This is a genomic window from Stenotrophomonas indicatrix (assembly GCF_050573115.1).
GTDB lineage: Bacteria > Pseudomonadota > Gammaproteobacteria > Xanthomonadales > Xanthomonadaceae > Stenotrophomonas > Stenotrophomonas lactitubi_A.
Map to the genome: position 1 here is coordinate 56689 of NZ_JBNYZT010000003.1, position 55311 is coordinate 111999.

At 67.0% G+C, this 55311-nt stretch carries 53 protein-coding genes (1 of these 53 only partly in view); 28 read left to right on the forward strand and 25 right to left on the reverse strand.

What is annotated here, in order from left to right; genetic code table 11:
- From ACQ5SA_RS09090 to ACQ5SA_RS09100, 3 genes are all read left to right on the forward strand, one after another.
- On the forward strand, positions 1 to 773 hold the 3' portion of the coding sequence (locus ACQ5SA_RS09090) for a LysR substrate-binding domain-containing protein (protein ID WP_499314042.1). 193 nt of this gene lie to the left of the window's left edge; the window shows 773 of its 966 coding nt (coding positions 194–966); the start codon falls outside the window, past its left edge; it ends in the stop codon at positions 771 to 773.
- Positions 774 to 896: 123 nt separating this feature from the next.
- Entirely contained in the window at positions 897 to 1301 is a 405-nt protein-coding gene (rnk, locus tag ACQ5SA_RS09095; protein ID WP_089238903.1) for a nucleoside diphosphate kinase regulator, read from the forward strand.
- 58 nt (positions 1302 to 1359) lie between these two features.
- Positions 1360 to 2316 (forward strand): transaldolase, encoded by a 957-nt coding sequence (locus ACQ5SA_RS09100; protein WP_499314043.1) that lies wholly within the window; start codon positions 1360 to 1362, stop codon positions 2314 to 2316.
- 532 nt (positions 2317 to 2848) lie between these two features.
- On the opposite strand, the gene msrA is transcribed toward ACQ5SA_RS09100, so the two are convergent.
- Both msrA and ACQ5SA_RS09110 read right to left on the reverse strand, forming a co-directional pair.
- Entirely contained in the window at positions 2849 to 3514 is a 666-nt protein-coding gene (gene msrA / locus ACQ5SA_RS09105) for a peptide-methionine (S)-S-oxide reductase MsrA (protein WP_447935982.1), read from the reverse strand.
- A 30-nt stretch (positions 3515 to 3544) separates the two neighbouring features.
- The gene (locus ACQ5SA_RS09110; protein ID WP_230113114.1) at positions 3545 to 3808 is read right to left on the reverse strand and encodes a putative signal transducing protein; all 264 of its coding nucleotides are present in this window, start codon (positions 3806 to 3808) and stop codon (positions 3545 to 3547) included.
- 196 nt (positions 3809 to 4004) lie between these two features.
- On the opposite strand from ACQ5SA_RS09110, the gene ACQ5SA_RS09115 reads away from it, so the two are divergent.
- From ACQ5SA_RS09115 to ACQ5SA_RS09135, 5 genes are all read left to right on the forward strand, one after another.
- On the forward strand, positions 4005 to 5753 hold the full coding sequence (locus tag ACQ5SA_RS09115; RefSeq protein ID WP_499314044.1) for a glutamine--tRNA ligase/YqeY domain fusion protein: 1749 nt from the start codon (positions 4005 to 4007) through the stop codon (positions 5751 to 5753).
- Between the two features lie 179 nt (positions 5754 to 5932).
- The gene (locus ACQ5SA_RS09120) at positions 5933 to 6664 is read left to right on the forward strand and encodes a DUF6348 family protein (protein ID WP_230113112.1); all 732 of its coding nucleotides are present in this window, start codon (positions 5933 to 5935) and stop codon (positions 6662 to 6664) included.
- A 96-nt stretch (positions 6665 to 6760) separates the two neighbouring features.
- Complete coding sequence (locus tag ACQ5SA_RS09125) at positions 6761 to 7321, forward strand: nucleoside deaminase (protein ID WP_033830398.1); 561 nt, start codon at positions 6761 to 6763, stop codon at positions 7319 to 7321.
- The gene (gene rlmM, locus ACQ5SA_RS09130; RefSeq protein ID WP_230113111.1) at positions 7305 to 8372 is read left to right on the forward strand and encodes a 23S rRNA (cytidine(2498)-2'-O)-methyltransferase RlmM; all 1068 of its coding nucleotides are present in this window, start codon (positions 7305 to 7307) and stop codon (positions 8370 to 8372) included. Before ACQ5SA_RS09125 ends, rlmM begins: the two co-directional genes overlap by 17 nt.
- Entirely contained in the window at positions 8372 to 8770 is a 399-nt protein-coding gene (locus tag ACQ5SA_RS09135; RefSeq protein WP_353099280.1) for an EF-hand domain-containing protein, read from the forward strand. Before rlmM ends, ACQ5SA_RS09135 begins: the two co-directional genes overlap by 1 nt.
- 172 nt (positions 8771 to 8942) lie before the next feature.
- Here ACQ5SA_RS09135 and ACQ5SA_RS09140 read toward each other — a convergent pair whose 3' ends face one another.
- Together ACQ5SA_RS09140 and ubiH are read right to left on the reverse strand one after the other, a co-directional pair.
- On the reverse strand, positions 8943 to 10124 hold the full coding sequence (locus ACQ5SA_RS09140) for a UbiH/UbiF family hydroxylase (RefSeq protein WP_353099281.1): 1182 nt from the start codon (positions 10122 to 10124) through the stop codon (positions 8943 to 8945).
- Positions 10121 to 11326 carry a 2-octaprenyl-6-methoxyphenyl hydroxylase gene (ubiH, locus tag ACQ5SA_RS09145; RefSeq protein ID WP_499314045.1) on the reverse strand — a complete coding sequence of 402 codons (1206 nt, stop codon included), beginning with the start codon at positions 11324 to 11326 and terminating at the stop codon, positions 10121 to 10123. Before ubiH ends, ACQ5SA_RS09140 begins: the two co-directional genes overlap by 4 nt.
- 108 nt (positions 11327 to 11434) lie before the next feature.
- Between ubiH and ACQ5SA_RS09150 the strand changes: the two genes are divergently transcribed.
- From ACQ5SA_RS09150 to ACQ5SA_RS09195, 10 genes are all read left to right on the forward strand, one after another.
- On the forward strand, positions 11435 to 12019 hold the full coding sequence (locus tag ACQ5SA_RS09150; RefSeq protein WP_499314046.1) for a hypothetical protein: 585 nt from the start codon (positions 11435 to 11437) through the stop codon (positions 12017 to 12019).
- An 8-nt stretch (positions 12020 to 12027) separates the two neighbouring features.
- Complete coding sequence (locus ACQ5SA_RS09155; RefSeq protein WP_089238883.1) at positions 12028 to 12582, forward strand: cob(I)yrinic acid a,c-diamide adenosyltransferase; 555 nt, start codon at positions 12028 to 12030, stop codon at positions 12580 to 12582.
- Between the two features lie 6 nt (positions 12583 to 12588).
- Complete coding sequence (locus ACQ5SA_RS09160; protein WP_312110183.1) at positions 12589 to 13527, forward strand: histone deacetylase family protein; 939 nt, start codon at positions 12589 to 12591, stop codon at positions 13525 to 13527.
- 89 nt (positions 13528 to 13616) lie between these two features.
- Complete coding sequence (gene lptD, locus ACQ5SA_RS09165; RefSeq protein ID WP_230113104.1) at positions 13617 to 16097, forward strand: LPS-assembly protein LptD; 2481 nt, start codon at positions 13617 to 13619, stop codon at positions 16095 to 16097.
- The gene (locus ACQ5SA_RS09170; protein WP_312786637.1) at positions 16094 to 17437 is read left to right on the forward strand and encodes a peptidylprolyl isomerase; all 1344 of its coding nucleotides are present in this window, start codon (positions 16094 to 16096) and stop codon (positions 17435 to 17437) included. The genes lptD and ACQ5SA_RS09170 overlap by 4 nt, the downstream gene beginning before the upstream one ends.
- Before the next feature lie 3 nt (positions 17438 to 17440).
- Entirely contained in the window at positions 17441 to 18421 is a 981-nt protein-coding gene (pdxA, locus tag ACQ5SA_RS09175) for a 4-hydroxythreonine-4-phosphate dehydrogenase PdxA (RefSeq protein WP_499314047.1), read from the forward strand.
- A complete protein-coding gene (rsmA, locus tag ACQ5SA_RS09180) occupies positions 18418 to 19221 on the forward strand; it encodes a 16S rRNA (adenine(1518)-N(6)/adenine(1519)-N(6))-dimethyltransferase RsmA (protein ID WP_499314048.1) in 804 nt (267 codons plus the stop codon). Before pdxA ends, rsmA begins: the two co-directional genes overlap by 4 nt.
- A 13-nt stretch (positions 19222 to 19234) precedes the next feature.
- Complete coding sequence (gene apaG, locus ACQ5SA_RS09185) at positions 19235 to 19618, forward strand: Co2+/Mg2+ efflux facilitator ApaG/CorD (protein ID WP_499314244.1); 384 nt, start codon at positions 19235 to 19237, stop codon at positions 19616 to 19618.
- A 15-nt stretch (positions 19619 to 19633) separates the two neighbouring features.
- Positions 19634 to 20674, forward strand: a complete 1041-nt coding sequence (locus tag ACQ5SA_RS09190) for a symmetrical bis(5'-nucleosyl)-tetraphosphatase (RefSeq protein WP_499314049.1) — start codon at positions 19634 to 19636, stop codon at positions 20672 to 20674.
- Entirely contained in the window at positions 20671 to 21318 is a 648-nt protein-coding gene (locus ACQ5SA_RS09195) for a DUF1287 domain-containing protein (protein WP_499314050.1), read from the forward strand. The genes ACQ5SA_RS09190 and ACQ5SA_RS09195 overlap by 4 nt, the downstream gene beginning before the upstream one ends.
- A 48-nt stretch (positions 21319 to 21366) precedes the next feature.
- On the opposite strand, the gene ACQ5SA_RS09200 is transcribed toward ACQ5SA_RS09195, so the two are convergent.
- The 9 genes from ACQ5SA_RS09200 to ACQ5SA_RS09240 form a co-directional block, all read right to left on the reverse strand.
- Complete coding sequence (locus tag ACQ5SA_RS09200) at positions 21367 to 21858, reverse strand: dihydrofolate reductase (RefSeq protein WP_230113099.1); 492 nt, start codon at positions 21856 to 21858, stop codon at positions 21367 to 21369.
- 5 nt (positions 21859 to 21863) lie between these two features.
- Positions 21864 to 22658: a thymidylate synthase gene (locus ACQ5SA_RS09205; RefSeq protein WP_100463025.1), complete on the reverse strand. Its 795-nt coding sequence runs from the start codon at positions 22656 to 22658 to the stop codon at positions 21864 to 21866.
- The gene (gene lgt / locus ACQ5SA_RS09210) at positions 22655 to 23542 is read right to left on the reverse strand and encodes a prolipoprotein diacylglyceryl transferase (protein WP_230113096.1); all 888 of its coding nucleotides are present in this window, start codon (positions 23540 to 23542) and stop codon (positions 22655 to 22657) included. Before lgt ends, ACQ5SA_RS09205 begins: the two co-directional genes overlap by 4 nt.
- A gap of 84 nt (positions 23543 to 23626) precedes the next feature.
- Positions 23627 to 24121, reverse strand: coding sequence for a TPM domain-containing protein (locus ACQ5SA_RS09215; RefSeq protein WP_230113115.1), 495 nt, complete (start codon positions 24119 to 24121; stop codon positions 23627 to 23629).
- A complete protein-coding gene (locus ACQ5SA_RS09220; RefSeq protein ID WP_499314051.1) occupies positions 24121 to 25005 on the reverse strand; it encodes a TPM domain-containing protein in 885 nt (294 codons plus the stop codon). Before ACQ5SA_RS09220 ends, ACQ5SA_RS09215 begins: the two co-directional genes overlap by 1 nt.
- Positions 25006 to 25008: 3 nt before the next feature.
- Positions 25009 to 25629 carry a LemA family protein gene (locus ACQ5SA_RS09225; protein ID WP_499314052.1) on the reverse strand — a complete coding sequence of 207 codons (621 nt, stop codon included), beginning with the start codon at positions 25627 to 25629 and terminating at the stop codon, positions 25009 to 25011.
- A 598-nt stretch (positions 25630 to 26227) separates the two neighbouring features.
- Positions 26228 to 27388, reverse strand: a complete 1161-nt coding sequence (locus ACQ5SA_RS09230) for an MFS transporter (RefSeq protein WP_499314053.1) — start codon at positions 27386 to 27388, stop codon at positions 26228 to 26230.
- A gap of 218 nt (positions 27389 to 27606) precedes the next feature.
- Positions 27607 to 28356, reverse strand: coding sequence for a TerC family protein (locus ACQ5SA_RS09235; RefSeq protein ID WP_499314054.1), 750 nt, complete (start codon positions 28354 to 28356; stop codon positions 27607 to 27609).
- 33 nt (positions 28357 to 28389) lie between these two features.
- Entirely contained in the window at positions 28390 to 28785 is a 396-nt protein-coding gene (locus ACQ5SA_RS09240; protein WP_499314055.1) for a diacylglycerol kinase, read from the reverse strand.
- 223 nt (positions 28786 to 29008) lie between these two features.
- On the opposite strand from ACQ5SA_RS09240, the gene ACQ5SA_RS09245 reads away from it, so the two are divergent.
- Positions 29009 to 29707 carry an SGNH/GDSL hydrolase family protein gene (locus ACQ5SA_RS09245; protein ID WP_499314056.1) on the forward strand — a complete coding sequence of 233 codons (699 nt, stop codon included), beginning with the start codon at positions 29009 to 29011 and terminating at the stop codon, positions 29705 to 29707.
- Positions 29708 to 29852: 145 nt separating this feature from the next.
- On the opposite strand, the gene ACQ5SA_RS09250 is transcribed toward ACQ5SA_RS09245, so the two are convergent.
- The 3 genes from ACQ5SA_RS09250 to ACQ5SA_RS09260 form a co-directional block, all read right to left on the reverse strand.
- Positions 29853 to 31124 carry a sensor histidine kinase gene (locus tag ACQ5SA_RS09250; RefSeq protein WP_499314057.1) on the reverse strand — a complete coding sequence of 424 codons (1272 nt, stop codon included), beginning with the start codon at positions 31122 to 31124 and terminating at the stop codon, positions 29853 to 29855.
- A gap of 150 nt (positions 31125 to 31274) precedes the next feature.
- Positions 31275 to 31988, reverse strand: coding sequence for a response regulator transcription factor (locus ACQ5SA_RS09255; protein WP_002811889.1), 714 nt, complete (start codon positions 31986 to 31988; stop codon positions 31275 to 31277).
- Between the two features lie 90 nt (positions 31989 to 32078).
- Positions 32079 to 32726: an arylesterase gene (locus tag ACQ5SA_RS09260; RefSeq protein WP_230110806.1), complete on the reverse strand. Its 648-nt coding sequence runs from the start codon at positions 32724 to 32726 to the stop codon at positions 32079 to 32081.
- A 75-nt stretch (positions 32727 to 32801) separates the two neighbouring features.
- On the opposite strand from ACQ5SA_RS09260, the gene ACQ5SA_RS09265 reads away from it, so the two are divergent.
- Both ACQ5SA_RS09265 and ACQ5SA_RS09270 read left to right on the forward strand, forming a co-directional pair.
- On the forward strand, positions 32802 to 33449 hold the full coding sequence (locus ACQ5SA_RS09265) for an ABC transporter ATP-binding protein (RefSeq protein ID WP_499314245.1): 648 nt from the start codon (positions 32802 to 32804) through the stop codon (positions 33447 to 33449).
- Positions 33446 to 35959, forward strand: coding sequence for an ABC transporter permease (locus ACQ5SA_RS09270; protein WP_499314058.1), 2514 nt, complete (start codon positions 33446 to 33448; stop codon positions 35957 to 35959). Before ACQ5SA_RS09265 ends, ACQ5SA_RS09270 begins: the two co-directional genes overlap by 4 nt.
- Positions 35960 to 36165: 206 nt before the next feature.
- On the opposite strand, the gene ACQ5SA_RS09275 is transcribed toward ACQ5SA_RS09270, so the two are convergent.
- From ACQ5SA_RS09275 to ACQ5SA_RS09295, 5 genes are all read right to left on the reverse strand, one after another.
- Positions 36166 to 37101: a DUF6607 family protein gene (locus ACQ5SA_RS09275; RefSeq protein ID WP_499314059.1), complete on the reverse strand. Its 936-nt coding sequence runs from the start codon at positions 37099 to 37101 to the stop codon at positions 36166 to 36168.
- 72 nt (positions 37102 to 37173) lie between these two features.
- Positions 37174 to 37776, reverse strand: a complete 603-nt coding sequence (locus tag ACQ5SA_RS09280) for a Hemin transport protein (protein ID WP_499314060.1) — start codon at positions 37774 to 37776, stop codon at positions 37174 to 37176.
- A gap of 4 nt (positions 37777 to 37780) precedes the next feature.
- The gene (locus ACQ5SA_RS09285; RefSeq protein ID WP_499314061.1) at positions 37781 to 39967 is read right to left on the reverse strand and encodes a TonB-dependent hemoglobin/transferrin/lactoferrin family receptor; all 2187 of its coding nucleotides are present in this window, start codon (positions 39965 to 39967) and stop codon (positions 37781 to 37783) included.
- A gap of 152 nt (positions 39968 to 40119) precedes the next feature.
- On the reverse strand, positions 40120 to 40314 hold the full coding sequence (gene hemP, locus ACQ5SA_RS09290; protein ID WP_005412278.1) for a hemin uptake protein HemP: 195 nt from the start codon (positions 40312 to 40314) through the stop codon (positions 40120 to 40122).
- A gap of 197 nt (positions 40315 to 40511) precedes the next feature.
- Positions 40512 to 41483, reverse strand: coding sequence for a potassium channel beta subunit family protein (locus ACQ5SA_RS09295; protein WP_499314062.1), 972 nt, complete (start codon positions 41481 to 41483; stop codon positions 40512 to 40514).
- 193 nt (positions 41484 to 41676) lie between these two features.
- On the opposite strand from ACQ5SA_RS09295, the gene ACQ5SA_RS09300 reads away from it, so the two are divergent.
- From ACQ5SA_RS09300 to ACQ5SA_RS09320, 5 genes are all read left to right on the forward strand, one after another.
- On the forward strand, positions 41677 to 42975 hold the full coding sequence (locus ACQ5SA_RS09300; RefSeq protein WP_108267027.1) for a NupC/NupG family nucleoside CNT transporter: 1299 nt from the start codon (positions 41677 to 41679) through the stop codon (positions 42973 to 42975).
- A 25-nt stretch (positions 42976 to 43000) separates the two neighbouring features.
- On the forward strand, positions 43001 to 43966 hold the full coding sequence (locus ACQ5SA_RS09305) for a ribokinase (RefSeq protein ID WP_230110814.1): 966 nt from the start codon (positions 43001 to 43003) through the stop codon (positions 43964 to 43966).
- 132 nt (positions 43967 to 44098) lie between these two features.
- Complete coding sequence (locus ACQ5SA_RS09310) at positions 44099 to 44524, forward strand: hypothetical protein (RefSeq protein ID WP_499314063.1); 426 nt, start codon at positions 44099 to 44101, stop codon at positions 44522 to 44524.
- 164 nt (positions 44525 to 44688) lie between these two features.
- Positions 44689 to 45684 carry a tRNA dihydrouridine synthase DusB gene (gene dusB / locus ACQ5SA_RS09315; protein ID WP_099820273.1) on the forward strand — a complete coding sequence of 332 codons (996 nt, stop codon included), beginning with the start codon at positions 44689 to 44691 and terminating at the stop codon, positions 45682 to 45684.
- Positions 45685 to 45694: 10 nt separating this feature from the next.
- Positions 45695 to 46522 carry a class I SAM-dependent methyltransferase gene (locus ACQ5SA_RS09320; protein WP_499314064.1) on the forward strand — a complete coding sequence of 276 codons (828 nt, stop codon included), beginning with the start codon at positions 45695 to 45697 and terminating at the stop codon, positions 46520 to 46522.
- Positions 46523 to 46632: 110 nt separating this feature from the next.
- Here the strand turns inward: ACQ5SA_RS09320 and ACQ5SA_RS09325 are convergent, their stop codons facing one another.
- From ACQ5SA_RS09325 to olsF, 3 genes are all read right to left on the reverse strand, one after another.
- A complete protein-coding gene (locus tag ACQ5SA_RS09325) occupies positions 46633 to 47667 on the reverse strand; it encodes a metal-dependent hydrolase (protein ID WP_499314065.1) in 1035 nt (344 codons plus the stop codon).
- 118 nt (positions 47668 to 47785) lie between these two features.
- A complete protein-coding gene (locus ACQ5SA_RS09330; RefSeq protein WP_499314066.1) occupies positions 47786 to 48586 on the reverse strand; it encodes a UDP-2,3-diacylglucosamine diphosphatase in 801 nt (266 codons plus the stop codon).
- On the reverse strand, positions 48583 to 50292 hold the full coding sequence (gene olsF, locus ACQ5SA_RS09335) for a bifunctional ornithine lipid synthase OlsF (RefSeq protein ID WP_499314067.1): 1710 nt from the start codon (positions 50290 to 50292) through the stop codon (positions 48583 to 48585). Before olsF ends, ACQ5SA_RS09330 begins: the two co-directional genes overlap by 4 nt.
- Before the next feature lie 314 nt (positions 50293 to 50606).
- On the opposite strand from olsF, the gene metK reads away from it, so the two are divergent.
- Complete coding sequence (gene metK / locus ACQ5SA_RS09340) at positions 50607 to 51818, forward strand: methionine adenosyltransferase (RefSeq protein WP_312111984.1); 1212 nt, start codon at positions 50607 to 50609, stop codon at positions 51816 to 51818.
- A gap of 183 nt (positions 51819 to 52001) precedes the next feature.
- Entirely contained in the window at positions 52002 to 52508 is a 507-nt protein-coding gene (locus ACQ5SA_RS09345) for an acyl-CoA thioesterase (RefSeq protein ID WP_089238821.1), read from the forward strand.
- Positions 52509 to 52595: 87 nt separating this feature from the next.
- On the opposite strand, the gene ppc is transcribed toward ACQ5SA_RS09345, so the two are convergent.
- Entirely contained in the window at positions 52596 to 55307 is a 2712-nt protein-coding gene (gene ppc / locus ACQ5SA_RS09350; RefSeq protein WP_499314246.1) for a phosphoenolpyruvate carboxylase, read from the reverse strand.
- Positions 55308 to 55311 lie beyond the last annotated feature (4 nt).

Genomic DNA, 55311 nt, shown 5'->3' on the forward strand with positions numbered 1-55311 from the left:
CCGCGCGGGCACGGGTGATCGTGGCCGAAGTGGAGCAGTTGAAGGAAGCGGCGCGACGCAGCCGCGATCCCGAAGCGGGTACGGTGCGCCTGGGGATCTTCCCGACCCTGGGCCCGTACCTGCTGCCACATGTGATTCCGCGCATCCGCAGCCGCTTCCCCGAGCTGGAACTGCTGCTGGTGGAAGAAAAGAGCGATGTGCTGCTGGAGCGCCTGCGCGAGGGCAAGCTCGACGCCGCGCTGTTGGCACTGCCGGTGATCGACGACCAGCTGCATGCCGAATTCCTGTTCGAGGAGCCGTTCCTGCTGGCCGTGTCCGGCCGCCATCCGCTGGCCACGCGCGAGCATCTGGACGTGCAGGAACTGGCCACGCAGAAACTGCTACTGCTGGAAGACGGCCACTGCCTGCGTGACCAGGCGCTGGAAGTCTGTCGCCTGTTCGGCGCCAATGAAAAATCCGAATTCCGCGCCACCAGCCTGGAAACGCTGCGACAGATGGTCGCCGCCGACGTTGGCATCACCCTGCTGCCCAGCCTGTCGGTACAGCCGCCGGTGCCGCGCTCGAACAACATCCGCCTGATCGACTTCGTCGGCGAGGGCCGTCCCAGCCGTCGCATCGCCATGATCTGGCGCCGCAGCTCGGCGATGAACGAGTTCCTGATGGAGCTGGCCGAACAGTTCAAGCGCCTGCCCGATGCGCTGTTTACGCTGGAGGCGTTGGCCCCGGTAAACGGCGATGCTGCCACCCCGCCCACGCCGGTGCTGAACGGCTGAGACACGGCAGCCGGGCCTCGAAACCGCCGGGAGTCGATTCCGGCCGCATTTGTCCCCACAATACAGTCAGGCGGCGCCAGCAGGTGCCGCCTTTTGCATGGCTTTCAACCAAGGAGCGTCACCATGAACACCGCCAGCGGCCTGCCGCCGTCGATCACCGTTTCCACCCTCGACATGGACCGCCTGGACGCCATGCTCGAATCTCCGGCAAACAGCCAGACGCCGGCCGCGCGTGCGCTTGCCGACGAACTCAACCGGGCGACCGTGTTGCCGCCAGACCAGATTCCCGAAGGCATCGTCATGATGCATTCGCGCGTGGAGTGCGAAGATGAAGTGTCGGGCGAGAAACATGTCCTGACCCTGGTCTTCCCCCGCGAAGCCAATGTCGATGAAGGCAAGGTGTCCGTGCTGGCGCCCGTCGGCAGCGCCCTGCTTGGCCTGGCCGTGGGCCAGAGCATCGACTGGACCGCGCCCGGCGGCCGCAAGCTGCGGCTGCGCGTGAGCGCCGTCCACAACGACCGTCCCTGACCTGCGCTGCGTACCGCGCGCGATCAGTTTCCCTGCAATCCCCGCACCAGGAGCCGTAATGAGTACCCCGTCCAAACTGTCCCAGCTGCGCGAACTGTCCGTGGTCGTTGCCGATACCGGTGACTACGAGGCGATCAAGCGCCTGCAGCCGGTGGACTGCACCACCAATCCGACCCTGGTGAAGAAGGCGCTGGACCTGCCGGTCTATGCGGAACTGATCGAACGCGAACTGGCCTGGGGCCGCCAGCAGAGCGGTGACCGCGAGACCGTGGTGCACGCCGTGGCCGACCGCCTGACCATCGGCGTCGGCGCGCTGCTGAGCACGCTGGTACCGGGCCGCGTGTCCACCGAAGTGGACGCCGACCAGGCCCACGACACCGCCGCGACCGTGGCCAAGGCCCGCCAGTTCATCCAGATGTACGCTGATGCCGGCGTGCCGCGCGAGAAGATCCTGATCAAGATCGCCGCGACCTGGGAAGGCGTGGAAGCCGCGCGCGTGCTGCAGGCCGAAGGCATCGACTGCAACCTGACCCTGATCTTCAACCCGACCCAGGCGCTGGCCTGCAGCGAAGCGGGTGCGTTCCTGATCTCGCCGTTCGTCGGCCGCATTCTCGACTGGTACGTGGCCAACGGCCAGACCCCGGCGAACATCGACGAAGACCCGGGCGTGGTGTTCGTGCGTGGCGTGTATGCCGAATTCAAGCGCCGCGGTTCGCCGACCGTGGTGATGGGCGCCTCGTTCCGTTCGACCGCGCAGATCGAAGCGCTGGCCGGCTGCGACCGCCTGACCATTTCGCCGGACCTGCTGGAGAAGCTGGACGCCGACCACGGCGCGCTGCCGCGCAAGCTGGTGGCGGGTGCCGCTGAAGCGATGCAGGTGACGCCGATCGACGCGGCGACGTTCGCTGCCGACCTGGCGGCCGATCCGATGGCGACCGAGAAGCTGGCGACGGGTATCGATGCATTCGCCAAGGATCTGGAAGCACTGCGTCAGCGGATTCGCGAGGCACTGTGATTCCGGCCAACGGCTGAGCCCCTCGTGGCGGGTCGCTCAGAGCAAAAGCCGTGCTTGGCCGGGCGGGTTGGGTACGCGGGAGACGCCGTGAATCCGTCCCTGGAGGCTTGGCCGCCGCATCCATGCGGCGGACACTCCCGCGTACCCAGCCCTCCCGACCTCTGACAGTTTCCTGCGGCGGTCCGCCACGGAAGAAAGAAAAGAAGAGCAAACGCGGGTCGCGCGCTACGCGTGCTCACAAACAAAAAGGACGCGGCGAATGCCGCGTCCTTTTTGTTTTCTATCAGGTCGTCAGTAACCCAACGCTCTTGCTTACCGTCACCGGGAAACTGTCGAAGGCGGGACGGGTGCAGATGGCGGGACCGTCCACGGCATGGATGCCGTGGCCGAGCCCCCAGGGATGGGTTTACGGCGTGTCCCGCCATCTGTACCCGTCCCGCCAAACCCACAGCAACCCAGAGCCGCTTTGGCTTTGGCTTTGGCTTTGGCCGTTGCTTTCAGCTTCTGCTCGCCGCAGGCGGACCACCGCGCGTCAGCGCGGCACCTCCACATCCAGCCCGATCGGGCAGCTCACGCCAGTGCCGCCGATGCCGCAGTAACCGTTCGGGTTCTTCGCCAGGTACTGCTGGTGATAGTCCTCGGCGTAGTAGTACTCAGGCGCCGGGTACACGATCTCGGTGGTGATCGGGCCATAGCCGGCCGCAGCCAGCTGCGCCTGGTAAGCCTCGCGGCTGGCCAGCGCGGCCTTGTATTGGGCCTCGTCGGTGGCGTGGATCGCCGAACGGTACTGGGTGCCGGTGTCGTTGCCCTGGCGCATGCCCTGGGTCGGGTCATGGCTTTCCCAGAACAGCTGCAGCAGGCGCTCCAGGCTCACCACCGCCGGGTCGAACACCACCTGCACCACCTCGGTGTGGCCGGTCAGGCCCGAACAGACCTCTTCATAGGTGGGGTTCGGGGTGATGCCACCGGCATAGCCCACCGAGGTGCTGTACACGCCCGGCTCACTCCAGAACTTGCGCTCGGCACCCCAGAAGCAGCCCAGCGCGAAGCGGATCTGCTGCAGGCCGGCGAAACGGTCCTTCAGCGGATGGCTGTTCACGAAGTGCTGGTTGCTGTGCAGCGGCAGCGGTTGCTCGCGGCCCGGCAGCGCTTCTTCCGGGCGCGGCAGGCGCTGTTTGAAGGCTCCGATGCCAAGGATGCCCTGTCCGATTCCCAACATGATGCGCTCCTACGCCGGAAGGCCGGCAATGTCGTCGGCATCTGAAATGGGGTCGCTGGGGGCGTGGCCCAAGTCCAGCGCGGCGACGATGTCCTCGGCCTGTGGTCGCGCGACGTCGGGGATGCCGACCCGCAGCACGCCGAACAGGGGCAGCTCGCCCATGCCGCCCAGCAGCGACTCGCCGAACACGAACGCCGGGATGCCGGCGTCTTCCAGTGCGTGCTTGACCAGGTGGGCGTCGAACAGATTGTCGGCCTTGTACACGATGTGCATCGGGCGGCTCCGTGGGACAGGATTCCAGCATACGCCCGGGGGATGAATGGTGCCGCTGCGCTCGCCGGGCATGGCCCGGCGCTACCGGTGCGGGATGGTAGCGCCGGGCCATGCCCGGCGAGCGTAGCGGCAGCCCGGGCAGCCCTTCCCGGTAAGCGTTAGACTGGCAATCTTTCTGCCTTACTTTCGCCGACTCATGTCAGAGCACACCCCCGCCAGCCCCGAGACCCCCGCCGACAGCCACGAGAAGCGCGATTTCATCCGCCAGATCGTGCGCGAGGACCTGGCCAGCGGTAAGCACCAAGCGATCAAGACCCGCTTCCCGCCCGAGCCGAACGGTTACCTGCACATCGGCCACGCCAAGTCGATCTGCCTGAACTTCGGCATCGCCGGTGAGTTCAGCGGTGTCTGCAACCTGCGTTTCGACGACACCAACCCGGCCAAGGAAGACCCGGAGTACGTGGCCGCGATCCAGGACGACGTGCGTTGGCTGGGCTTTGAGTGGAACGAACTGCGCCACGCCTCGGACTACTTCCAGACCTATTACCTGGCCGCCGAGAAGCTGATCGCCGACGGCAAGGCCTATGTGTGCGACCTGTCGGCCGAGGAAGTGCGCGCCTACCGCGGCACCCTGACCGAACCGGGTCGTCCCTCGCCGTACCGCGAGCGCAGCGTCGAGGAAAACCTCGACCTGTTCCGTCGCATGCGCGCCGGTGAATTCCCCGATGGCGCGCGCACCGTGCGCGCCAAGATCGACATGGCCAGCGGCAACATCAACCTGCGCGATCCGGCGTTGTACCGCATCAAGCACGTCGAGCACCAGAACACCGGCAACGCGTGGCCGATCTACCCGATGTACGACTTCGCCCATGCACTGGGCGATTCGATCGAGGGCATCACCCACTCGCTGTGCACGCTGGAGTTCGAAGACCATCGCCCGCTGTACGACTGGTGCGTGGACAACGTCGATTTCGCCCACGATGACGCGCTGACCCAGCCGCTGGTCGACGCCGGCCTGCCGCGCGAAGCAGCCAAGCCGCGCCAGATCGAGTTCTCGCGCTTGAACATCAACTACACGGTGATGAGCAAGCGCAAGCTGATGGCGCTGGTCACCGAACGGCTGGTGGACGGCTGGGAAGACCCGCGCATGCCGACCCTGCAGGGCCTGCGTCGCCGTGGCTACACGCCGGCTGCGATGCGCCTGTTCGCCGAGCGCGTAGGCATCAGCAAGCAGAATTCGCTGATCGATTTCAGTGTGCTGGAAGGCGCACTGCGCGAAGACCTGGACAGCGCCGCATCGCGCCGCATGGCCGTGGTCGACCCGGTCAAGCTGGTGCTGACCAACTTGGCCGAAGGCCACGAAGAGCAGCTGACCTTCAGCAACCACCCGAAGGACGAAAGCTTCGGTACCCGCGAAGTGCCGTTCGCACGTGAGCTGTGGATCGACCGCGAGGACTTCGCCGAAGTGCCGCCGAAGGGCTGGAAGCGCCTGGTTCCCGGTGGCGAAGTGCGCCTGCGCGGCGCCGGCATCATCCGCTGCGACGACGTGATCAAGGATGCCGACGGCACCATCACCGAGCTGCGCGGCTGGCTGGATCCGGAATCGCGCCCGGGCATGGAAGGCGCCAACCGCAAGGTCAAGGGCACCATCCACTGGGTCAGTGCCGTGCACGGCGTGCCGGCCGAGATCCGCCTGTATGACCGTCTGTTCTCGGTGCCGAACCCGGATGACGAATCGGAAGGCAAGACCTACCGCGACTACCTCAACCCGGAATCGCGTCGCACCGTCATCGGCTATGTCGAGCCGGCGGCTGCCACCGCTGCGCCGGAACAGTCGTTCCAGTTCGAGCGCACCGGCTACTTCGTTGCCGACCGCCGCGACCACACCGAAGCCAAGCCGGTGTTCAACCGCAGCGTGACCCTGCGCGACACCTGGTCGGCCTGATCACCTGCGCGGGCGCCGCAAAGGCGCCCGCGTCATCCTGCACCTGCCTCATCCTCTGCTGAAGCCTGCGTAGCCGACCCTCGGTAACGGCGGGCCTTGCTGCGCGAGCGCAGGCACGTGCCATGGCGCAGCCGCTACCTGCGTCATCATCCCCTCCTCTTGCCCTGTCAGGCCCTGCCATGTCCGCTGCCCCGAGTGCGCTTCTCCCGCTGCTGCAACAGGTCCTGCTGGGCCGTGACATCGCCTGCACCGTCGAGGGTGACGACCTGCTGCTCGACAGCGGCCTGCAGCTGACGCCACACAGCGTCTCCAGCAACGAACGCGACAACGGCGGCTGGCAGACGTCCACGGTCATCGAGACCCGCCACGCCGGCCTGTTCGCCGATGGCCTGTTCGAATACCAGCACGCCAATGGCGCGACCGAACAGGAGTCCTTGCTGTCCGGCTTCGACACCTGGGTGCGGGTGGATCTGGCGACCCTGCAGGCGGCCATCGGCGCCGAAGACGCACCGGATCTGCCGATGATGGGGCTGACCTACCCGACCGGCGACGAAGGCGAAGAACACGAGCGCACCGTGGTGCTGGGGCCGCTGGCCCATTACCGCGCCCGCGAACTGGACGACGCTGCCGCGTGCAGCGAGGACGATCACGGTTCCTGCCCCTGCTGCCTGTTCACCAAGAGCATCGACGCCTTCGACGACCTGTTGAAAGCCCACCACTTCCTGGCCATCCGCCTGTTCGCTTCGCGCGACGAGCAGGGCCAGTGCGAAGCCGACTGCCGGGTCAACGGCCATGACTTCGCCCCCGCCCTGCCGCTGCTGCGCGCCTATGCCGCGCGCTGGCCGCAGGCGGGACTGGAGTTCCGCAAGCAGTACGTGGTGATCCGCACCGGCTCACCCTCGCCGGCCTGAATCCAGCGCGCACGCCCGGTACATGCCACTGCCGCTACACTGCGCGCCGATATCTGTTGCACCTGTTCCTTTCACTCCCAACGAGGCACCCCCGCGATGCTGTACGCGCAAGTCCACCTGACCCTTCCTGCCTGGATCCACGACCAGATCGACCTGGATCGGCGATATCCGGGCGACGAGGCCAAGGTCGCGCTGGCGATCGAGCTGTCGCGGCTGAATGTCGACCACGCCAGCGGCGGCCCGTTCGGCGCCGTGGTATTCGGGCCGGATGACAAGGTGATCGCCGCCGGCGTGAACCGGGTGATGCCGCACTCGACCTCGCTGGCGCACGCCGAGAACATGGCCTACATGCTGGCCCAGCAGCGCCTGCAGACCCCGCGCCTGAACGCGGTGCTGTCGCCGATCACCCTGGCCACCAGCTCGCAGCCGTGCTGCCAGTGCTACGGCGCCACCGTGTGGGCCGGCATCGACCGCCTGCTGATCGGCGCCAGCTCGGCCGACGTGGAAGAGCTGACCCCGTTCGATGAAGGCCCGCTGCCGGCTGACTGGGTGGGTGAGCTCAACAAGCGTGGCATCGAAGTGGTGCAGGGTCTGAACCGTGATGCGGCGCGCAGCGTGCTGCGTGCCTATGGGGAAAGTGATGGCGCCCGTTACTGAGACCGGCATCGGCCTGCTGTGCCTGTGCCGGCAGGGCTTCGAGCCCGAGCTGGCCGGTGAACTGCAGTTCCGCGCAGGTGCTGCCGGTTTTGCCGGTTACGCCCGCACCCAGCGCAATGATGGCTACGTGCTCTTCATGTGCGATGAAGCGGCGGCACTCGCACCGCGACTGCCGTGGCGCGAGCTGATCTTCGCCCGCCAGAAACTGGTGGTGCTGGCCGAGCTGCCGCAGCTGGACCCGGCCGACCGCATCACCCCGATGCTGGAAGTGCTGGCCGATGCGCCGCGCTTCGGTGATCTGTGGGTGGAGCATCCCGATTCGGACGCTGGCAAACCGCTGTCCGGGCTTGCGCGTGCGTTCGGCAATGCCCTGCGCCCGGCGCTGCGCAAGGCTGGCAAGCTCAGCGACAAACCGAACGCACGCCTGCCGCGCCTGCACGTGGTGTTCGTCGATGGCACCCACGCCTTCATCTGCGTGGCCAACCCGGACGATAGTGCACCCTGGGCATTGGGCATTCCGCGCCTGAAGCTGTTGCCCGACGCACCCTCGCGCTCGGCATTGAAGCTGGATGAGGCACTGCTGACCCTGCTTGCCCCGGAAGAACGCGAAGCGCTGGTTCGTCCGGGCATGCGCGCGGCCGACCTCGGCGCCGCACCGGGCGGCTGGACCTGGGTGCTGACCCGCCAGCACGTGCATGTGCTGAGCATCGACAACGGCCCGCTGCGCCAGCACGTACTGGACACCGGCCTGGTCGAGCACCTGCGTGCCGATGGCTTCCATTGGCATCCAGAGCAGTCGCTGGACTGGATGGTCTGCGACATGGTCGAGCAGCCGCGTCGCGTCGCCGAACGCATGGCCACCTGGTTCCGCGAAGGCTGGTGCAAGCACGCGATCTTCAACCTGAAGCTGCCGATGAAGAAGCGCTGGGACGAGACCCGCTTGTGCCTGGACCTGTTCCAGGACCAGGCCGGCAAGCCGCTGGTGGTACGTGCCAAGCAGCTGTACCACGACCGTGAGGAAATCACGGTGCTGGCGTCGCCGCTGCGCTGATGAACACCCCGCGCATTTTCCTGTTGCTGTGTACCGCGTTGCTGGCGTCGCCGGCACTGGCACAATCGGCGCGCCCGCAGCCGGCACAGAGCGCTCCCCTGCGCGATGACAGTGGCGTGGTCCGACAGCAGTCCTTGTCGGCCGGCCGGGTGACCGGCAGCGTCGACATCGTGGTGCCGCTGGGCGAAACCCCGGTAACGGTGCGTTCGGTGGCGCCGGCCAGCGTGGTCGGCCAGTACCGCATCCATTTCGCCGAGCTGGACGTGGATGGTGATGGCTTCATCAGTCGCGAGGAGGCGCAGGTAAATCCGGCGCTTGCCGATGAGTTCAACGCATTGGACGTGAAGCGTCGCGGCAAGCTGGACCGCGCCGAGCTGGCCGGTTGGCTGGTGGATTGAGGCCGCTGCGGTAACCCTATCCACGCATGGCGTGGATCTACTGACGACGGCGCTACCGGTGGATGATCCGGGGCCCGCGCGCCAACCAAGGTTGGCGTCTACCAGAAGCGATTCGGCGCGGGCCCGCATCACCCGTGGTTGGTAGTTGCCAACCTTGGTTGGCACCCAGCCGTCACACCCCTGCGGCGCGCTTCCAGAAGGCCTGCACCAGCGGCGGCCACTTGCCTACGCAGCCCAGCGCGCGGCCACGCGCCAGGGTCAGGTGCATCTCGTCGTTGGAGAACAGCCGGTTGATGGCTTCGAAGCTGTAGGCAGCGATCTGGTTGTCGCTGCGACGCTCACGCGCCCAGCGCTGCACACGCTGCGGCGACAACCGGGGTTGCCCTCGCCGTTCGGCCGACGGCGCCAGCCAGTGCTGCAGGGCGGCGACGTCGCGCAGGCCGAGGTTGACGCCCTGCCCGGCCAGCGGGTGCACCACGTGCGCGGCATCGCCCAGCGCCAACACGCGACCGGCCACATAGTGGCGGGCCAACTGCCGACGCAGTGGGAACGCCGCGCGCGGCGAGGCCAGCCGCAGTTCGCCCAGGCGCGCGGCGAAGGCACGGGTCAGTTCACGATTGAATGCGTCTTCGTCCAGCGCCAGCACGCGTGCTGCCTCGTCATCGGGCAACGTCCAGACGATGGAGCTGCGGCGCTCGGCCACTGGCAACAGCGCCAGCGGACCGGTCGGCAGGAAGCGCTGCCAGGCCGTCGCCTGATTGGGCAGCTCGCTGTCCACATAGGCGACCACACCGCGCTGCTGGTAGTCGTGGCGCTCGACGTCGATCCCTGCCAGTTCGCGCAGGGTCGATTCCGCACCGTCGGCAGCAACGGCCAGTGCGGCTTCGATGCGACGGCCATCATCCAGCCGCAGGCGCACGCCGTGCTCATCCTGCTCAAGGGCTTCCACGCGCGCCGGGCAATGCAGCTCCACACCGGCGGCCGGCAGTGCCGCCCACAGGCGATCCTGCAGCAAGCCGTTCTCGACGATGAAACCCAGTTCGCGACGGCCGAAGCGGTCCGCGTCGAACAGCAGGTCGTCGCCCCCGGCCGCATCCCACACCTGCATGCGCCGGTACGGCCAGGCGCGTGCCTGCGCGATCGTCGGCCATACACCGAGACGCTCCAGCAACTGCACGTTGTCGGCGGCAAAGGCGAACACCCGCAGATCCGGCTGAGTGGCCTGCCACGGCGCAGGTTCACGACCTTCCACCAGCGCCACTGCGAGGCCAGCATCGGCCAGAGCCAGCGCACAAGCGGCGCCGACCACACCGCCGCCAACAATCGCCACGTCCAGGCGTGCGCGCCGGTTCATGCGGCTTCTCCACGGCACAGGCGCGGCACGTCGCCACGGAAGCCCATCGCACCGCCGACCAGCATCGACTGCACCGAGGCGCGCTGTGCGGCCACCAGGCCCAGGCTGCGCAGGGGGCGCAACAGCGGCGCCGGATTGCTGGTCAGCCGGGCCAGACCGCCGGAGAACGCCACCGTCTGCCGTCGATCTTCTTCGCGGCGGGCTACATAGGACCGCAGCAGCGCATCACTGCCGGCGTCGCCCTCCACTTCCAGCAGCTCAGCCAACGTCAATGCATCGCGCAGGCCGAGGTTGAAGCCTTGTGCACCCAGCGGGTGGATGGTCTGCGCGGCATTGCCAAGCAGCACCGTGCGCTCCCCCACCAGCGCGCGCGCCAGTACCTGGATCAGCGGATAGGCGCTGCGCGGACCGGAGTCGAGCAGACGACCCGCACGCCAGCCGATGGCCTGCTGCAGGCGCTGCAGCCAGGCGGTGTCGTCCAGCGCCATCACCGCGTCAGCCTGGTCACGGGCAACGCCGTGCACGGTGCCGAAATGGCGGTCGCCGCGCGGTAGCAACGCCGTCGGACCGGTATCGGTGAAGCGCTCCCAGGCGGTGCCATCGGGCGCGCGCTGGCTGCGCACGCGGGCCACGAACAGCGTCTGCTGGAAATCGTGGCGATCGACTTCGATGCCCAACGCATCGCGCACGCCGCTGCTGGTGCCGTCGGCACCAACCACCAACCGCGCCAACAGCACGCGCTCGCCGCTGTCATCGGCCACCCGCACCTGGCGGTAACCGTCGATCACTTCGCCCAGACCCAGGAAACGCATCGGCCGGTAGCGGTGCAGGCGTGGCAGTTCCTGCAGCCGGCTTTCCAGCGCTTGGCCGAAATCACGCGCGACCACCACCTGGCCGAACCACGGCCGGTCGTAATCTGCTGCATCAAGCTGCACGCGGCCGAAATCACCGGCGCGGCTGACATGGATGCGGCGGATCGGGCCCGGCGCCATCGACAGCTTCTGCATGACCCCCAGCGCGGTCAGCGCATTGATGGTGGCCGCAGCAAAACTGAGGTTGCGCTGGTCGAACACCGCAGGCAGTTCGCCGGCCGGGCTGGCTTCGAGCAGGCCCACGTCGCGGCCCAGCCGGTCCAGGGCGATGGCCAGGCTGGCCCCCACCAGACCGCCACCGACGATCAGCACGTCATGTCGTTCACTCATGGGCGCATGATACGCGCTCGCCGCGCCGCCATGCCCGACACGGCCCCGCCTGCGCCAAGCGCCGCGCCGGGCTAGAATAAAACCTGAATCCGCTCCGGCCCCACCGCCATGTCCGACTCCGCTCCCCGCGCCTTCGTCCTGTCAGTGCTCGTGCTGTTGCTGGCGGCGACCCGCGTCAATCACTTCGCGGCAATCCCGGACGCCTCCTGGGCCGTGTTCTTCATCGGCGGCTTCTACCTCGCCCGCTGGACCCGCTGGGCGTTCCCGCTGCTCATGGTGTTCGCGGTGCTGGTCGACTGGATCGTGATCCGCAGCAGCGGTATCGATTTCTGGCAGCACTACTGCGTGTCGCCAGGCTATTGGCTGCTGTTGCCGGCGTACTTCGCCATGTGGGCCGGCGGCATGCTGCTGGGCCGCAACTACCGCAGCGCGCAGTGGTCGGTGCTGGGCAAGGGTGCGTTGCTGCTGGTGGCGTCGGTGGCGCTGTGCCATCTGCTGGCGCAGGGTGGTTTCTACTGGACCAGCCAGAACGTGGCCGAGCCGACCGTGGCCGGCTGGGCACAGAACTACGTGCAGTGGTTCGGCCCGTACCTGCGCACCACCGCGATCTACGTGGCCCTGGCCGCCGCACTGCAGCTTGCCGTGGAGCAGGTGCTCAAGCTCCTGCAGGCCCGCCGCGGCATCCACCACTGAAGCACGCCATGGGTCATCGCCTCTCGCGCATCTACACCCGCACCGGTGACGACGGCAGCACCGGCCTGGGTGACGGCAGCCGGGTCGGCAAGGATGATCTGCGCGTTGCGTCCTATGGCACCGTCGACGAAGCCAATGCCACGCTCGGCCTGTTGCTGGCCGTTCCGCTGCCTGAGGACGTCCGCGCGCTGGTCGTGCACCTGCAGCACCAGCTGTTCGATCTGGGCGCCGAACTGTGCGTTCCCGGCCATGCCGCGATCCACGCCGCCGATGTATCGGCCCTGGAACAGCAGTTGGACCACTACAACGCCGACCTGCCGATGCTGAAGGAGTTCATCCTGCCGGCCGGTGGCGAGGCCGCCGCGCGCTGCCACCTGGCGCGTACCGTGGTCCGCCGCGCCGAGCGCGACACAGTGGCCCTGGCCCGGGTGGAACCGGTACGCAGCGAAGCGCTGCAGTACCTCAACCGATTGTCAGACCTGCTGTTCGTGCTGGCCCGGGTGCTGGCACGGGCCGATGGCCACGGCGAAGCGCTGTGGCAGCCACAGCATCGCCAGCGCTGAGTCGCCATGCTGGTCTTCACCCACCCCGCCTGCCTGCTGCACGATCCGGGCCCTGGCCATCCTGAATGCCCGCAACGCCTGCAGGTGGTGCTCGACGCGCTGCATGAGGCCTTCCCCGGCCAGCTGGAGTGGCGCGAAGCGCCGCCAGCCAAGTTCGGTGAACTGACCCGGGTCCACGACAGCGCGTTGCTGGATCTGGTGCTGCAACCGCAGACCGCACCGTTGCGCCAGTTGGACATGGACACCTGGACCTCGCCGGGCTCGGCCAGTGCCGCAGTGCATGCCGCCGGCGCAGGTGTCGCCGCCGTCGATGCGGTGATGCTGGGTGAAGATCCGCTGGCCTTCTGCGCGGTGCGCCCGCCCGGCCACCATGCCACCAGCAGCACCGCGATGGGCTTCTGCCTGCTCAACAACATCGCCATCGCCGCCGCCTACGCCCGCGACCGCCACGGTCTGGAGCGGATCGCGGTGGTCGACTTCGATGTCCACCATGGCAACGGCACCCAGGACATCTTCCAGCACGACGCCCGGGTGTCCTACTACAGCACCCACCAGGCCGGCCTGTTCCCCGAGTCCGGCCTGCGCCGTGACCGCGGTGCCGGCAACCTGATGAACATCCTGCTGCCGCCGGGCAGTGGTGGCTTCCGCTTCCGCAATGTCTGGGCCGACGAGATGCTGCCGGCGATCGACGACTTCCGCCCTCAGCTGCTGCTGATCTCGGCCGGCTTCGATGCCCACCTGCGCGATCCGCAGGCCGACCTGATGCTGGAGACCGACGATTTCGCCTGGATCACCCGCGAACTGCACGCGCTGGCACGCCGCCATGCCGCCGGCCGGGTGGTGTCGATGCTGGAGGGTGGATACGACCTGCAGGCCTTGGCCGAGTGCAGCGTGGCCCACCTGCAGGCGCTGATCGCCGCCCCCTCCGGCAACGGGGCTGGATGAACCCGAACCGGCAATCCGGGGAGGCCTTCATTGCCCCTATGCAAGGGATGGGGCAATCTACCGTCCGTTTTCGCCCGAATCCGAACCGCGTGCGCCGAGCCCTCCGCCTGCTTCCCTTGCCCCTGAGCATCGCCGTCTGCCTTCCGGCATGGGCCGATGACAAGCCGCTCAACTGGGGCCTTTGTCCGGCCACAGACGTGATCCCTGCGTTCACCGACGCGCCGACACCCGTTCCCGGCCAGGACAAGGCTGCCGCCAGCGCTGCGCGCGAACAACAGCCCACCGACATCGAGGGCGACCAGCTGCTGGGCACCACCACCGTGCCGCAGTACCAGGGCAATGTGGCGCTGCGCCGGGGTGACCAGTTCGTCGGCACCGACAAGCTCAGCTTCGATACCGAAAGCGGCAACTACGTCGCCGATGGCAACGTCCGTTACCAGGATGCCTCGATCCGGATGGTCGCCAAGCGCGCCGAGGGCAACCAGGAAAGCGACACCCACAAGATCACCGACATCCAGTACCAGCTGGTGTCCCGCCGCGGCAATGGCGAAGCCGAATCGGTCGACCTGCAGGGTGCGGTCGGGCAGATGCACCGCTCCACCTACACCACCTGCGACCCGTCGCAGCCGGTGTGGCGGCTGACGGCGCCGGAGATCGAAGTCGACAACGACGAAGGCTTCGGTACCGCCCGCAACGCGGTGCTGCGGATCGGCAAGGTGCCGATCCTGTGGGCACCCTACTTCAAGTTCCCGATCGATGACCGGCGCAAGACCGGCCTGCTGTTCCCGCAGCTGGGAATGTCCGGGCGCAACGGTTTCGATTACGCACAGCCGATCTACTTCAACCTGGCGCCGAACTACGACGACACGTTGACCCCGCGCTACATGAGCCAGCGCGGCCTGATGCTCGACAACGAGTTCCGCTACCTCTACGAAGGCGGCCGCGGCGAACTGCTGACCGCGTTCATGCCCAACGACAAGCTGCGCGACCGCGACCGCGGCCGGGTGATGTTCGGCGGCTACCACAACCTCGACGATCATTGGCAGGCGCGCGCCAACCTGGCCTGGGTCAGCGACGAGCGCTACGTGGAAGACTTCGCCAACCGCCTGGTGGGCGTCACCGCGTCGAACCTGCAGAGCACCGTCGGCCTGTATGGCACCGGCAAGAACTGGACGGCCGGCATCATGGCCGACCGCTGGCAGCTGACCGACTACACCCTCGACGAGCGCGCGCTGGCCTACAACCGCCAGCCGCGCCTGTACGTCAACTGGGACAAGCCGCTGCTGCCGTGGCTGGAGACCGGCGTCTACGCTGAGGCCGTGCGCTTCACCCACGACGACATCAACTTCAAGTACGGCGCCGAGGCGGGCCCCGACCTGCAGTACACGCGCAACGGCCAGACCCAGCGCATGTACGGCGGCTCGCGCCTGGATGTGAAACCCTACGTGTCGTTCCCGATCAGCGGCGCGGCCTGGTACATCACCCCGACGCTGGCCTACCGCTATACCGGCTACGAGCTGGACCGCGGGCTGGCCGATGCTACCCGTAGAAGCATCCTGGTCTCGCAGGGCATCGATCCGAACACGGCCACGCCGGAACAGCTGCGCGGCAACACCTCGCCCAGCCGCAGCCTGCCGATCGCCAGCCTTGACGCCGGCCTGTTCTTCGACCGCGAGACCACGCTCGGTGGCAAGTCGTTCCTGCAGACCCTGGAGCCGCGCCTGTTCTACCTGCGCACGCCCTACCGCAACCAGGACGACCTGCCGATCTTCGATACCCGCGACTTCACCTTCAGCTGGGGCCAGCTGTTCCGCGATTCGCGCTATACCGGCGCCGATCGCCAGAACGATGCCAACCAGCTGACCCTGGCGCTGGGTACCCGCTTCATCGACCAGACCACCGGCAAGGAGCGCTTCTCGGCCTCCATCGGCCAGATCCAGTACTTCGACGAATCGCGCGTGAGCGTGACCCCCGGCGGCGCGCCGGTGGAAAAGGGCAAATCGGCCTGGATCGCCGACGGCAACTACATGATCAACGACCGCTGGACGCTGGGTGCCACCTATCAGTGGGATCCCAAGTACAAGCGCGAGGATCTGGCCAGCGTGCGTGCCCGCTACCTGATGTCCAACGACGGCGTGGTCAACCTGACCTACCGTTACCGCATCAATTCCGGCGCTCCGGCCAACGCCAACAAGCACGACCGCACCCTGCTGGAGCAGGCCGACCTGTCGTTCCTGTACCCGTTGAACGAGCGTTGGAGCCTGGTGGGCCGCTATTACTACTCGCTGCAGGACAAGGAACCGCTGGAAATCATCGGTGGCGTACAGTGGGACAGCTGCTGCCTGGCCGTACGCGCCGTGGCCCGCCGCTACGTGCGCAACCGCGAAGGCGAAATGAACAACTCCATCCAGCTTGAGTTCGTGCTCAAGGGCTTGAGCTCTCTTGGCCAGGACACGGACCGCACTTTGCGCCGTGCTATCCTCGGCTACAACCGTGATGACCTCTATCTCGTGCCGCCCAGCAACACCGGAGCAGCCCGCGATGACTACGATCCGAATCTGATCCCATGACCAAGAGCTTCCCCGTTCTCCTCGCATCGCTTCTGGCGGTGTCCAGCGTGTCCGCCCCCCTGCAGGTTCTTGCGCAGGAGGCCCAGCCGTTGGATCGCATCGCTGCTGTCGTCGATGAGGACGTGATCCTGCAGAGCGAGCTCCAGCGTGCGATCGCCAACATCAAGGCGCAGTACGCCGGCCGCGAGGCCCAGCTGCCCCCGGATGACGTGCTCAGCCGTCAGGTGCTCGAGCGCCTGGTGCTGGTCAAGCTGCAGGTGGCCCGTGCACAGGGCAGCGGTATCCATGTCGGTGACCAGGAACTGACGCAGGCGATGAATGCCATCGCCCAGCAGAACGGTTCAACCCTGGATGCCCTGCGTCAGCGCCTGGCCCATGACGGCATCGACTTCAACGATTTCCGCGCCTCGGTGCGTGACGAGATCACCGTGCAGCGCCTGCGCCAGAGCTTTGCGCAGAGCCGCATCAGCGTCAGCGAAGGCGAGGTCGATGCTGCCCTGAAGCAGCAGGCCGATGCCGGCAACCAGTTCCACCTGGCACACATCCTGGTCGCCCTGCCCGACGGCGCCACTGCCGAGCAGATCGCCACTGGCCAGAAGAAGGCAGAAGGCGTGAAGACCCTGCTGGACAAGGGCGAACTGGACTTCAATGCGGCGGCCGTGCGCTATTCCGACAGCCCCAATGCACTGGAAGGCGGCGACCTCGGCTGGCGCACCCTGGATGAAATCCCGGCGGCGTTCGCACAGACGATGCAGCAGATGAAGGCTGGTGAAGTGGTCGGCCCGATCCGCGGCCCGAGCGGCTTCCAGCTGCTGAAGCTGGTGGAAGTGCGCGACGCCAGTGCGGCGGCAGGCGCCCACACCGTCACCGAGTACCACGGCCGCCATATCCTGGTGCGCGTGGACGATGCACAGTCAGACGCGGCCGCCAAGGCCAAGATCGACACCCTGCGCGCCCGTGTTGTCGGCGGTGCCGACTTCCAGCAGGTGGCCAAGGAATCGTCCGAGGACACCAACAGCAAGGGCCAGGGCGGCGATCTGGGCTGGTTCCCGGCCGACGCGTTCGGCCCGGCCTTCGGCCAGCAGGTGGCAGGCATCCAGGATGGTGGCGTGAGCCAGCCGTTCCGTACCGATGCGGGCTGGCACATCGTGCAGCGCGTGGCCACCCGTCAGACCGACGTGGGCAGTGACAACCAGCGCGCCCAGGTCCGCGAGACCATCGGTCGCCGTAAGCTGGAAGACGAGTACAACCGCTTCCTGCAGGAGCTGCGTGGCGAAGCCTTCGTCAGCTTCCGCAGCGGTGACCGGGCGGAAAATACCGCCACGCCTCCGCAGTCCTGAGCCATGCTCCCCGAGCTCGCTCTGGTACCGGGCGAGCCCGCCGGGATCGGCCCGGAGCTGTGTGTCCGACTGGTCCAGCAGCCGCGCGATGATTGCCGGCTGCTGGCATTCGCCGATCCGGACACCCTGCGCGCGGCCGCTGCCGCGCTGAACCTGCCCCTGCAACTGCTGCCCGAGGACGCACATGCCCGCGTCCCCGGTGACCTGCGCCTGCGCGCCGTCGCCAACAGCACCCCCAGCCGTTTCGGCCATACCGACCCTGCCAACGCAGGCGCGGTGATCGCTGCCCTGCTGGGTGCCGGCCAGGCCTGCCTGTCCGGTGAACTGCACGGTGTGGTGACCGGCCCCGTGCACAAGGCCGTGATCAACCAGGGCGGTATCGCCTACAGCGGCACCACCGAACTGCTGGCCGACCAGGCCGGGGTGAAGGTGGTGATGATGCTGGCCAACGACATCGTCCGCGTTGCCCTGGCCACGACCCACCTGCCGCTGCGTGAGGTCGCCGATGCGATCACCGCCCCCGGCCTGGAACACACCCTGCGTACCGTGCATGCCGCGCTGCGCCGCGAGTTCGGCCTGGCCGCACCGCGCATCGCCGTGCTTGGCCTGAACCCGCATGCCGGCGAAGACGGTCACCTTGGTCGCGAGGAGCTGGATCTGGTCATCCCCTTGCTGCAGCGCCTGCGCAGCGAGGGCATGGACCTGATCGGTCCGCTGCCGGCCGATACCGCGTTCCTGCCGGCCAAGCTGACCGGCTTCGACACCGTGCTGGCGATGTACCACGACCAGGGCCTGCCGGTACTGAAGTACTCCGGCTTCGAGCAGGCGGTGAACCTGACCCTGGGCCTGCCCTACCCGCGCGTGGCGGTGGACCACGGCACCGCGATGGATCTTGCCGGCCGCGGCATTGCCGATCCTTCCAGCCTGCAGGCCGCCACAACGCTGTGTGCGCGGCTGGCGCGGCAACGTACACTGAGCACATGACTTCCCCGCATTCCCCCTCCGGCCCGGTGTTTTCCGCCCCGGCCAAGAAGCAGCTCGGCCAGCACTTCCTTGCCGACCGCTACTACATCGACAAGATCGTGATGGCGGTCAATCCCAGGGACGGCGACCGTCTGGTCGAGATCGGCCCGGGCCAGGGCGCCATCACCCTGCCGCTGCTGCGCGTGCACCCGAAGATGACGGTGATCGAGTTCGACCGCGACCTGATCGCGCCGTTGACCGCCGCCGCCGAACCGCTGGGCGAGCTGACCATCGTCAACCGCGACGTGCTGCGGGTGGACTTCACCGAGCTGGCCGACGGCCAGCCGATCCGCCTGGTCGGCAACCTGCCCTACAACATTTCCTCGCCGATCCTGTTCCATGCGCTGGAACACGCTGCGGTGATTTCCGACATGCACTTCATGCTGCAGAAGGAAGTGGTCGATCGCATGGCCGCCGGTCCCGGCAGCAAGGTGTTCGGCCGCCTCAGCGTGATGCTGCAGGCCTACTGCGAGGTGACCTCGCTGTTCGTGGTGCCGCCGGGTGCGTTCAGGCCGCCGCCGAAGGTCGATTCGGCCGTGGTGCGGCTGATACCGCGCGACCCGGCCACCATCAGCATCAAGGACCACAAGCGCTTCGCCGACGTGGTCAGGGCCGCCTTCGGCCAGCGCCGCAAGACCCTGCGCAATGCCCTGAACAACGTGGTCAGCGCCGAGCAGTTCGTGGCCGCCGGCGTGCGTCCCGATGCCCGCGCCGAACAGCTGGACGTGGCTGAATTCATCGCTTTGGCCAATGCCTCCTGATTACACTGCCGGTATGGAAGACGCTGACGTTTATGCCATCTCCGTCGAAGTCGCGCCGCGCTTCCTCGACGACCAATCCGCACCGGAAGACGGTCGCTATGCGTTCGCCTATACGATCCGCATCCACAACCAAGGCCGCGTTGCCGCGCGTGTGGTCGCACGCCATTGGCGCATCACCGATGCCAATGGCCGCGTCGAGCATGTCGATGGCGATGGCGTGATCGGCGAACAGCCGCGACTGCGTCCGGGTGAAGACTTCCATTACACCTCGGGTGTCATGCTCGGCACCGAGCACGGCACGATGCAGGGCCATTACGACATGGTGGCCGACGATGGCACCGAATTCGCCGCGCCGGTCGCACCCTTCGTGCTGGCCATCCCGCGCACCCTGCACTGACACGGAGGCCGAACGATGAGTGTATGGGCGATCGGCGACCTGCAAGGCTGCTATGACGTAACCCAGCGCCTGCTGGAAAAGATCCGGTTCGATCCGGCGCAGGACACCCTGTGGTTCTGCGGCGATCTGGTCAACCGCGGTGGACAGTCACTGGAAACGCTGCGTCTGGTGCATTCGCTGCGCGAACACAGCGTGGTGGTGCTCGGCAACCACGACCTTTCCCTGCTGGCCGTCGGTGCGCGCACCGAAGAGGAACAGCGCAAGGTCAACCCGGACCTGCTGCGCATCGTCCAGGCCGAAGACCGTGATGTGCTGCTGGACTGGCTGCGCCTGCAGAAGCTGGTGCACGTGGACCGCGAGCTTGGCTGGATGATGGTGCATGCCGGCCTGGCGCCGAAGTGGACCACGCAGATGGCCGAAAAGCATGCGGCCGAAGTGGAAGTGCAGCTGCACGGCGCCGGCTACCGCAAGCTGTTCCGCAACATGTACGGCGACAAGCCCAGCTGGGCACCGAACCTGACCGGCTACGAGCGCTCGCGGGCGATCATCAACGTGCTCACGCGCATGCGCTACTGCACCTCGCGCGGCCGCATCGGCATCGAGGACAAGGGCACGCCGGGCACCCAGGAACAGGGGCTGTATCCCTGGTTCGAAGTGCCGGGCCGGGTCGAGCGTGACCTGAAGGTGGTCTGCGGCCACTGGTCGGCGCTGGGCCTGACCATCACCCAAGGCATCCACGCGATCGACACCGGTGCAGTGTGGGGCGGCAAGCTCACCGCAATCCAGCTCGACACCGATGAGCTGCGCGTGGTGCAGGTACCGGGACGCGACGTGCCGGCACCGGTCGCCAACGCGCGGCCGCCTGCACGACCCGCACACGAACGCACCGCCGGCCAGGGCAAGGACAACAGCCAGGGCAACAGCGCTGCCGGCGCCGGTGCTGGCGCCCCCGGCAACCGTGGTCCGCGTCGGCGCCGCCGCCGTGGTGGCGGTGGCGGTGGCGGTGGCGGTGGTAATGGTGGCGGCAGCAACAACGGCACGCCTCCTTCGGCATGAAGCCAGGCAACCGCGCACCATGGACGGTGCTGCTGCTGCTGACGCTGGCCCTGGCCAGCGGCTGCCAGCCCTCGTCGTCGCCAGCAACCGCCGGCGCCGACAATGCCGCCGTCCCTGCATCGGTTCCCACACCCTCACCACCGTTGGTCGCTGCCGCCCGCGCGCAGATCGGCGTCACCACCCGCTACGACCCTGCCTATCAGGTACTGGCCTACCCCTCTGGCGACGTGCCCGCTGATCGCGGCGTATGCACCGACGTGCTGATACGCGCCCTGCGTACGCAGGGGCTGGACCTGCAGGTCCGCGTGAACGAAGACATGCGCGCTGAGTTCAGCGCTTATCCGGCGCTGTGGGGACTGTCACGACCGGATCGGAACATCGACCATCGGCGCGTGCCCAACCTGATGCGCTGGTTTGATCGCCAGGGTTGGCAGCAGCCGATCAGTGACCGCGGCAACGACTTCGCTGCCGGCGACATCGTTGCCTGGAAGCTCAACGGCAACGGCCTGCTGCACGTGGGCATCGTCTCCGACCGGCGCCTGGCAGACGGCACGCCGCTGGTGCTGCACAACATCGCGCGGGGTACGCGGGAAGAGAACCTGCTGTTCCAGCACGCCATCATCGGCCACTACCGGATGCCCTGAGGCAGTGCTGTGGAGCCGAGCATGGCTCGGCTCTACAGCACTCCGCGCTCAGCGACGCACGTAATGCACGAAGCGGAAGGCGTAGGCGTGGCGTTCGTCAGCGGGATGCGGCTCGCTGCTCACCTCCTGCCAGTCACCCGGGTCCAGCTCGGGGAAGTGGGTGTCGGCCGGTACTTCAGCATCCACCCAGGTCAGGTACAGATCACTGGCCTGGTCCAGCAGCTGGCGGAAGATCTCGCCACCACCAATGATGCACAGCTCACTGGCACCCTCACCTTCTGCAATCGCTTTCGCCTCGTCCAGCGAGGCCACCGCACGCATCCCCTCGAACGGCACCTGGCCGCTGCGGGTCAGCACTAGGTTGGTCCGGCCCGGCAGCACGCGGCCGATCGATTCGGCGGTCTTGCGCCCCATCAGGATCGGTTTGCCCAGGGTCAACGCCTTGAAGTGCTTGAAGTCGTCCGGCAGGTGCCAGGGCATGGCATTGCCCTGGCCGATGCCACGGTTGCGATCCAGTGCCACGATCATCGAGAGCTTCATCGCACTCACACCGCCACCGGTGCCTTGATCGCCGGATGCGGATCGTAGCCGTCGATGCGGATGTCGTCGAACTGGAAGCCGAACAGATCGGTCACTTCCGGGTTCAACCACAGCGTCGGCAGCGCGCGCGGTTCACGCGACAACTGCTCGCGCGCCTGCTCGAAGTGGTTCGAATACAGGTGCGCATCGCCCAGCGTGTGCACGAAATCGCCGACGCCCAGGCCGGTGGCCTGCGCCACCATGTGCGTCAGCAGTGCGTAGCTGGCGATGTTGAATGGCACGCCGAGGAAGATGTCGCCACTGCGCTGGTACAGCTGGCAGCTGAGCTTGCCGTCGACCACGTAGAACTGGAACAGGTTGTGGCACGGCATCAGCGCCATCTGCGAGAGCTCGCCCACGTTCCAGGCACTGACCACCAACCGCCGTGAATCCGGGTTGCGCTTGATCTCGTCCACCAGCCACTGCATCTGGTCGATGCTGCCGCCGTCGGCCGTGGCCCAGCTGCGCCACTGCTTGCCGTACACCGGGCCGAGGTCGCCGTTGTCGTCGGCCCACTCGTCCCAGATGCGCACCTGGTTGTCCTTGAGGTAACCGATGTTGGTATCGCCCTTCAGGAACCACAGCAGCTCGTGGATGATCGAGCGCAGGTGCAGCTTCTTGGTGGTGACCAGCGGAAAACCGTCGTTGAGGTTGAAGCGCATCTGCCAGCCGAACACGCTGCGGGTGCCGGTGCCGGTACGGTCGCTCTTCTCCGCGCCATGTTCGAGCACGTGTGAGAGCAGGTCCAGGTAAGCCTTCATGCCTTACCCTCGGCGACCACCAGCGGCTGCGGCTGCAGCACCGGCGCGCGGCGCGACAGCGCCAGCAGCACCAGGCCGAAGACGATCAACGGCACGCACAGGATCTGGCCCTTGGTCAGCCAGCCGAAGGCCACATAGACGCCGTTGTCGGGCATGCGCACGAACTCGACGGCGAAGCGGAAGATGCCGTACAGCAGCGCGAACAGGCCGCCGATGAGATAGCGATGGCGCGGCTTGGCCGACACCGTCCACAACACCACGAACATCACCAGCCCTTCCAGCAGTGCTTCATACAACTGCGACGGATGGCGGGCGAACTGATTCAGCGCGCCGCTGGCGAACTGCGACTGCAGGGTAGCGTGGTCAAGCTGGTTCAGCGGCGCCGGCAGGCCGGACGGGAACACCACGCCCCAGCTGCCGTCGGTGTACTTGCCCCACAGCTCGGCGCCGATGAAGTTGCCGACGCGGCCAAAACCCAGGCCCAACGGCACCAGCGGCGCCATGAAATCCATGGTGTCGAAGAAGTGCAGCGCGTGCTTGCGCGACCACCACCAGCAGGCGGCGATCACACCCAGCAGGCCGCCGTGGAAGCTCATGCCGCCGTCCCACACCTTGAACAGCAGCAGCGGGTTGTGCAGGAAATCGCCCAGCGCGTAGAACAGCATGTAGCCGATGCGGCCGCCCAGCACCACGCCGAGCATGGCGTAGAACAGCAGGTCGGAGAAGCCGTTGGCATCGACGCCCGGCAGGCGCCCGTCGGCGATGCGCTTGCGCCCCAACAGCCAGGCGGCGGTGAAGCCGAGCAGGTACATGATGCCGTACCAGTGCACCTTGATCGGTCCCAGCGAGAGGGCGATGGGGTCGATGTCGTGGAAATAGATCATGAAGGGCGCCTTGCAGGGATGCCGATATTCTAGCGCCGCCCGGGAGCGGCCTCGCGGCGGCCCCGGTCACGCGATTGCCGGGCTTCAGCCCAGGATCTGCGGCGTGTCCGGCAGGCCGTCCTGATCGGACCGCGCCGAGGCCGGAAAGTGCCCTTCCAGCAGGATGGAAACCTCATCGATGGCATCACGCAGCGCCGCCACCGGCTGGGAACCGCGCAGGCCCTCGCGCAGGTGGGTACAGATCCGCTGCCATTGCTCGGGCGCGACCCGCCCCTGCAGGCCACGGTCGGCGACGATCTCGATGGCATGGTCGGCCAGCAAGAGGTAGATCAGCACGCCGTTGTTGTGGGTGGTATCCCAAGTGCGCAGGCGGGCGAAGGCATGCTCGGCCGCCTGCCGCGGGGTGACCTTGTGCCACAGCGCGTGCAGCGGCAGATCGGCCTCGACCGCGAACATCACCTGGCCGCCATGGCGCTGCTCGCCTGCGGCGATCGCCTCGGTGATCGCCTGCAGCGTGGCCGGCGGGAACGCCCGGCGTACCGACGGCGAAAGCAGATGCCGGCAAAGACGCTGGATCATCACCAGCCCCCCGACGCGCCGCCGCCGCCGGAACGGCCACCACCGCCGCCCCAACCGCCGCCGCCGCCAAATCCACCACCACCGCCGAAGCCACCACCGCCCCAACTGCCTCCGCCCCAACCACCACCGCCAGCGAAACGCCCCGGATGGCCGGACAGCATCGCCACCACCAGGCCAACCACGCCGGCCAGGCCACTGGCCAGCAGCGTGGAGGTGAACAGGAAGGCAGCAACGGCCGCACCGGCACCTCCCAGCAGGCCGCGCAGCGGACGCGGTACGCGTGAGAACACGCCACGCAGGATGCTGCCGGCGAACACGCCGATGAACAACGCCAGGAACCAGGTATCGCCGCCGCCGTCGGGGGCGCGTCCCTGCTGGCTGCTGACCGGCGCCGGCAGCGGCTCGCCGTCGATGATCTTCACCAGCATCGCCGTGGCGTCGGTGATGCCACCGGCATAGTCATTGGCGCGGAAGCGTGGCACCAGATACTCCTGGATCACCCGGTTGGCGATCGCATCGGGAATCGCACCTTCCAGGCCGTAACCCGGTTCGATGCGTACCCGCCGATCGTCCTTGGCCACCACCAGCAACACGCCGTCATCCACGCCCTTGCGACCGATCTGCCACTGGTCGAACACGCGGGTGGTGTACTGGGCGATGTCTTCCGGCTGCGTGGTCGGCACCACCAGCACCTGCATCTGGCTGCCCTTGCGCTGCTGCAGGTCCAGCGCCTGCTGCACCAGCGCCTGCTTCTGCGCGGCATCCAGGGTACCGGTGGTATCGACCACCGGCGAATCCAGCGCCGGGATCGGCGCCAGCGTCTGCGCCTGCACGGTCAACGGCAGCCACAACAGCAGAGCCAGCAGTGTGGCGGCCAGGCGCATCGGTCAGTGGCCCGGAGCCGGGGCTGGCTGCTGCTGCGGCGCGGTGCCGAAATCAACCGCCGGCGCGTTGGAGATCTGCGCTTCGTTTTCCACGGTGAAGTTCGGCTTGGGCTGGTAGCCGAAGATCTTGGCGGTGATCAGCTGCGGGAACGAGCGGATGTAGGTGTTGTAGTCCTGCACCTGCTGGATGTAGCGGCCACGGGCGACGGTGATGCGGTTCTCGGTACCTTCCAGCTGCGCCTGCAGATCGCGGAAGTTCTGATCGGACTTGAGCACCGGGTAGTTCTCGGTGACCACCAGCAGGCGCGACAGCGCGCTGCCGAGTTCGCCCTGGGCCTGCTGGAACTGCTTGAGCGAGGCTTCGTCATCAGCATTGACGTTGATCTGGCCAACGCGCGAGCGGGCGTTGGTGACTTCGGTCAGCACGCGCTCTTCCTGGCTGGCGAAACCCTTCACGGTCTGCACCAGGTTGGGCACGAGGTCGGCGCGGCGCTTGTACTGGTTGAGCACTTCGGACCAGCTGGCCTTGACCGCTTCGTCCTTCTGCTGGATGGCGTTGTAGCCGCAGCCGGACAGCAGGAAGGCCAGCAGCAACAGGGGAATGAGGCGGGTCAGCAGGCGCATGGCCAAGGCTCCGGGTGGACTGAACGCCGAGCATGCCATGGTCGGTGTTAACGGGCGTGTGGAGAGTGTCGGCCATCGTCGGCCATCGGGCGCCGCCCCCTCCGCGGTAGTTCGTTGCTGGCTATCGGGTGGCGGCCGGGAGGGTGGGTTGGCTGGGGGCCGCTGCAAGTACGTCCATGTAAGCTCGGTCGCCGCATCCATGCGGCTCACGCCCCCAGCCAACCCATCCTCCCGGCCACGGACGGTTTCCTGCGCACCGCGGGAAGATCAAAAGAAAAATCAAAAGCAAAAGCCGATTCTTCAGACATTCCTGATGCCTGCCATCCACGCATGGCGTGGATCTACCGTGTCGACCAAGGTCGACACCCACCAGAGCAGGACGACGTTCCGACCGATCGCGGCGATCTGTCAAAGGTGGGGCGGTGTGGGTGGGCAGGACCGTTGGCGCCATGGATGGCGCCATCGAGCCCCCAGGGATGGGTTCACGGCGTGTCCTGCCCACCCACACCGCCCCGCCAACCCACGGAATGCGGGCTTTTGCCGTTGACGTTGATTCGGCGGGTGCAGGGCTGCAAGCCCTGCCGGAACCCCTCCCCCCTCAGCAAGCCTCAGCAGCCGGCACGCGAGCACGCCCCAGCCACGCCAGCAGCAGCGCCGACGCCGCCAGCAGGCCACCGGCCACCGGAATCGCCGCGTACCCCAGCCCAAGGCTGATCACCGCACCACCCAGCGCCGCGCCCAGTGCATTGCCGAGGTTGAACGCACCGACGTTGATCGACGACGCCAGCCCCGGCGCCTCGCTCGCCGCCTGCATCACCCGGATCTGCAGCGGCGGCACGATGGCGAAGGTCGCCGCGCCGAACAGCAACACGCCAAGCGCCGCAGTGGCGTGACTCATGAAGGCCAGCGGCAGCACGAACATCAGCGCCGCCAGAACCGCCAGCAGGATGCGGGTCGAGCCGTCCAGCGACCAGTCGGCCATGCGTCCGCCGATGCCGTTGCCAACGGTGAAACCAATACCGATCAGTGCCAGCGACAACGCGATGAAGGCATTCGAGGCGCCGGTCAGCTCGGTCAACACTGGCGCCACGTAGGTGTAGAGGGTGAACATCGCACCTGCGCCCAGCACCGTGGTCGCCATCGCCAGCAGTACCTGCGGCTGCATGATCGATTTCAGTTCACGCCGGACATCCGGGCGTGCACCCGCTGCGGAAGCCGGGAGTGCCATGGCCAAGGCGGTGATCGCCACCACGCCGAGTACGGCAGTGCCGGCAAAGGCCAGGCGCCATCCCAGCTGCTGGCCAACCCAGGTCGCCAGCGGCACGCCACCGATGTTGGCGATGGTCAGGCCCATGAACATCGTTGCCACCGCCGCCGCCTGCTTGTCCTTGGGCACCAGGCTGGCGGCGACCACCGCGCCGATGCCGAAGAACGCGCCGTGATTGAGGCTGGTCACCAGCCGCGACAGCAACAGCAGGCCGTAGTTCGGGGCCAGCGCCGACAGCACGTTGCCGACCACGAAGATCGACATCAGCAGCATCAGCGCGGTGCGCTTGCCGAAGCGTCCCATCAGCAGGGTCATCACCGGTGCGCCCAGCATCACCCCCACCGCGTAGGCGGTGATCAGCATGCCGGCGGTGGGGATGCTGACCCCGACGCCGCTGGCGATGACCGGCAGCAAGCCCATCGGGGTGAACTCGGTGGTGCCAATGGCGAAGGCGCCGACGGCGAGTGCCAGCAATGCGGCTCTGGAATTCATGGGGGTTGCCTGCGTGGGGCAGGCCCTGTGGAAAATGAGCGCGTAGCCTGCGCGCTTTGCCGGCCGGGATTAAGCCTCCGCGCGGGAAAACAGTGTTGATCCTGGTTCACAAGTGGCGGGCAGGTCGGCCATGCGGGCAGCGCCGGGCCATGCCCGGCGAGCGCAGCGGCGCCCGGAAAGCGGAACCCCCGGCGCTGGCCGGGGGTTCGAGGTAGTGCTTACCAGTCGCCGGCACCCGGCACGTGGTGTTCGCGTGCGCGGCGGCGCATCAGCAGGTTCAGCCACTCCACCAGCACCGAGAAGCCCATCGCGGCGTAGATGTAGGGCTTGGGCACGTGCATGTCCAGGCCGTCCAGGATCAGCACCGCACCGATCAGCAGGATGAAGGCCAGGGCCAGCATCTTCACGGTCGGGTTGGCGTCGATGAAGCGGCCCAGCGGGTTGGCCGCCAGCAGCATCACCGCCACCGACAACAGGATCGCGGCGACCATCACCGGCACGTGGTCGGCGATGCCGACGGCGGTGATCACCGAGTCCAGCGAGAACACGATGTCGATGATCGCGATCTGCGCGATCACGTAGCCGAACACGGCCGAGGTCTTGGTGGTGGTCGGATCCTCGTCCTCGCCACCGGAGATCATTTCCTTGATCTCCATCCAGCCCTTGATGATCAGGAACAGGCCACCGACGATCAGCACCAGGTCGCGGATGGAGATGCCCATGCCGGCCACGGTGAACAGGTTCGCCTGCATGTGCGCCAGGTACGCCAGCGACACCAGCAGGCCGATGCGGGTAATGCACGCCACGGCGATGCCGAGGCGGCGCGCGAACGGACGGCGCTCTTCGGGCAGCTTGCTGACGGCGATGGAGATGAACACCAGATTGTCGATGCCGAGCACGATTTCCAGCGCGCTCAAGGTGAACAGGGTCAACCAGACATTCGGATCGGCGAGAAGCTCAAGGGACATGGGAAGTCTTCAACAAGGGGGGAGGAAGAAGGATCAGCCGACGCTGGCCGGGAACAACCGCGGCACCAGCACCAGGGCCCAGCACAGCAGCACGTTCATCATCAGCACGAACACTGCCGCCGAGCCCATGTCCTTGGCGCGGCCGGCCAGTTCGTGGATTTCCGCGCCATAGCGCTCGATCACCGCCTCGATGGCCGAGTTGGCCAGCTCCATCGCCAGCACCAGCAGCATCGAGCCGATCATCAGCGCGCGCTCCACTGGTGTCTGGCCCAGCCAGATCGCCAGCGGCGTCAGCATCACCAGCAGGTAGACCTCCAGCCGGAACGAGGACTCATGCAGCCAGGCAGCTCGCAGGCCCTGCCAGGACCAGCGGGCGGCCTGGAAGATGCGGCGCGGGCCGCGGGGCATGTGGCCGAACTGATCAGCCACGGGTGAAACATCCAGCAACAGGGGCGCGGCGCAGCGACCGCTCAGACGCACGGCAGGGAATCATGGGTGCACAGGGATAGGCAGACAGCCCCCATTTTGCCACAAGGGCGGCAGCGGCACCCCGGACGCCCCGCCGCGAGGCCCCGCGAACGGCCCGGCGCGGCCAAGCGTGGGGCCGGACCAGCTTCTATGATGGATGCCCCCTGCCCTGCCGGAGTGCCTGATGACCCGTCCCCGCACCTGCCTGATCCTGCTTGGCCTGCTGGCCGCGCCGCTGGCCCAGGCCCTGAGCCCGCCAGCCCCACCGCAGGTACCCGCGCAGGTCTCCAACGTGGCCTGGGCGGCAGACATGGCGTCCTTCGCCAGTGCCGACCGGACCAATCCGCCGCCGCGCGGCGGCATCGAATTCATCGGCAGCTCGTCCTTCCGCATGTGGGACAGCCTGGCCCAGGACTTCCCGGGGCAACCGGTATTCAACCGCGGCTTCGGTGGTTCGGAAGTACGCGACAGCACCTGGTATGCCGGCCAGGCCATCGTGCCGTATGCGCCGTGCAAGGTCTTCTTCTACGCCGGCGACAACGACCTCAACAGCGGCCGCAGCGCGACCCAGGTACGCGACGACGTGGTGGCCTTCGTGCAGCGCGTGCATCGTGACCTGCCGAAGACGAAGGTGGAGTACGTGTCCATCAAGCCCAGCCCGTCGCGGGCGCACCTGCTACCCGCGATCAACGACGCCAACGCGAAGATCAAGACCGCGCTGGCGAAGCTGCCCAACACCGGCTACACCGACATCTACACACCGATGCTCGGAGCCGATGGCCAGCCTGATGCCTCATTGTTCCGCGAGGACATGCTGCACATGACCCCGGCCGGCTATGCAATCTGGACCAAGGCGCTGGCGCCGAAGGTCAACTGCAACTGAGTGATGCTGGGGTTGCCGGCCAGCGGCCGGCACTACCGGGGACGCTTCATCCACGCATGGCGTGGATCTACGTGTCGACCAAGGTCGACACCTACCAACAGCAGCGGGAACCTGTCGTCTGCGGGTGCCGGGCGCAGCCCGGCTCTCAGCGGAAAATCACCGTCGCCTCGGTGCCCTTGCCCAGCTCGCTGGCCAGACTGACCTTCCAGCCGAAGCGGTCACACAGGCGACGCACGATCGACAGACCCAGACCCGTACCCTGCGGACGGCTGGGATCGGCACGATAGAACGGCTCGAACGCACGCGACAGCGCGTCTGCGGACATGCCGATGCCGGTATCGCTTACCACCACCCGGTCGTTGTGCACATGCACGTCGATGCGACCTTCGTCGGTGTAACTGCAGGCATTGCGCACCAGGTTGCTGACCACCACCTGCAGCACCCGCGGCGGTGCGTGCAGCTGCACGGCCGCGTCACTGTGCAGGTGCACCGCCAGTGGCCGGCCCACCAGCAGCTCATTGGCGTTGTCCACTTCGTAGCGGACGATGTCGTTGACATCGAACAGTTCCACCTGCGGCTCGACGTCTGCCTCGCGGGCCAGGATCAGGAACGCATCGATCACCGCTTCCATGTCCCGCCCGGCACGCTGGATGCGCTGCAGGCTGCGGCGCAGGCGCGGCTCCAGGCTCTCATCACCCAGCGCCATGTCGCTGGCCACGCGGATGACGGTCAGCGGCGTGCGCAGTTCATGGCTGGCATCACGGGTGAAGTTGCGCTCGCGTGCCACGTGCGCAGTGACCCGGTTGGCCAGCGAGTGCAGCGCCGCTGCCAGTTGTCGGGTCTCGCCCTGCATGTCCGCGGGCAGCTTGTCCGGCTCCAGATCGGCCGCTTCCGGATGACCCGGATCCCAGCGCGAGACGCGGCGCGCCAGCCAGTTCACCGGTGATACCAGGCGTTTGGAGGCACGGTAAGTGATCCAGGAGGCGCCATACACCGCCAGCAGGGTCAGCAGCACCGGCACGATGCCGAACCAGAACGCCAGCATCTCCGCGCGCGAGCGCAGGAACACCAGGTACAGGCGCCCCTGTTCGCGGGCGTCGACCAGTACCAGCTGATCGTCGTCGGGAAGTTCGTGGAAACCCGGTTCCAACGTGCGCAGGTTGGCGGGTAGTGACAGGCTGGACTGCCCGCGTTCCAGCAGGTAGCCACGGATGTTCTGGGTATTGGGCGGCGGCTGCACGGGCGACGCCTCGTGCAGCGTCCAGTAGTACGCCGCTTCTTCGCGCAGGGCCGCACCCACCAGGCTGTGCTTGATCACCAGCGAAACCAGCCAGGCACCCAGCAGGATACCCAGGCTGGCCAACACGGCTTGCAGGATGAAAGCGATACGGATCTTGCGCGGCAGGCCGTGCGGCATTGCGGTGTCCCGGTCAGAGCGCTGCGATTATAGGCAGCGCGCTGTGCCGTGATCGTGCATGGACGATGACGACCGGGTCTCCGGAACGTTCACCTCTTCCCTGCCGACCACGGCCGTGCCGGTTCTGCTGCAACACCGGCACGACGTCGATCAGGCCATCGGCTGGGCTATATCGGCGATGCGATAGCCCGCGCTCTGCACGGTGTGCAGCAGCGGCCGGTCGAACGGTTTGTCGATGATCTTGCGCAGGTTGTACAGGTGGCTGCGCAACGTGTCCGAATCAGGCAGGCCGTTGCCCCAGATTTCGCGTTCTATTTCCTGGCGGGTGACCACACGCGGCGATTCGCGCATCAGGATGGTCAACAGGCGCAGGCCGATCGGCGACAGCTGCAGCTCGGTGCCGGCACGCGTGGCACGCATGCTGACCGGATCGAGCACCAGGTCGGCGACCTTGAGCACTTCCGAACCCACCTGACGACGTTCGCGGCGGATCAGCGCGCGCAGGCGGGCTTCCAGTTCCTGGATCGCGAACGGCTTGGTCAGGTAATCGTCGGCACCAAAACCGAGGCCGGTGAGCTTGTCATCCAGCGTGTCGCGCGCGGTCAGCATCAGCACCGGGGTCGACTTGCGCGCATCATTGCGCAGCCGGCGGCACACTTCGATGCCATCCAGTCGCGGCAGCATCAGGTCCAGCACGACCACGTCGTAGCTGTTCTCGGCAGCCAGACGGTAGCCGTCCAGGCCATCCTGCGCATAGTCCACCTCGAAGCCACGGCCTTCCAGGTACTCCCCGATCATCTCGGAGATGTTGCGGTTGTCTTCGACTACCAGCACCAAGCCGGAAGTCTCCTTCGTCTGACGCATGAGAATCCCTTTTTCTTCAGCTTTGTGAAACATGCCCGATCGACGGTGCACGCGATGTGAAGTTGCGTCAATGAAAAGAAGATGGCGTGCTCACAGCAGCGGTTTCAGCAGCGGCCATACGTTGTCCAGCACTTTCGGCTGCGCCTGAGCGGTGGGGTGCAGGCCGTCTGCCTGCATCAAGCCCGGCTGCAGGGCCACGCCTTCCAGCAGGAACGGCAGCAACGGCACTTTGTACTGCGTGGCCAGGGCCCGGTACGCCGCAGCCAGGCGCTGGCGGTAGCCCGGCCCATAGTTGGGCGGCACGTCGATGCCCAGCAGCAGCACCTTGGCGCCGGCCTTCTGGCTCGCCTGCACCATTTTTTCCAGGTTGCCCTGCACCTGCGCCGGGGTCAGGCCGCGCAGCGCATCGTTGCCGCCGAGGGCGATCACCACCACCGTGGGCTTCTCGCGGCCCAGCAGGCCCGGCAGGCGGGTCAGCGCGCCGGCGGTGGTTTCCCCGCTCATGCTGGCGTTGACGATGCGCGGCGGGGTTTTCGACTGCTGCCTGACCCGCTGCTGCAGCAGGCTGACCCAGCCTGCATCAGCCGGGATATTGTGGGCGGCACTGAGGCTGTCACCGAGCACCAGCACGGTACCGGTGGCCGGACCTTTGGCACACGCCAGTGCCGGCAACAGCAGCAACCCTAGCAACAGCATCATCATTGCGCCGGCTTGCCGGCTCCATCCCGTCTTGTGCATTGGAGTCTCCTCATCGACAGCCTGTCCCCCCGCAGCGCGCCCGTCGCCATCGCCGTCGACCAGGTCGGCAAATCCGTGCATGGCCCGGAGGGTGAAGTCCACATACTGGACAACATCACCCTGACCGTCCATGAAGGCACCAGCGTGGCCATCGTCGGCGCCTCCGGTTCCGGCAAGACTACCCTGCTCGGCCTGCTGGCCGGGCTGGACCTGCCCAGTCATGGCCGCATCACGCTGGCGGGCCAGGATCTGACGGCATTGGACGAAGAGGCGCGTGCACAGCTGCGCGCCCGCGACGTCGGCTTCGTGTTCCAGAGCTTCCATCTGCTGCCGGCGCTGACGGCGGCCGAGAACATCGCGCTGCCGCTGGAACTGGCCGGGCGCGAGGACCGCACGCGGGTGGATGAGGTGCTGGCTGCGGTAGGGCTCTCGCACCGCGCCCGCCACTATCCGCGGCAGCTGTCCGGCGGCGAGCAGCAGCGTGTCGCCCTCGCCCGCGCGTTCGTCAGCCGCCCGCGCATCCTGTTCGCCGATGAGCCCACCGGCTCGCTGGACCAGGCTACCGGCCAGCACATCAGCGATCTGCTGTTCGAACTCAATGCCGGCAGCGGTACCACGCTGGTGCTGGTCACCCACGATCTGCGCCTGGCGCAGCGCTGCCAGTACATCCATCGCATCGACAGCGGCCGCCTGCAGCCGGTGGAACATGGAGTGGACGCATGAACCTGCTGCGGCATGCGTGGCGCGCCCTGCGCCGCGAAGCCCTGGCCGGTGACCTGCTGACCGTCTTCGCCGCCTTGGTACTGGGCGTGGCGGTGATGACGGCGGTGGGCACGCTGGTCAACCGGGTCAACCTGGCCCTGACCGGCAGCGCGGCTGAAATGCTCGGCGGCGACCTCGGCGTGGCCGGGCGCGATGACCCGCCTGCCACGTTTGCCGACGAAGCGCAGCGACGCGGCCTGGCGCACACACGGCTGGCCAGCTTCGGCAGCGTGCTGTTCCAGGGCGATGCCAGCCAGATGGCCAGCATCAAGGCCGTGGAAGCAGGCTACCCGCTGCGCGGCGCGCTGCGCGTGCGCGCCACGCCAGGCGGCGCGCTGATCGCCGATGCCGGCATGCCGGCCAAGGGCCAGGCCTATGCCGATCCGCGCCTGCTGCAGGCGCTGGGCCTGAAGGCCGGCGACGATCTGGAATTCGGTGCGGGCACGCTGCGCATCGCCGGCATCATCGAATCGGAACCGGATGCCGGCGGCGACCTGCTGACGCTGTCGCCGACCCTGCTGGTCAACCGCGCCGATGTGGAAGGCACCGGCCTGCTCGGCCCCGGCAGCCGCATCAACTACCGACTGATGTTCGCAGGCACCGCCACCGATATCGCGGCCTTCCGACAATGGCTGCTGCCGCAGGTGAAAGGCATGCGCCTGCTCAGCGTGAACGATACCCAGCGCGGTGTACGCCAGGCCTTCGACCTGGCCGGTCGTTTCCTCGGCTTGAGCGCGCTGCTGGCGGTGCTGCTGGCCGGCGTTGCCACCGCACTGGCGGCCAACCGGTTCGCCCTGCGTCGCATCGACCAGGTGGCGATCCTGCGCTGCCTGGGTGCACGCCAGCGCGACATCCTGGCCGGCCTGGCCCTGCAGCTGCTGATGCTGGCGGTGCCGGCGTGTGCGATCGGCATCGGCCTGGGCATGGCGGCACAGGAAGGACTGGTGCAGGTACTGGGCAGCCTGGTGCCGCAACGCCTGCCGCTGCCCGAAGCCATGCCTGCGCTGACCGGCGCGGGGATCGGCCTGTTGCTGCTGTTCGGCTTCGCCCTGCCGCCGCTGCTGCGTCTGCGTGGGGTGCCGCCGATGCGTGTGCTCAACCGCTCGTTCGCCGCCTTGCCGCCGGCCTCGCTGCTGGCCTATGTGGCCGCACTGGCGGCCAGCCTGATATTGGCGGTGCAGGTCACCGGTGATCTGAAGCTGGCCTTGTGGGTGCTGGGTGGCCTGGCCGGGCTAGCGGTCGCCGCAGGCGTGGTCGGGTTCCTGCTGCTGCAACTGCTGCGTGGCCTGCAGCATCGTCTGCACGGCAACTGGCGGTTGGGCCTGGCGGCGCTGACACGGCGGCGGATGCTGGCGGTGATGCAGCTGGTGGGGCTGTCACTGTCGCTGTGCGCATTGCTGCTGCTGGCGGTGATCGGCCCCGGCCTGCTGCAGCAGTGGCGCGAGCGCCTGCCCGCGGACACGCCGAACTACTTCCTGATCAACATCCAGCCCGAGCAGCGCGACAGCGTGCTGGCCGCACTGCAGGGCCTCGGTGCGGATGATGCCAGCATCGAACCGATGGCCACCGGCCGCCTGATCGCGATCAACGGCAAACCACCGCTGCGGGTGGACCGCACGCCGGCCGACGACAGTCAGCCGCAGGGCGAAGGCCAGCGCGACGACGATGACGAGAACCGTCCGCTGAACTTCAGTTGGCGCAGCACGTTCCCGCCGGCCAATACGCTGGTCAACGGCACGTTCTGGACGCCGGACAGCACCGCTGCCGAAGCATCGGTGGAGATCGGCTGGGCCAAGCGCTACGGCGTGTACCCGGGTGATCGCATCACCATCGCGGTGGGCGAGCAGGAGCGCGAGTTCAGCGTCACCAGCGTGCGCAAGGCCGACTGGAACACCTTCCGGCCGAACTTCTTCGTGCTGTTGAATCCGAATGCGGTGGGCGATACACCGCATAACCTGCTGTCTGCGTTCCATCTGCCGGCGGGACAGGCGGCGGGTCTCGGAGCCTTGGTGCGCGCGCAGCCGAACCTGTCGCTGCTGGACGTGGATGCAGTGATCTCGCAGGTGCGCGATGTGATGGAACGGGTGGCGCAGGCGGTGCAGCTGGTGATGGTGTTCAGCCTGCTGGCCGGCGTGCTGGTGCTGCTGGCGGCACTGCAGGCGACGGCTGGCGAGCGCCGCTATGACAGCGCCGTGCTGCGCACGCTGGGTGCAACGCGGCGCCAGCTGCGTGGCGCGGTACTGGTCGAGTTTGGTGCGCTGGGTGCACTGGCGGCGCTGCTGGCGGTGGGCGCGGCAGCGGTGATCGGCGTGGCGGTGTCGCAGAAGGTGTTCGAACTGCCGCTGCTGCCGCCGTGGCCAGGCCTGCTGCTGGGTGGCCTGCTTGGCATCGCGTTGAGCCTGCTGGCCGGCTGGTTGGGCACCCGTCGGATCCTGCACACGCCACCGGCATTGGCATTGCGGGAGGCCTGACGCCGTTGTGAAAGCAAAGGCATCCACGCATGGCGTGGATCTACTACGGAGCGCTGCAGTAGATCCACGCCATGCGTGGATGCAGTGCCAATGGCCCCGGTAGATCCACGGTAGGCATGGATGCCGGATGCAATCCCCGCCGGAGAGCGTGCCGAGCAAGCTCGGCACCCACCAGTGCAGTGCACGTCCGACACCCGCCGCAGCGATCACCCTTCCTTCGGCGCCTTTTCCACGTACTTGGCGAAGACTTCGTCGATCTGCTTGTCCTTCACCTTCTTGCCGGCCTGCACGTCTTCGGCCTGGGTGAACAACGGGATGATCATCGCCATGCCGTCGAGCTTGGTCTTCAGGTGCACGCCCGGGGCCTGGGTCAGGAAGCCGTCCCAACGCTGGCGCACCTTGCTCCAGTAACCGGCAGTGGCCTTCCAGTAATCACGCGCCGGGGTGAAGTCGACCTCGGTGGTCCTGATGTAGTCGTTGAAGCCGAATTCGCGGGCGATGTCGACCTGGCTGCCATCAGCGTTGCGCTGCACCTTGGTGTTGAACTGCTCGTGGGTCCAGCCGTTCGGGGTCAGGGTGTGGCGGTTGACCACGGCCAGCGCGTTGTAATCGCTGCGCTTGGTGTATTCGCGGCGTGGCAGTGGCCGCCAGCTGATGTCGCTGGTCCAGGTCGGCACGTTGTTGGCGTAGGTCCACGTGCCGGTGCCGCAGTAGCGCGGTGCATCGCTGACTTCATACACGCACTGGGTCCAGGCGCCCTGGTTGGTCGCCGCCGCAATCGTGCGTACCTGCCAGGTCTGGTCGGCGCTGAACTCGAAGCGGTTCGGCGCTTCGTATACCCAGTCCTGGCGCCAGTGCTTGGTCACGTGGCCGCTCTTGCTGTCCACCAGCAGGTGCTGCAACACGATGCGCTTTGGGCTGTCCTCGACCACGATCACCACTTCGTTGCCGCCACTGCGCATGGCCGGCGCGCGCTCGTAGCCCGGCTTCAGCAGCACGGTTTCATCGAAGGCGAAATCCACCGTGTACTCACCCTGCATGGCCAGGATGCTGTCATGGTCGCGGGCGATGTCGGAGGGCTGCGCGCTGGCGGCACCACTGGCGGCGAGCAGCACCATCACGCTGGCTGTCTGGAACTTCATCGGGTCTTCCTTCGGGGTTGCAGGTTTCGTGGAAAGGCCATCCTGGCCAGCAGGCGATCCATCGCAATCAGGTCACAGTCGGACCAGCGGCAGGTCGCCGGCAGCGCGCGCGACGGGGCGGCGTGCGGCATCGGCACAACAGCAGTCGTCGATCGCCAGTTCGCCTTCGGCGCCTTCGATGCGCGCGATCCGGCGCGCGGTGGCGGCACCAAGCGACGACAACGTGGACAGGCTGGCGGCCAGGGTCCGGCCCTCGTCGGCAGCATGCAGGCGCAGCGTGCACAGGCGCCAGCGCTGGCCGCCCAGATGCCCGGCCAGTCGCCGCCACAGGCGCTCACCAACGCTGCCATCGGCATCGTGCGAAGGACCGGGCGGCAGCGTCGCCACCAGCCGGTCCCAGGCCAGGAAATCGCTGTCCGGCAACAGGTACAGGCGCCACACGCAGCGGCCGCGTGCATCAAGGAAGCACAGGCTTTCGCGCAGGCCCTCGCTGTCCACGCCCTGGCAGGCATGCACCGACACTGCCTGGCGCCAGCCGCCAAGTTCATTGCCATCGGCGTGGTACAGGCACAACACGGTGCCGAGCGCTGCCAGCTGTTCCGGCGCAGGCCAGGCCCGCAGCGACGAACGCGACAGGGAGGACGGCAGGCGACGCGCAGACAGGGCTCGGCTCATAGGATCACCAGGACACGGCAAGGCTGGCCGACAGAGTGCGGCCGGGGCTGGTATAGCGGTCCAGAACGGTACTGGTGGCTGACAGGGTCGAGCCGCCGTTGGACCAGTCGATGTAACGCTTGTCACCCAGGTTGAAGACACCGACGTTGAAGGTCGCACCCGGGGCGAAGTTCCAGTGCGCCATCAGGTCGGCCACGCCGTAGCCGGCCGGGCGATAGATGCTGGCCGAGGTCACACGGTCCTTGCGCTTGACGAAGGTACCGGCCAGTTCGACGCCCCAGGTATCGGTGTCGTACATCAGGCCGACGGTGCCGCGCATCGGATCGACCGAATCCAGCGGCACATCGGCGGTCTTGTTGTCGCCGCGCGACCACGCCACTGCACTGCGCAGCGCCCAACCCTGCAGGGCCGGGCTGATCTGGCCGAAGTCGACACCGGCCTTCAATTCGGCACCGTAGATGCGTGCGTCGGCGATGTTGCGCGACTGGAACACCATCAAGCCCTGCGCGTTGGTGCCCACCAGCGTCTGCGACTCGATGAAGTCCTTGTAGTCGTTGTAGTAGCCACTCAGGCTCACGTACGCCGCCGGCGACAGGAAGCGCATGCCCAGCTCGACACCGTCGCTGGTTTCCGGCTTCAGGTCCGGATTGGGAATGGCGGTGTAGCCGAAGGCGAAGTTGGTGAAACCGAGGTTGACGTCGTTGTACGGCGGCGAGCGGAAACCACGCGAATAACCGGCAAACAGCGACCACTCATCGGTGAAGCGATAGACCAGGCCGAACTTCGGCGACACGCTGGTCTTCTTCAGTTCCGACACGGCCACGCCGGGATTGTCCTCAGCGAAGATGCTGTCCACGTCCGGCTTCAGTTCGTAACGGTCCACGCGCACGCCCGGCACCAGCGACAGCTTGCCGTCGGCCAGGCGCATTTCATCCTGTGCGTACAGGCCCAGCTCGGTGGTCTTGCTGATCGGGAAATCGCGCACGGGGAATGCGTCGGGCAGGATCGTCGTGCTGACCACGCCACGGTTGCTGACCTGGTAGCCATCGCGCTTCTGGCGGATCTCGGTGCGGGCGCCATCGAAGCCATAGGTCAGCGCGTGTTCGACGGTGCCGGTGGTGAAGGCCTTGTTGAACACTGCCTGCAGCCCATACACGCGCTGGTCGAAACTGAACTCGCGATGGCGACGGCTGCCGTTGGCGCGCGCTTCATCGGTGCGCTGCGTGGTTTCGCTGTCCTGCGTGTAGGCCTGCCAGTGCAGGCTGTCGGCGAAGCCCTTGTCCAGCGCATCCATCTCGTGGGCGAAGGACACGCGGGTGCGGTTCTGCGTGTCGCGCGCCTTCATGCCGGTAGTGGTGGTGCGGTCGATCGAGGACAGCACGTCGGTATCGGTGTTGTCTTCGTTGCCTTCCACGGTCAGGCGGAAGCGCTGGTCTTCGCTGGGGGCATAGACCAGCTTGGCCAGGCCGCTGCGACCATCACGGTCCTGCGGGTTGGCCGCGGTGCGCGTGTTGTCGTTGCTGCGCACATCACCCTTGTTGTCGGTTTCCTGGCCCTGGCGGTGGTTGATGTTGACCATGCCACTCCAGTGCTCGCCACCGAAGGCGCTGGTCACGCCACCGAGCAGGCCTTTCCACTCGCCGTCGTAGCCGAACTTCAGGCCGACGTAGCTGTCCTTGCCATCCTTCAGGTAATCCGCCGGGTCCTTGGTGACGAAGGCAACCACGCCACCGAGTGCGTCCGAGCCGTACAGCGAGCTGGCCGGTCCACGCACGATCTCCACGCGCTTGAGCGTGTCGAGGTCGGTGAAGTTGCGGTTGGCGTTGGAGAACGAGCCGATGTTGAAGCTGGTCGGCATGGCGATGCCATCGGTCTGGATGCGCACGCGGTTGCCGTCCAGGCCACGGATGCGGATGCTGCCGAGGCCGAAACGGGTCGCGCTGCGGCTGACCGACAGGCCCGGCTCGTAGCGGACCAGATCCTTGATGTCCTGCACCAGTTGCCGATCCATCTGCTCGCGGTCGATCACATCGACGGTGGCGGCGACATCGCTGACCGCACGTTCGGTACGGGTGGCGGTGACCTGCACGCGATCGAATTCGCGCGCGTCGGGCGCGGCATCGGCAGCAGCATGGGCGGACAGCGGCAAAGCCATCCACAGGGCGATGGAAAGGGCAGTCGGGCGGGTCATCGGCATCGTTCGGTCAGGCAGGGGAACCCCCGGCCACCGCCACACCAAGCAGGCATGAACGGTAGACCGAGGGGGAGAGAGCAGGAGCGGACGGGTCGCCCACCCTGCCGGCGCTGCCGACAGGAGGGAGGGAGGCGGGCGACCAGACCGCGTTACTTGGTGAGGATCAGCTTGTCGTTGCTGGTATGACGCAGACGGTAGAAACGGTCACCGTGCTGGATCAGGATTTCACGACGGCCCTTGAGCAGGGCTTCGCTGTCGATGACCTCTTCCGGCGGCACGACACGAACCGGGCGGTCGCGGAGGGTCAGCGTTTCGGGGCGCAGCAGTACAGGTTGAGCATTCATGAGCATCTGGACTCGTGCGAGGGACGAGTTAAATGATAATGATTCTCAGTTGACAATCAACAATCATTCTCAACTTAATTGATGGAATTAATGATCGAAATTCGAATTTCGATAGCCTTTGTCTATTGAAATGAGCACGATTAGGCGCGGTAAGGCCGGCCGAGCGTGGGCTCGGCCCTACAACCTGTCTCCGGTCCTCAGGCGAATACGGCTTCCACCTGTGCCCAGCCGGCGTCATCCACCTGCGCCAGCACGTCCAGCGCCTGCAGGTTCTGCAGCAGCTGGCTGACCCGGCTGGCGCCGAGGATCACACTGGACACGTTGGGATTGCGCAGGCACCAGGCGATGGCCAGGCTGGCCGGGGCGTGGCCCAGATCGCGGGCCACGGCACTGAAGCGACGTACCCGGGCCAGGCGCGCATCGGCGTTGTCGCCCAGCACCAGGTCCTGCAGCCAGCCCATGCCTTCGCGGCCCAAGCGCGCATCAGCCGGCACGCCGTCGTCGTATTTGCCGCTCAGCAGGCCCGAGGCCAGCGGCGAGAAGATCGTGGTGCCCAGTCCGGCGGTGGCATACAGCGGCGCGTACTCCACTTCCACCCGCTCCCGGTGCAGCAGGTTGTACTGCGGCTGCTCCATCGACGGCGCCTGCAGGTTGTGGCGCGCGGCGATGTCCACCGCTTCCTGGATCTGGTTGGCCGACCATTCCGACGTGCCCCAGTACAGCACCTTGCCCTGCCGGACCAGGGTGTCCATGGCATGCACCGTTTCAGCGATCGGAGCGTCCGGATCCGGACGATGACAGTAATAAAGGTCCAGGTAGTCCACCCGCAGGCGCTTGAGCGCGGCGTGGCAGGCGTCGGTCACATGCTTGCGCGACAGGCCACGCTGGGTCGGCCGCGGGTCCTTTGCGCTGCCGAAGAACACCTTGCTGGACACGCAGAAACCATCGCGCGGCAGCCGCAGGTCGGCAATCACATCGCCCATCACCTGCTCGGCGCGGCCGTTGGCATAGCCCTCGGCGTTGTCGAAGAAGTTGATGCCATGGTCCCAGGCCGCCGCCACCAGGTTGCGTGCCTCATCGCGCGGCACCTGGTCGCCGAAGGTCACCCAGGCGCCGAAGGACAGGGCGGAAATCGGCAGGCCGGTGGAGCCAAGGCGACGGTAGAGCATGCGATTCTCCTGCTGCGGGCCCGCATACGGGCCGGGATCAAGCCACCATTCTACCTGTCCCGGCAGGCGCAACCCCTTGCTGTTGCTGGCCTGATCGGAGCCGATGGCCGCGCGCAGACCGCTTTTCCTTGCTCCGGCCCCTGCCCTGCACTAGGCTTCCCGTTTTTCGCGACGCCCCAGGGGAGTCACTCAGATGGTCGAAGGTTTGGGCAGGATCGGCTTCGGCCTGTTCGGTTTGGCGGTGCTGATCGGCATCACCTGGCTGTTTTCCAACAACAAGCGCGCGGTGGACTGGAAGCTGGTCGCCACCGGCATCTCCCTGCAGATCGCCTTTGCAGCCCTGGTGATCCTGGTACCGGGCGGGCGCGACGTATTCGATGCGCTGGGCCAGGGCTTCGTGAAGGTGCTGAGCTTCGTCAACGAAGGTTCGAAGTTCATCTTCGGCTCGTTGATGGACGTCAAGAACTACGGTTTCATCTTCGCCTTCCAGGTGCTGCCGACGATCATCTTCTTCTCGGCGCTGATGGGGGTCATGTACCACCTCAACGTCATGCAGGCGATCGTGCGGGTGATGGCCTGGTCGATCACCAAGGTGATGCGCGTGTCCGGTGCGGAAACCACCAGCGTCTGCGCCAGTGTGTTCATCGGCCAGACCGAGGCCCCGCTGACGGTGCGCCCGTACATCGCCAAGATGACCCAGTCCGAGCTGCTGACGATGATGATCGGCGGCATGGCCCATATCGCCGGCGGTGTGCTTGCCGCGTACGTGGGCATGCTGGGCGGTGGCGATCCGGTGCAGCAGGCGTTCTACGCCAAGCATCTGCTGGCGGCCAGCATCATGGCGGCCCCGGCCACCCTGGTCGTGGCCAAGCTGCTGATTCCGGAAACCGGCACCCCGCTGACCCGCGGCACGGTCAAGATGGAAGTGGAAAAGACCTCCAGCAACATCATCGACGCGGCCGCTGCCGGCGCCGGTGACGGCCTGAAGCTGGCACTGAACATCGGTGCGATGCTGCTGGCCTTCATCGCCCTGATCGCCCTGCTCAATGCGCCGCTGACCTGGCTCGGTGAAATCACCGGCCTGGCCGCTGCGATCGGCAAGCCGACCGACCTGTCGACCATCTTCGGCTACGTGCTGGCGCCGATCGCCTGGGTGATCGGCACCCCGTGGGCCGACGCCACCACCGTGGGTTCGCTGATCGGCCAGAAGGTCGTGATCAACGAGTTCGTCGCCTACACCGAACTGTCGAAGATCGTGAATGGCCAGGTGCCGGGCATGAGCCTGTCAGAAGAAGGTCGCTTGATCGCCACCTACGCCCTGTGCGGCTTCGCCAATTTCAGTTCGATCGCGATCCAGATCGGCGGCATTGGCGGGTTGGCACCGGAACGTCGCCACGACCTGGCCAAGTTCGGCCTGCGCGCGGTGCTGGGCGGTACCATCGCCACCTTCATGACGGCTACCATCGCCGGCGTGCTGACGCATTTCAGCTGAACCCTTGTTTGAGAAAAGATTCCCTATGAGCAGCAGTGTCGTTGTCGTCGGTTCCTTCAATGTCGATCACGTGTGGCGGTGCGAGTCGCTGCCGGCACCGGGTGCGACCATTGCCGGCCGCTACAGCACCGGTCCGGGTGGCAAGGGCTTCAACCAGGCCGTTGCCGCCTGCCGTGCCGGCGCTGACACCAGCTTCCTGTGTGCGCTGGGCGACGATGCGGGTGGTGCCACCGCCCGTGACCTGGCCGCGCAGGATGGTTTCGCGCTGATTGCCGAAGCCAGCAGCGAGCCGACCGGCACCGCCGGCATCTATGTCGATGCCCGTGGCCGCAACACCATCGTCATCGGCCCGGGCGCCAACGCGGCGTTGAGCACCGACTTCGTGCAGCAACAGCAGGCCCTGCTGACCAGCGCCAAGGTGGTGCTGGTGCAGCTGGAATCGCCGGTGCAGACCATCGAAGCGGCGCTGGCCGTGGCCCGCGAGGCCGGTGTCACCACCGTGCTCAACACCGCACCGGCCGACGCTCCCTCGACCATCGGCCTGCTCAAGCTGGCCGACGTGATCACCCCGAACGAGACCGAGTTCGCCGCCCTGCTCGGCCGTCATGTCGGCGAGCGCGTAGATGCCAACGACGTCGCCGCGCTGGACGGCGCCAGCCTGCATGCGCTGTGCCGCAAGCTGGTCGGCAACGGCACGGTGGTGGTGACCCTGGGTTCGGTGGGCGTGTTCGTGTCGCATGCCGACGAGCACCTGCGTGGCGACACCCAGCCGTACTACCGCGTGGGTGCCGAACAGGTGCAGGCGATCGACACCACCGGTGCCGGCGATGCCTTCAACGGTGCGCTGGTGGCCTCGATCGCCCAGGTGCCGGACGCTCCGTTCGCCCGCCACGTACGCTTCGCCAACCAGTTCGCCGGTCGTTCGACCGAGAAGGAAGGCGCGGCCGCGGCAATGCCGCGCTTCACCCCGGCCGATGCCGAAGTGAAATAACGCTCATCCCCGCGGGGATGATGATCGGGCCCGGGCATGCAGATGCCCGGGCTTTTTTTTGCAGGCCACCACGCACGGTGTGCGACGCTCTGACGCATTCCCCGCGCACGCGGCCTCTTCCACCATCGGCACATGAACGTATTCCCCTGGCTGCTGGTCGCGGCCACCGGCAGTGCCATCGCGGCCCTGCTGCACATCGGCTGCATCGCCTTCGGTGCCCCGTGGTATGAGCGCTTCGGTGCCGGCCGGCGCGTGGTCCGGCTGGCCGAGGCCGGGCATTGGTGGCCGCCACTGATGACAGCTGGCATCACCGCCGTGCTGCTGGTCTGGGCCCTGTATGCGCTGGCCGCAGCAAGGCATGCGCCGATAGCCGGCAGTCACTGCGTGCTGCCCGGCATCGCTGCCCTGTTGCTGCTGCGCGCGGCGATGGGGTTCGTGCTGGCGGTGCTGCGCCCCGGCTACAACGGCAAGCGCTTCTGGGTGGCCAGTTCGCTGGTCTGCCTCGGCCTGGGGCTGGCGTTCGCGTTCGGCGCGGCCCAAACCTCGCAATCCCTGTAGGGCAGCGGTCCACCCAGCCGATCACCATCGCCTGCCCTTGGGGGCGACGGAAGCAACCGTCAAGCATCTGCTGATGCCCGTGCGGCATGAGGTCGGTCCGGATGGGCCTGAACCGGCAGGCCGGCAACCCCGCCGGGGCGCCGGCCGCGCCCTACAATGGGCGCATGCAGATCGGCCCGTACTCCATTGCCCCCAACGTCGTGCTCGCGCCCATGGCCGGCGTCACCGACAAGCCCTTCCGCCTGCTGTGCAAACGGCTGGGCGCGGGTCTGGCCGCCTCGGAAATGACCATCAGCGACCCGCGTTTCTGGAATACGCGCAAGTCGATCCACCGCATGGACCATGCCGGCGAGCCGGCACCAATCAGCGTGCAGATCGCCGGTACCGAGCCGCAGCAGCTGGCCGAGGCCGCGCGCTACAACGTCGACCATGGCGCGCAGATCATCGACATCAACATGGGCTGCCCGGCCAAGAAGGTGTGCAACGCCTGGGCGGGGTCAGCGCTGATGCGCGACGAGCAGCTGGTCGCGCGCATCCTGGAAGCGGTGGTGAACGCGGTGGATGTGCCGGTGACGCTGAAGATCCGCACCGGCTGGGACTGCGATCATCGCAATGGACCGGTCATTGCCCGCATCGCCGAGGCCAGTGGCATCGCGGCCCTGGCCGTACACGGCCGTACCCGCGACCAGCACTACACCGGCCAGGCCGAGTACGCCACGATCGGCGAGATCAAGGCTGCGTTGCGCATCCCGGTGATCGCCAACGGCGACATCGATTCACCGCAGAAGGCCGCCTTCGTACTGCAGCAAACCGGCGTGGACGCGGTGATGATCGGCCGCTCCGCACAGGGCCGGCCGTGGATCTTCCGCGAGGTGGCGCATTACCTGGCCACCGGCGAGGAACTGCCGCCGCCGTCGCTGGCCGAAGTGCGCGACATCCTGCTCGGCCACCTGCACGCACTGCACGATTTCTATGGCGAACCGCAGGGCGTGCGCATCGCACGCAAGCACCTGGGCTGGTACGCCAAGGACCGGCCGGAGAATGCCGCGTTCCGCGCGGTGGTCAACCGCGCCGAGGATCCGGCCAGCCAGATCGCGCTGACCACCGACTATTTCGACCGCCTGATCGCCGGGGAACCGGCGATGTCTTCCGCTGCCTGAGCCCGCCCCCATGACCCCGCCGATTTCTTCCCCGACCTACCTGCACGGGTTCTCCGGCACCGAGCAGCAGCGCCTGATGACCCAGGCGCGCCTGCTGGAATCGAGCATCTTCGGCCAGATCGACTACAGCGGCGCCAAGCGCCTGCTGGAAGTCGGCAGCGGCGTGGGCGCGCAGACCGAGATCCTGCTGCGCCGCTTCCCCGAGCTGCACGTGACCGGCGTGGACCTGAGCGAGACCCAGCTGGAAACCGCACGCGAGAACCTGGCGCGCACCCCGTGGTGCAGCGACCGTTACACGCTGCAGCAGGCCGATGCTGGCGAACTGCCGTTCGAGGCGCGCACCTTCGATGCGGCCTTCCTGTGCTGGGTGCTGGAACATGTTCCTTCGCCCGCGCGCGTACTGAGTGAAGTACGCCGCGTACTGGCCCCGGGCTCGCCGGTGTACATCACCGAGGTGATGAATGCTTCGTTCCTGCTTGATCCGTATTCGCCGCACATCTGGCGCTACTGGATGGCCTTCAACGATTTCCAGTACGACCATGGCGGTGATCCGTTCGTCGGCGCCAAGCTGGGCAATCTGCTGCTGGCCGGCGGCTTCCGCGATGTGCACACCGAGATCAAGACGATCCACCTGGACAACCGCGAACCGGCACGTCGCAAGACGATGATCGCGTTCTGGGAACAGCTGCTGCTGTCGGCGGCCGAGCCGCTGCTGCAGGCGGGCACCGTGGACGAAGAGACGGTGGAGGGCATGCGTCGCGAGTTCCGGCTGGTGCAGAACGATCCGAACGCGGTGTTCTTCTATTCGTTCGTGCAGGGCCGCGCAACGGTGTATTGAGCGGCCTGCGGTATGCGCCGTCCATCTGATCCGCGTGCCCGGATGCAGTAGAGCCACGCCATGCGTGGCTGCCGCCGCCGATGCACACCCCATCCACGCATGGCGTGGATCTACTGTTCGGGCTGGTGCCAGATACGCTGCCACATCGCCGACAACCGGCGGCCGGCATCGGCGCGCGCGGCCGGGCTGCTGTAGTCCACCCGCAGCTGCTCGGGCACGATCGCGCGCCACTGGCCGTCAACCTGCTCGGCCACCGCGAAGTTGAAGGTGTAGTCCGGCTCAAGACCCATGCGCAGGTCGCTCAACACCAGCTTGCCGTCCACCACCTGCGCGCGCATGAAGCCACGGTTGAACCACTGCAGACGCTGTACTGCCGGAATTTCCGCGGCTTCGCGCAATGCCTGCACATTGGACGGATGCCCTTCGAAACGCATCGGCGCCTCGTCGGCTACCAGCGAGCGGTCACCCACCACGTAGCCATTGGGGGTCATCGCCACGACGCGCCACAACAGCGTATTGAATGGCATCGGCACCGAGAACCGCGGCGCGTCGCCCAGGCCCATCGCCGCCAGGCTCTGCTGCGCGGCGCGGTCGACCTGCGCCTTGGCCATCAGCCCCCAGCCCAGGTACGCACTGCTGAGCAGCAACGCAACGCCGAGCACCTTGCCCGCCCACGGCCGCGCGCGACCGAACCAGGCCAGCACGCAGCCCAGCAGCAACCACACCGTATAGCCGGGATCGATGATGAAGACGCTCGAGCCCATCGCCGGATGCGGCTGCAACGGCCACCACAGCTGTGTGCCGTAGACGGTGAACGCATCCAGCACGGGATGGGTAACCAACGCCAGCTGGATCGCCCAGAACCAGCGCACCGGTGATTGCGCCACCCTGCCGTTGCCGAAGCGTTTGAACAACCACCAGATCAGCGCAGCCACCCACGGCAGCACCAGCAGCGAATGGCTGAAACTGCGGTGGTCGGTCATGTTCGCCACCGGGTCGGCGGCGGCAAAGCCCAGCCACAGGGCATCCAGGTCCGGCAGGGTGCCGAGCGCGGCACCGGCCAGCAGGGCGGCACGGCGGTGTCCGGGCGGGGCGATGGCGGCAGCGACAGCGCCGCCGAGAACGATCTGGGTCAATGAGTCCATCGGCCGATGCTAGCGGGTTGCGTCGACGCCGTCTCGGTGGAGTCGAGCCGCGCCACCATTGCTCAACGGCCGTCAATGCATCGAGCGCATCGCAATGCGCCAGGATGCATCCGCGCCGCTATGCCGCCTGCGACAACCGCGCGCCCGCCAGCTCGACCAGTGTCTGCCCGTTGTGGTCCAGCAGCCGCAACGCGCCGTCGTGGTCCTCGGCCAATGCGGTCAGACTCTCCACCCAGTCGCCGTCATTGGCGTAGACCAGACCGTCACGTTCGATCAGCGCGGCACGGTGGATGTGTCCACAGACGATGCCATCCAGGCCGCGCCGGCGCACGTCGTCCAGACCGGCCTGCACGAAGCGCTCGATGTAGCGTTCGGCCGCACCGCTCTGGCGTTTCAGGAATTCCGACAGCGACCAGTAGCGCATCCCGAGTCGACGCCGCACCGCGTTCAAGAGATGGTTGCCGGTGAGGATACGGTAGTACAGCCAGTCACCAAACCGCTCCTGCAGGCCACCGAAGTGGGTGACGCCGTCATAGTCGTCGCCATGCGCCACCAGCAGCCGGCGGCCATCGGCCGTGGTGTGGATCGCGCGGCGGCGTACCTGCATCGCCGGCAGCATCAGGCCGCATACCTGGCGCAGCGATGCGTCATGGTTGCCGGGGATGTAGATGATTTCGGTACCGGCGCGTCGCAGCGCGTGCAGGGCCAGAATGACGTCGCTGTGCGACTGCCGCCAGGTGGCGCGTCGGTGTGCCATCCACCACAGGTCGATGATGTCACCGACCAGATACAGGCGTTCGCAGCGCAGGGTGCCGAGGAAACGCGCCAGCTCGGTGGCGTGGCAATGCCGCGACCCCAGATGCACATCGGAGACGAACACGGCGCGACGATGCGGTGCCAGGTTCGCCAGCGTGCTCATGCCGGCATCCCCGCATCGCGCAGGTAGCGTTTGCGCTTGTGCGGACGGATCGCGTGCAGATCGACTTCGATCAGGCCGTCGATCGAATCGCTGAAATCCGGGTCGACGCCGAACGCCAGGAACCGTGCACCGCCGGGTTTGCACAGGTCTGTGTACTGCCGGTACAAGGTGGGCACGCCGGTGCCGAGCGCGGCGAGGTTGGCTTTGAGCACGTCGAAGGCGGCCGCCGCATCCAGTTCGCCGAAGCACGGTGGCGCGGCGAAGTACTGGAACGGCCGGTTCGATTGCACCCGCCCATCGGCGGCGCCGTAGTAACGCTGGTAATAGGCCACCAGCTGCTCGCGCGCATCGCGGGGCAAGGCGGCGCTGATCGACACCGCACCGAACAGATAACGGATGCCGGGCTGGCATTGCAGATAGGCGCCGATGCCCTGCCACAGGTAATCCAGGCTGCGGCTGCCCCAGTAATCGGGCACCACGAAGCTGCGGCCCAGTTCCAGGCCTTCGGCAATGCGTGGAATGGCATCGTCGGAATAGCGGAACAGCGAAGCACTGTAGAGCCCGGCCAGGCCCCGGCGCGCCAACGCCTGCGCGCCGCGCATGATCCGGTAGGCACCGGCGATGCGCTGGGCGGTGCCGTCCCAGATCACGATGTGCTGGTACTGCAGGTCAAAGTCGTCCAGGTCGCGACTGCGACCCGTGCCCTCGCCCACCTGGCGGAAGGTCAGCTCGCGCAGCCGCCCCAGCTCACGCAGCAGCGGCGAATCCGCAGCGCAGCTGGCCAGCAGGATCTGTTTGCCATCAGCGGTCTGCCCCAGCACGGCAGCAGTGGCAATCTCAGCGGCGACCTGCACAGGCGGCACCGGCGCGGCCAGCGGCTCGGGCCCTGCAGGGCAGCCTTCGGCAACCGGCGTATCGCGCCCCAGCGCGTACACCGCACGGCGCACCGCCAGCAGCTGCGTGCCGGGGTCACCCTGCCCCAGCTGCATCGGTTGGCCGATGCGCAACCGCAGCGGCCGGCCACGGCGGGCGAACATCTCGCGTGCCAGCAGTGCCGTACCGGCCGGCTTGAACAACGTCGACGCGCCGTAGAACAGCGCCGAGTTGCGCGCGTCCACCCGCACCGGCAGCACCGGCGCGGCGGCGGCACGGGCAAAGCGGACAAACCCCCGCTGCCAGCGACCATCGCGGATGCCGAGCAGCGACAACCGCGAGACCTCGCCGGCCGGGAACACGATCACGCACTGCTCGGCCGCCAGCGCCTGCTCCACCGCCTGCAGGCTGGTGCGCTGGACCTTGCCACCGAGGATGCGGACCGGCAGCAGGAGGTCCTGCAGCGGCCCGATCGCGCCCAGCAGATCATTGGCCACGATGCGCACGTCGCGGCGGATCCGGCCGACAGCATCCAGCAGGGCCAAGGCATCCAGCGCGCCGGAGGGGTGGTTGGCCACGATCAACAGGCGGCCGGTGGCCGGAATCCGCGCCAGCGCGGCGGGGTCGACGTGGTAGCGGCCTTCAATGAAGTCCAGCCCGGCGGCGACGAAGTCGAAGCCACGCACGTTGGCATTGCGGCGCAGGAACTCCTCGATGCGGTCCAGCCGCGACCAGCGCCCGACGCTGCGCAGCAGGGGCCGGGCCAGTTGGCCGCGACGGCCATGGAACCAGTCGGGATAGCGTTGTTGCAGACGCTGTTCGAGTTCCTGCATGGCGTGTCCCCTCCTGCCCGGCGGCCGGGTTGGCCGAGAGCCTGCGCCCGGGACGCGGCAGCCAGATGGCGGTTTGGCGGCAGAATGATGACGGCGCCTGCGCCGGCATATCCGGGCCCGGCGGAGGGCGGCAATGGTCACGCCAGTGGAACACTGCCTGTGCACGATGCCCCCTCGATGCCCGCCAGGCCTTGCCCTGCCGGGCACAACACCTTAACCACCGGCAACCCATACGGGTTCACAATGCACAGGCGGCGCACCCCGTGTATCATTCGCGCCCATCTTTCCATCCGAATCAAAGGATATTAAGCCTGATGTCCAGCTACCTCTTCACCTCCGAGTCGGTCTCTGAAGGCCATCCGGACAAGGTTGCCGACCAGATCTCCGATGCGGTGCTGGACGCGATCCTGACCCAGGACCAGCGCGCCCGTGTGGCCTGCGAGACCATGGTCAAGACCGGCGTTGCCATCGTTGCCGGCGAGATCACCACCAGCGCCTGGATCGACCTGGAAGCGCTGACCCGCAAGGTCATCGTGGACATCGGCTATGACAGCTCCGAAGTCGGCTTCGACGGCGCCACCTGCGGCGTGCTGAACCTGATCGGCAAGCAGTCCCCGCACATCGCCCAGGGCGTTGACCGCAAGAAGCCGGAAGAAATGGGCGCTGGCGACCAGGGCCTGATGTTCGGCTATGCCACCAACGAAACCGACAGCTACATGCCGGCGGCGATCCACCTGTCGCACCGCCTGGTCGAGCAGCAGGCGAAGATCCGCAAGAAGCGCAACTCGCCGCTGTCCTGGCTGCGTCCGGACGCCAAGAGCCAGGTCACCCTGCGCTATGAAAACGGCGTGGTCTCGGCCATCGACGCGGTGGTCCTGTCGACCCAGCACGCCCCGGGCATCAAGCAGAAGGACCTCATCGAGGCCGTCCGCGAAGAGATCATCAAGCCGGTGCTGCCGGCCAAGTGGCTGCACAAGGGCACCAAGTTCCACATCAACCCGACCGGCAAGTTCGAGATCGGCGGCCCGGTGGGCGACTGCGGCCTGACCGGCCGCAAGATCATCGTCGACACCTACGGCGGCTGGGCCCGTCACGGTGGTGGCGCGTTCTCGGGCAAGGATCCGTCCAAGGTCGACCGTTCGGCCGCTTACGCTGCCCGCTACGTTGCCAAGAACGTGGTTGCCGCCGGCCTGGCCGACCGTTGCGAAGTGCAGGTCTCCTACGCCATCGGCGTGGCTGAGCCGACCTCGATCTCGGTCACCACCTTCGGCACCGGCAAGATCAGCGACGACAAGATCGAGAAGCTGATCCGCAAGCACTTCGACCTGCGCCCGTACGGCATCATCAAGATGCTGGACCTGATCCACCCGATGTACCAGCAGACCGCGGCCTACGGCCACTTCGGCCGCAAGCCGAAGGAGTTCAGCTACCTCAACGGCGAAGGCGAGACCGTCAACGCCACGGCCTTCTCCTGGGAGAAGACCGATCGCGCCGCCGCCCTGCGCGCCGACGCGAAGCTGAAATAAGAAGCACGAAGGGCCGCTGTAGAGCCGACTGTTAGTCGGCAGACCTTCAAGAAGGGCCGCGCAAGCGGCCCTTCTCTTTTGCGGTAGAGCCGGCCGCTGGCCGGCTTTTTCATGGCTTCCGGAAACAATCGCGTGGCTGCCGGCCAGCGGCCGGCGCTACCCGGTTGCCGATACAATCGCCCCATGTCGACCGAACTCAAATCCCACCAGCTGTCCATGACCGTGCTGATGTCGCCGGAGATGGCCAATTTCTCCGGCAAGGTCCACGGCGGCGCGATCCTGCGTCTGCTCGACCAGGTCGCCTATGCCTGCGCCAGCCGCTATGCCGGCCGCTACGTGGTCACCCTGTCGGTGGACCAGGTGGTGTTCCGCCAGCCGATCGCGGTCGGCGAACTGGTCACTTTCCTGGCCTCGGTGAACTACACCGGCACCTCGTCGATGGAAATCGGCGTCAAGGTGGTGGCCGAGGACATCCTCAAGCGCAGCGTGCGCCACGCCAACAGCTGCTTCTTCACCATGGTGGCCGTGGACGAGGAAGGCCGGCCGACGCCGGTTCCGTCACTGCAGCCGGCCAGTTCGGACGAGAAGCGCCGTCAGGCCGCCGCATTGATCCGCCGCCAGCTGCGCCAGGAAATGGAGCAGCGACACCTGGAACTGCTGGCGTCGAACCCGCCGTCACCAGAAGAATGAGGTAGTGCCGGCCGCTGGCCGGCAACCTCCTGATGTTCCGAAACACATTCGAGGTTGCCGGCCAGCGGCCGGCACTACCGCAACGGGTCAACCGGTGTTCTGCACGCCTTGCGAAACACCATTCACGCAGGCCACCAACGCACGCAGCAGGTCATCGTCCTCGCGCCCGCTTTCGCGCCAGCGCTGCAGCAGGTCCACCTGCAGCACGCTGATCGGGTCCACATAGGGATTGCGCAGGCGGATCGACAGCGCCAACCGCGCGTCGTGGTCCAACAGGGTCTGCTGCTCCATCAGCGCCAGCAGCCAATGCCGGGTCAGTTCAAGTTCGCGTTCGACCTGCGGGAAGAACGCATCGTGCAGCTCACCTGACAGGCGCGAGAACTGTTCGGCGATGGTGATATCGCCCTTGGACAGCACCATCGCGATGTCATCCAGGAAGGTGCGGAAGAACGGCCAGTCCCGCGCCATTTCACGCAACGTGGCTTCATGGCCGGCGTCCACCGCCGCCTGCAGGCCGCTGCCCACGCCATACCAGCCGGGAATCACTGCGCGCGCCTGGCTCCAGGCGAACACCCACGGAATCGCACGCAGGTTGGTCAACGCCGCATCCTGGCCGAGCCGGCGCGAAGGCCGCGACCCCAGCGTCATCCGTTCGATCACATCGATCGGCGTCGCGGTGCGGAAGTAATCCATGAAACGCGGCTGGCCGACGAACGCCCGATAGACCTCGCTGCTGGAACCGGCGACCACGTCCATCACCGGCCGCCAGTCCTCCTCGCGCGGCTCGGCGGCACGCGGCCGCAGGCTGGCGCGCAGCACCGCACCGGTGGCCTGCTCCAGCGAACGCAGCGCCAACGCGCGGATGCCGTACTTGCGGTGGATCACTTCGCCCTGTTCGGTCACCCGCAGGCGGCCATCGATGCTGCCACGTGGCGAGGCATCGACCGCGTGCGTGGTCTTGCCGCCACCGCGGCTGATCGAGCCGCCCCGGCCATGGAAGAAGGTCAGGCGCAGGCCCGCTTCGGCGGCCACCTCCAGCAGCTCAACCTGCGCGCGTTGAAGGCCCCAGCGCGAGGCGGCAATGCCACCGTCCTTGCTGCTGTCCGAATAACCGAGCATCACCATCTGCACGTCGTCGCGTGCACGCAGATGCGCGCGGTACACCGGATCGGCCAGCAGATCGCGCAGTGTTGCAGTGCCACGCTTGAGGTCGTCCACGGTTTCAAACAGCGGCGCGATATCCAGCGGCACGTCGCCAGCGTCATCGACCAGGCCACCGCGACGCGCCAATGCCAGCACCGCCAGCACATCGCCACGGTCGTGCGCCATCGAGATGATGTAGCTGCCCAGCGCATCGCCACCATGGCGCGCACGCGCATCGGCCAATGCGGCAAACACCGCATCCAAGCGCTGGTTGCCCTCATCATCGCCAACCGGCAAGGGGGTTTCACCACTGGCATGGGGCGCCAGCAGGCGTGCACGACCCGCTGCATCCAACGCATCCCAGGCAGCATCTCCACCCAGCACAGCTGCCAGCGCGCGCGCATGCACGCTCGATTCCTGGCGCACATCCAGCCGCGCCAGATGGAAGCCGAAGGTCTTCACCCGCCACAGCAGGCGCTGCACGGCAAAACCGCCGGCATGTTCGCCGCGGTTCGCGCGCAGGCTGTCGAGGATCAGCTGCAGGTCATCGATCAGCTCGTCCGGGCCGGCATAGTCGCCGTCGGCATCATCCAGCGTGGCCTGCAGGCGTGCGCGCATGCGGTCGTTGAGCAACCGGTACGGCATGTCGGCATGGCGTGGCCGCGACTGCACCTGCGGCAGCAACTGCTGGTAATGCGCGACACGCGCCTGCAGTGCATCGCTCACCCCCACCCGTTCGGTGGATTGGCTGAGCAGGCTGGCCAGCTGCAGCAGTTCCTTCTGGTACTGGCCCAGCACGGCAACGCGCTGTGCATCCAGCGTGTTGCGGATGGTGTGCGCATCCACATTGGGATTGCCGTCCATGTCGCCGCCCACCCAGGTGCCGAATCGCAGCAGGCGTGGCAAGGGCAGCTCCTCGCCATAGGTATCGCGCAGTGCCTGCTGCAGCGATTCGTACAGCACCGGGATGACCCGGTACAGCACCTGCACCAGATAGAAGCCGACGTGTTCGCGCTCGTCATCCACGGTCGGACGCACCGGCGAGGAATCAGTGGTCTGCCACGACGCAGTCAACGCCATGCGGAAGCGCGCGGCGTCGGCGGCGGCTTCGCCGGGGGTACGCTGGCCGTCGAGGTTGTCGACCAGGCTGGCGACCATCAGCTGCTCTTTTTCCAGCAGCGCGCGGCGCACGGCCTCGGTCGGGTGCGCGGTGAACACCGGCTCGATATCGATGCGTGGCAGCCACTGCGCCAGTTCGTCCAGGCCAACGCCCTGTGCCTTCAGGTGCTGCAAGGCATCCTGCAGGCCATCGGGTTGCGGTGCGGCGGCAACGGCGCGCTGGTAGTCGCGACGGCGGCGGATGCGATGCACGCGCTCGGCGATGTTGACTACCTGGAAGTAGGTGCTGAACGCCCGCACCATGGTCTCGGCCCGCAGCGGCGCACGCCCGGCCAGGCCATCGGCCAACTCGGACAGTGGCGCCTGGTTCTCGCGGCGGGCGATGGCACGCGTACGCACGTCCTCGACGTCATCGAGGAACGCGGCCGACACCTGCTCGACCAGCAGGTCGCCGACCAGTGCGCCGAGACGGCGCACATCGTCACGCAGGGGAAGATCGGGGGAAGCAAACTCGATACTGCTGCGGTACTCGTTCATCGGC

What these genes read in the sequence shown, in the direction of transcription:
- apaG (WP_499314244.1), top strand. Translation starts at nt 19,235, where the DNA reads ATGGAAGACGCTGACGTTTATGCCATCTCCGTCGAAGTCGCGCCGCGC.
- ACQ5SA_RS09285 (WP_499314061.1), bottom strand. Translation starts at nt 39,967, where the DNA reads ATGACCCGCCCGACTGCCCTTTCCATCGCCCTGTGGATGGCTTTGCCG.
- ACQ5SA_RS09330 (WP_499314066.1), bottom strand. Translation starts at nt 48,586, where the DNA reads ATGAGCACGCTGGCGAACCTGGCACCGCATCGTCGCGCCGTGTTCGTC.
- pdxA (WP_499314047.1), top strand. Translation starts at nt 17,441, where the DNA reads ATGCTCCCCGAGCTCGCTCTGGTACCGGGCGAGCCCGCCGGGATCGGC.
- ACQ5SA_RS09320 (WP_499314064.1), top strand. Translation starts at nt 45,695, where the DNA reads ATGACCCCGCCGATTTCTTCCCCGACCTACCTGCACGGGTTCTCCGGC.
- ubiH (WP_499314045.1), bottom strand. Translation starts at nt 11,326, where the DNA reads ATGAGTGAACGACATGACGTGCTGATCGTCGGTGGCGGTCTGGTGGGG.
- ACQ5SA_RS09125 (WP_033830398.1), top strand. Translation starts at nt 6,761, where the DNA reads ATGCTGTACGCGCAAGTCCACCTGACCCTTCCTGCCTGGATCCACGAC.
- ACQ5SA_RS09190 (WP_499314049.1), top strand. Translation starts at nt 19,634, where the DNA reads ATGAGTGTATGGGCGATCGGCGACCTGCAAGGCTGCTATGACGTAACC.
- ACQ5SA_RS09270 (WP_499314058.1), top strand. Translation starts at nt 33,446, where the DNA reads ATGAACCTGCTGCGGCATGCGTGGCGCGCCCTGCGCCGCGAAGCCCTG.
- ACQ5SA_RS09280 (WP_499314060.1), bottom strand. Translation starts at nt 37,776, where the DNA reads ATGAGCCGAGCCCTGTCTGCGCGTCGCCTGCCGTCCTCCCTGTCGCGT.
- ACQ5SA_RS09195 (WP_499314050.1), top strand. Translation starts at nt 20,671, where the DNA reads ATGAAGCCAGGCAACCGCGCACCATGGACGGTGCTGCTGCTGCTGACG.
- ACQ5SA_RS09235 (WP_499314054.1), bottom strand. Translation starts at nt 28,356, where the DNA reads ATGTCCCTTGAGCTTCTCGCCGATCCGAATGTCTGGTTGACCCTGTTC.
- hemP (WP_005412278.1), bottom strand. Translation starts at nt 40,314, where the DNA reads ATGAATGCTCAACCTGTACTGCTGCGCCCCGAAACGCTGACCCTCCGC.
- dusB (WP_099820273.1), top strand. Translation starts at nt 44,689, where the DNA reads ATGCAGATCGGCCCGTACTCCATTGCCCCCAACGTCGTGCTCGCGCCC.
- ACQ5SA_RS09260 (WP_230110806.1), bottom strand. Translation starts at nt 32,726, where the DNA reads ATGCACAAGACGGGATGGAGCCGGCAAGCCGGCGCAATGATGATGCTG.
- ACQ5SA_RS09325 (WP_499314065.1), bottom strand. Translation starts at nt 47,667, where the DNA reads ATGGACTCATTGACCCAGATCGTTCTCGGCGGCGCTGTCGCTGCCGCC.
- metK (WP_312111984.1), top strand. Translation starts at nt 50,607, where the DNA reads ATGTCCAGCTACCTCTTCACCTCCGAGTCGGTCTCTGAAGGCCATCCG.
- olsF (WP_499314067.1), bottom strand. Translation starts at nt 50,292, where the DNA reads ATGCAGGAACTCGAACAGCGTCTGCAACAACGCTATCCCGACTGGTTC.
- rlmM (WP_230113111.1), top strand. Translation starts at nt 7,305, where the DNA reads ATGGCGCCCGTTACTGAGACCGGCATCGGCCTGCTGTGCCTGTGCCGG.
- ACQ5SA_RS09200 (WP_230113099.1), bottom strand. Translation starts at nt 21,858, where the DNA reads ATGAAGCTCTCGATGATCGTGGCACTGGATCGCAACCGTGGCATCGGC.
- ACQ5SA_RS09140 (WP_353099281.1), bottom strand. Translation starts at nt 10,124, where the DNA reads ATGAACCGGCGCGCACGCCTGGACGTGGCGATTGTTGGCGGCGGTGTG.
- ACQ5SA_RS09305 (WP_230110814.1), top strand. Translation starts at nt 43,001, where the DNA reads ATGAGCAGCAGTGTCGTTGTCGTCGGTTCCTTCAATGTCGATCACGTG.
- ACQ5SA_RS09225 (WP_499314052.1), bottom strand. Translation starts at nt 25,629, where the DNA reads ATGCGCCTGCTGACCCGCCTCATTCCCCTGTTGCTGCTGGCCTTCCTG.
- ACQ5SA_RS09160 (WP_312110183.1), top strand. Translation starts at nt 12,589, where the DNA reads ATGCTGGTCTTCACCCACCCCGCCTGCCTGCTGCACGATCCGGGCCCT.
- ACQ5SA_RS09345 (WP_089238821.1), top strand. Translation starts at nt 52,002, where the DNA reads ATGTCGACCGAACTCAAATCCCACCAGCTGTCCATGACCGTGCTGATG.
- ACQ5SA_RS09115 (WP_499314044.1), top strand. Translation starts at nt 4,005, where the DNA reads ATGTCAGAGCACACCCCCGCCAGCCCCGAGACCCCCGCCGACAGCCAC.
- ACQ5SA_RS09150 (WP_499314046.1), top strand. Translation starts at nt 11,435, where the DNA reads ATGTCCGACTCCGCTCCCCGCGCCTTCGTCCTGTCAGTGCTCGTGCTG.
- ACQ5SA_RS09220 (WP_499314051.1), bottom strand. Translation starts at nt 25,005, where the DNA reads ATGCGCCTGGCCGCCACACTGCTGGCTCTGCTGTTGTGGCTGCCGTTG.
- ACQ5SA_RS09295 (WP_499314062.1), bottom strand. Translation starts at nt 41,483, where the DNA reads ATGCTCTACCGTCGCCTTGGCTCCACCGGCCTGCCGATTTCCGCCCTG.
- ACQ5SA_RS09110 (WP_230113114.1), bottom strand. Translation starts at nt 3,808, where the DNA reads ATGCACATCGTGTACAAGGCCGACAATCTGTTCGACGCCCACCTGGTC.
- ACQ5SA_RS09310 (WP_499314063.1), top strand. Translation starts at nt 44,099, where the DNA reads ATGAACGTATTCCCCTGGCTGCTGGTCGCGGCCACCGGCAGTGCCATC.
- ACQ5SA_RS09230 (WP_499314053.1), bottom strand. Translation starts at nt 27,388, where the DNA reads ATGAATTCCAGAGCCGCATTGCTGGCACTCGCCGTCGGCGCCTTCGCC.
- rsmA (WP_499314048.1), top strand. Translation starts at nt 18,418, where the DNA reads ATGACTTCCCCGCATTCCCCCTCCGGCCCGGTGTTTTCCGCCCCGGCC.
- ACQ5SA_RS09155 (WP_089238883.1), top strand. Translation starts at nt 12,028, where the DNA reads ATGGGTCATCGCCTCTCGCGCATCTACACCCGCACCGGTGACGACGGC.
- ACQ5SA_RS09100 (WP_499314043.1), top strand. Translation starts at nt 1,360, where the DNA reads ATGAGTACCCCGTCCAAACTGTCCCAGCTGCGCGAACTGTCCGTGGTC.
- ACQ5SA_RS09215 (WP_230113115.1), bottom strand. Translation starts at nt 24,121, where the DNA reads ATGATCCAGCGTCTTTGCCGGCATCTGCTTTCGCCGTCGGTACGCCGG.
- rnk (WP_089238903.1), top strand. Translation starts at nt 897, where the DNA reads ATGAACACCGCCAGCGGCCTGCCGCCGTCGATCACCGTTTCCACCCTC.
- ACQ5SA_RS09275 (WP_499314059.1), bottom strand. Translation starts at nt 37,101, where the DNA reads ATGAAGTTCCAGACAGCCAGCGTGATGGTGCTGCTCGCCGCCAGTGGT.
- ppc (WP_499314246.1), bottom strand. Translation starts at nt 55,307, where the DNA reads ATGAACGAGTACCGCAGCAGTATCGAGTTTGCTTCCCCCGATCTTCCC.
- ACQ5SA_RS09245 (WP_499314056.1), top strand. Translation starts at nt 29,009, where the DNA reads ATGACCCGTCCCCGCACCTGCCTGATCCTGCTTGGCCTGCTGGCCGCG.
- ACQ5SA_RS09255 (WP_002811889.1), bottom strand. Translation starts at nt 31,988, where the DNA reads ATGCGTCAGACGAAGGAGACTTCCGGCTTGGTGCTGGTAGTCGAAGAC.
- ACQ5SA_RS09205 (WP_100463025.1), bottom strand. Translation starts at nt 22,658, where the DNA reads ATGAAGGCTTACCTGGACCTGCTCTCACACGTGCTCGAACATGGCGCG.
- ACQ5SA_RS09250 (WP_499314057.1), bottom strand. Translation starts at nt 31,124, where the DNA reads ATGCCGCACGGCCTGCCGCGCAAGATCCGTATCGCTTTCATCCTGCAA.
- ACQ5SA_RS09170 (WP_312786637.1), top strand. Translation starts at nt 16,094, where the DNA reads ATGACCAAGAGCTTCCCCGTTCTCCTCGCATCGCTTCTGGCGGTGTCC.
- ACQ5SA_RS09300 (WP_108267027.1), top strand. Translation starts at nt 41,677, where the DNA reads ATGGTCGAAGGTTTGGGCAGGATCGGCTTCGGCCTGTTCGGTTTGGCG.
- ACQ5SA_RS09120 (WP_230113112.1), top strand. Translation starts at nt 5,933, where the DNA reads ATGTCCGCTGCCCCGAGTGCGCTTCTCCCGCTGCTGCAACAGGTCCTG.
- ACQ5SA_RS09135 (WP_353099280.1), top strand. Translation starts at nt 8,372, where the DNA reads ATGAACACCCCGCGCATTTTCCTGTTGCTGTGTACCGCGTTGCTGGCG.
- lgt (WP_230113096.1), bottom strand. Translation starts at nt 23,542, where the DNA reads ATGATCTATTTCCACGACATCGACCCCATCGCCCTCTCGCTGGGACCG.